This is a genomic window from Nocardiopsis potens DSM 45234 (genome assembly GCF_000341105.1).
GTDB classification, from domain to species: Bacteria; Actinomycetota; Actinomycetes; order Streptosporangiales; family Streptosporangiaceae; genus Nocardiopsis_A; species Nocardiopsis_A potens.
On sequence record NZ_ANBB01000037.1, the window covers coordinates 1 to 56,670 of the forward strand.

The following is a 56,670-nucleotide window of genomic DNA, read 5'->3' on the forward strand; positions in this document are numbered from 1 at the left end:
CCTACCGGCGCCGTCGCCGCCGGTCTGAACCCCCACCCCGTGGGGCGCCGCGCCGGACCGACCGGCCGGTCTCCGCCGCCGCCTTCGCTGCCCGCTTGAACCCCCGCCCCGCGAGACGCCGCGCTCGGCCGAGGAGCCCGACCCCGCCCCTACCGGCGCCGTCGCCGCCCGTCTTGACCTTCACCCCGTGGGGCACTGCACCCGACCGACCGGCCGGTCTCCGCCGCCGCCTTCGCTGCCCGCTTGAACCCCCGCCCCGTGGGGCGCCGCGCCCGGGCGACTCCCGTACTCCGGCCCTTCCTTCGCCTTCGCCGCCCGCTTGAGCCCCTGCCCCGCAAGGCGGCCGCACTTGAACGCTGAGATTCAATCAACGGCCTTCTTCCTGCTTCAGCCGGGAGAGCACTTCAATCGGACAGCGGTTCCAGGCAGGCGTTGTGGTACGGAGCCTCGACCGCGCGGACCCACCCGTCGGAGTTCTCCGATTCCTCGCAGCTCTCGCTCGGGTGGTCGGGGCGGGAAGCCGAGTCCGACCACCCGGAGACGGTCAGGTTGACCTTGTACTCCGCGTCGGCGGACGAGCAGGGGACCTCGGACAGCGAGCCGTCTTCGACGACCGCGCAGTCCCCCGTGTCGAGGTCGGCGTAGGGTGCCCGTTCCGCCCAGGTGGTGAGCTGCGGCAGGAGGCCGGAGAGCAGGAGGGCGAGGGTGAGAAAGGCGAGTCCGGCCATCGCCTTCTTCCACACGGCGGGCTTCTTCGCGGGCGCCTGCGCGGGCCGGCCCCCGGCGGTCTTCGGGGCGAGGGCCGTCGGCGGGGTGTCCGGGGTGAGGAGGCGGGTCTCGTGCCGGGCGATGACCTCGGTGAGGTCGTCGGGCAGCCACCCGCCCTCCGGGCGGCCCGGGGCGGCCGGGGACTCTGCGCCGCACGCGGCCAGGACCTGCTCGGGGGCGGGGCGGTCGGCGGGGTCCTTGGCCAGGCAGGCGGCCACCAGGTCGCGGAGGGGGCCGGTCAGCCCGGTCAGGTCGGGTTCCTCTTGGACCACCCGGTACAGGAGTGCGGGCGCGGGGCCGTCTCCGAACGGGCTGCGGCCGGTGGCGGCGTAGGCGAGCACGCAGCCGAGGGAGAACACGTCCGAGGCGGGGCCGACCTTCTGGGCGCGGGCCTGTTCGGGGGACATGAACGCGGCGGTGCCCAGCACGGTGGAGGTCCGGGTGTGGCTGGTGGCGTCCAGGGCGCGGGCGATGCCGAAGTCGATCAGGCGGGGTCCGTCGGCGGTGAGCAGGACGTTGGCGGGTTTGAGGTCGCGGTGCACCAGCCCGGCGGCGTGCACGGCGGCCAGCCCTTCGGCCAGGCCGGCGCCGAGCGCGGCCACCGATTCGGCGGGGAGGGGGCCGTGGTCGGTGACGGCGCGGTGCAGCGAGGGGCCGGGGATGTAGGCGGTGGCCAGCCAGGGCGGGGTCGCGGCGGTGTCGGCGTCGAGGACCTGGGCGGTGTAGAACCCGCCGACCTTGCGGGCGGCTGCGACCTCGGCGGCGAAGCGGCGGCGGAAGTCGGCGTCGCCGGCCAGGTCGGGGCGGACGACCTTGACCGCGACGGTGTGCCCGCCGGGGGAGCGGCCGAGGAACACCTGTCCCATGCCGCCGCCGCCCAGGCGGGCGCGGATCCGGTAGGGGCCGACCCGGACGGGGTCGCCGGGGTCGGGCCCTGGGGGCGGGGCCTCCGTCGCGGCCGTCCGGGGGAAGGGGGGCGCCGTGCCGCGGGGCCGCCGTATGAGGGGCACCGCCACTGCGGCGGCGAGCAGGAGGAGCACCAGGGCCGCGAGGAGGACGGAGAACAGCGGGGAGGATCCCATGGGCATGGAGTGACTGTAGCGGGGGCGATCGGTGGGCGCGAGGCCCTCCGCGGACCGGTCCGGGGCCGCCGAGGCCCCGCTTCGGGGAGGGGCGGGGCGGCCTGCGGGCGTTCTGCCCGGCCGCGTCCGAGGGGGCGGGGAGACCGGTCACCCCGCCCCCGGCGCCCCTGGCCTGGGAGGGCGCGTGCGCTGCGGCGCCGCCCGGATCCGGTCCCGCCCGAGGGCGGGCGCACCGGGGTGGGAGGCGCCCGGGAAACGCGGGGGGCCCGGTCCGGGAGCGCCGCGCGGCGATGCCGCTGCGAACGGTCCCGGGCCGGGCCCGGTGGCGGGTGCTACTCCCGTCCCGCGGTCTCGGCGGGGACGCCCTTCTTGCGGTAGTGGGCGCTGCGGCGGAGCAGGATGCCGGAGGCGAGCACGCTGGCGGTGAAGGAGGCCAGCAGCACACCGCCCTTGGCGTGCTCCAGCACCGTGCCGGCGGGGTAGGCCAGCTCGCTGATCAGCAGGGAGACGGTGAAGCCGATCCCGGCCAGCAGCGACATGCCGGTGATGTCGCTCCAGGAGAGGGAGGGGTTGAGCTCGGCGGCGGTCAACTTGGTGGTGAGCCAGGCGGAGCCGAGGATGCCGACCAGCTTGCCCAGGATGAGTCCGACGATGATGCCCAGCGAGACGGTGTCGGTGAGCATGGTGCCGAACCCGGAGAACGAGACCCCGGCGGAGAACAGCGCGAAGATCGGCAGGGCCAGGCCCATCGCCCAGGGGCGCAGCATGTGCTCGGCGTGGTGCAGCGGGGACTCGTGCTCGCCGTCCCGGGTGGAGCTGCGCATCAGCATGCCCATGGCGACGCCGGCGATGGTGGCGTGCACGCCGCTCTCGTGCATGAAGGCCCAGATCACCACGGCGAGCGGGACGTAGACGACCCAGTTGGGCAGGGCGGAGCGGTCCAGGGCGGCGGCGAGGCCGCGGCCCTGCTGCAGGTAGCCGAAGACGGCGAGGAGGACGAGGGCGCCGATCAGGTAGAGGAAGGAGAGGTCGTCGGTGTAGAAGACCGCGATGACCGTGATCGCGCCGAGGTCGTCGACGATCGCCAGGGTGAGCAGGAAGGTGCGCAGCGCGGGCGGGAGGCCGCGGCCCACGATGGCGAGCACCGCGAGCGCGAAGGCGATGTCGGTCGCCATCGGGATGCCCCAGCCGCCGATCTTGTCCGGGTGGGCCAGGTTGAAGGCGGCGAACAGCAGCGCCGGGGCGACCATGCCGCCGATGGCGGCGACGATCGGCAGTACCGCCCGCCGGGGGTTGCGCAGTTCGCCGTGGACGAACTCCTGCTTGAGCTCGGCGCCGACGATGAAGAAGAAGATCGCGAGCAGGCCGTCCGCGGCCCAGGTGCCGATGCTCAGGTCGAGGTGGAGCGGGGCGCTCGGGCCGATGACGAAATCGCGGGCGGCGTTGTAGGCGTCCGCGGCCGGCGAGTTGGCCAGGACCAGCGCGAGCACCGCAGCGGAGATGAGGAGGAACCCTCCGACGGTGTCCTTGCGCAGGGCGTCGGCGAGTCGCTGCAGGGGCGTGGCGGAGACGGAGGTCACATGCTCTCCAGGGAGACGACGGCTATGGACACGCCGACCAGTCTTCCCGGCACACCGATGCCCGGCTCGGCCGAACCGCCGCCGGGACCGGACCACTTTTTCATATGCCCAGGTCGGGGTGCAAGTCATAGAATGCCCCCTTCGAGAAGGTCTTGGTGAGGGGGCTGCGTTGGGCGGGGCGGAGCGGTTCAACGGGGCGTCGATCCGCCTGGGCGTGCTTCCGGAGCGGCACGATTCCGTGGTGTGCCTGCTGTTCGACGGGGACCGGCCGGTGCTGGTCCGGCACCGGGAGCGGGCCTGGGAGTTCCCCGGCGGCCACGCCGAGCCGGGGGAGGCCATCGAGGCGACGGTCCGCAGGGAGGCCCGGGAGGAGGCCGGCGCCGAGCTGGGCGAGGTGCACGTGGCCGGCCACTACGTGCTCGCCGGCGGGCACACCACGGTCGTCACCCACGCCAGGGTGCGGGCGCTGCACCCGCTGAGCGGGGCGTTCGAGACGCTGGAGGTGCGGGCGTTCGACGCGCTGCCCGAGGCCCTCCTCTCCTGGGACGACGGGATCTACGACCATCTGCTGCGCGCCCTGGGGCTGCCCGGCGCCGCCCCGCTCCGGGGCTGACCGGCGAGGCCGCCCCGTGCAGCGCGATGATCTCGGCGTTCCGGGCCCATCGGACCGGTCCGATGGGCCCGGAACGCCGAGATCATCGCGGAGGGGAGGCGGCCCGGGGAGTCGGTGCCCTTCCTTCCCGCGCCGGGGTCAGAGGTCGCGGCGGTAGACGGTCTCGGTGGCGTGCGGCCGGTAGCCCAGCCTCTCGTTGATCGCCAGCATCGGCGCGTTCGTGGTGTCGTTCTCGGTGTAGGAGGCGGTGAAGCCGCGCTCGCGGGCGCGGTGCAGGGCCGCGGTCTTCGCGTAGGTCGCGATGCCGCGGCCGCGGTGCGCGCGCACGGTGCCGGTGATCGAGTGCCTGAGCGTCCGCTCGCCGTCGGAGAGGATCGCGACGATGCCGATCGGCTCCCCGCCGGAGAGGACCATGAGGGAGAGGTCGCGGTCGACGCGCGGGTCCTCCCACACCGTCTCCAGCCAGACCCGGTAGGGGGAGGAGTCCGTCGGCGCGTCGCCGGGCTCGTCCGCACTGACCGCCTCGTCCACCGCGTGCACCGGGCGAGGGTCGTCGGCGTAGGCGGAGGCGGGGCGCAGCTCCACCCCGTCCGGGCGGGGCGGGACCGGCGGCAGGCCGGCCAGGTCCAGGACCTGGTGGGAGGAGGTGGAGCGGGGCAGGTAGCCCCTCCGCTCGGCGAACGGCGCGGCGGGGTCCTCCGGGCCGGCGGCGCGGACCACCACCGCTCCGGCGTCGGCCAGGTGGGCTTCGGCCGCGTCGGCGAGGGCGCTCCCCGCTCCCCGGCGCCGGTGCCCGGGGTCGACCATGACGATCAGGGTCCCCTGGCCCGCCAGGCCGGTGGTGACGACCAGGGCGGCCCGCGCGTAGCCGATGATCCGGCCGCCGGACTCGGCGGCGAACCAGCGGGCCCGCGCCTGCTCCGGGGTCCGCTCCGCGGACCAGAGCAGGTGGCGCTCGAGGGTGATCTCGTAGGGGAAGCAGCGCCGCCGAAGGGCGGCGACCGCCGGGATGTCTCGCTCGACATCCAGGGGGCGGATGGTGAAGTCCATGGGAGCGCAGACTAAGGGGAGCGGGTCGCCCTGTCACGGGGTTTCCGCCCGCTTCCGCGGCATCTGCGGTCTCCGGTACCGGCCCTGGCCCCGCGGGCGGGGCGGTGGTCCGGGGCGCATCGGGAGCTCCGGCGCGCGGGCGGCCGCGCGGTGCGCCGGCCGGGGCCCCGGGCGGTGGCGGAGCCGGTCAGCCCTCCCCGTCGGCCGCGTCCCGCTCCCGCTGCTCGGCCTCCAGCCGGTCCAGCCAGTGCGAGATGCCGGCGTGGTTGCCCTCGACGCCGCTCAGCACCTCCATCACCTCGGCGGCCTCGGCCGGGGCGTCCGGCGGCAGCGGCCGGTAGCGCTTGGTGACCTGGTCGCGGACCATGGCCACGGCGTGGTCCAGGTCGCCGGTGCTCGCGCGGGCCTCGCGGACCGCCGACACCCAGGCGTGCAGCTCCTCGCGGGCCCGGTCGATCGTCTCCCCGACCGGGTCGACCGCGCCGAAGTGGGAGAACATCAGGCGGCGCGGGGCGATCCCGGTGAACAGGTCCAGGGTGCGCAGGGCCGCGTCCAGGTCGAAGTCGGGCGGCGGGGTGGCCGGGCGAACGTCGCCGGTGTAGGGGTTGTACACGCCCAGGGCGTCGCCGGTGTAGAGGTCCCCGGTGGCGGAGTCGACCAGGCCGACGTGGTGCTTGGCGTGGCCGGGCGCGTAGTGCGCGGAGAGGGTGCGGCCGGCGCCCAGGTCGATCTCGCCGGTCTCGCCCACGGCCCGGATCCGGGCCGCGTCGGAGGGGCTCATCTCGCCGAAGAGGACGTCCAGCCTGTCGCCCCAGACCATCCGGGCCGAGCGCATCAGCCGGGTCGGGTCGGCGAGGTGCCGGGCGCCGCGCTCGTGCACCACGATCTCGGCCCCGGGGAACATCCGGGCGACGTCGCCGACGCCGCCGGCGTGGTCGAGGTGGATGTGGGTGACGACGATGGTGGCCAGGTCGGAGGGGCCGATGCCGAGGTCGGCCAGGCCGTCCCGGAGCACTTCGGCCGATCCCGCGGTGCCGACCTCCACCACGCAGGGCCGCTCGGTGCGGATCAGGTAGCTGGAGGTGATGCCCGGGTAGCCGGCCATCCGGGTGTCGATGGCGAACACCTCGTCGCCCAGTGCGGTGGTGCCCTGCCGGGGCTCGCTGCTCGTGTCCACGGGAGCGAATCTAGCCCACGGGGCCGCGGCGGGCTGTCCACAGGGTCGGGAATCGGGGTGGTGCCGGGCGGGGCGGGTGCCGATGCTGGTCGGTGAGCGCGGCCCGCGCCCGCGGGCGCCGATCAGGGAGGTTCCGCATGCACACGTCCACCGCAGCCGCCGGTACCGCAGAGCGCCCCGGCCACCGCAACGAGGTGGTCCTGGAGGGGCGGGTGACGGCCGAGCCGTCGGTCCGCGAGCTGCCCAGCGGCGACCGCCTGGTGACCTGGCGGGTGACGGTGGCCCGCCCGGGCGGGGAGGGGGCCGCCGGCGCCGGCCGCCAGGCCGACTCGATCACCTGCGTGAGCTTCCGGACGGACATCCAGAACGCCACCCGGGGGTGGCGGATCGGCGACCTGGTGCAGGTGGTGGGGGCGCTGCGCCGCCGGTACCGGAGGTCCCGGGGGTTCGCCGGCGGGGTGGTCGAGGTGGAGGCCGCGGCGGTGCGGGTGCTGGGCGTGCCGGGCGGCCACCGCCCGCCCCCGCCGCCCCCGGCGCCGGGCGGGGAGGGCGCCGCGCCGCCCGGCCGGCCGTAGCGTCCGCGCGGGCCCCGGGGCCGGGGCGACCGGCCCTCGGGGCCGTGCACCGCGCCGCAGGACGGCGCCGTCGCCCGGCCCGGGCCTTCAGCTCCTCCGTGCCGGGGGCTCCTCCGGGCGCGCCGCATCGGGCCCTTCGCGGCGACCGGCCGTCCTCGACGGGCGCGGCGGTCCCCGGAACCCGCTTTATCCCGCCCTGTGGGGAGGGGAGGGCTACCAGCCGAGCAGGGCCAGGGCGGCTCCGGCGTCGACCGGGCCGTCCGCCCGCCAGGCCGCGGAGCAGACCGCGCGCAGGCCGTGCAGCCGGTCGCCGGAGCCGGAGAGCTCCACCCGCCCGTCGCGGACCGAGGCCCGCCAGCCCTGCGGTTCGGGGTGTGCCTCGTTCAGCCCGGCCAGGTCCCAGGCGATGTAGTCGGGGCGCAGCCCTTCCGGGGCGGAGACCAGCTCGTGCGCTCCGGTGACGCCGGAGAGCACCAGCAGGCTCGCGGCGCCGCGCGCCACCGCGCCCTGGACGTCGGTGTCCAGCCGGTCGCCGACGACCAGCGGGCGCTCGGCGCCGGTGCGCTGCACGCCCTCGTCGTGCAGCGGCTTCATCGGCTTGCCGGCGACCACCGGCTCCACCCCGGTGGCGTGCGCGATCACCCGGGCGAACGAGCCGTTGCCGGGGATGATCCCGGCCTCGACGGGGGCGGTGGCGTCGTTGTTGGCGGCCACGAACAGCGCGCCGCGGGCCACCGCGAGGGCGCCCTGGGAGACGAGGTCGTGGCTGAGCCGCGGGGTGTGCCCCTGCACCACGGCGACGGGGTCCTCGGCCGCGAGGGAGACCGGGCGCAGGCCGCGCCGGATCAGGGCCAGGCGCAGCCCGGTGTCGCCGACGACGAGCACCGGCGAGCCGGCCGGGAACCGCTCGGCCAGCAGCCGGGCGGCGGCCTCGGCGGAGGTCACCACGTCCCGGGCGGCGGCCTCGACGCCCAGGCGGGTGAGGCGCTCGGCGATGGAGGAGGGGGTGCGCGAGGCGTTGTTGGTGACGAAGGCGACGCCCATCCCGGAGGCGCGGGCCTTGGCCACCGCCTCCGGGGCGGCGGGGACGGCGCGCGCCCCGACGTAGACGACCCCGTCCAGGTCGAGCAGGGCGGTGTCGTACAGGGCGTTCAGCGGCCGGTCGGCGGTCCTGAGGGTCATGCTCTCCTCGCGGAGGTCGGTGCGGGGCGGCGGGTTCGGCGGTTCAGTCGAGTGAGCGGAGCACCAGGCCGGTGCGGGGCTTGGGGCCGAAGGAGGTGGATTTGCGCGGGGTGAGCTCGCCGCGGGCGGTGACCCGGTAGACGTCCTCCAGGCGCATCGGGGGGAGCAGTACCGCGGTGCCCGGCCGGGCGGCGTCGCAGGCGGAGGCCAGCGCCGCGGCCGGATCGTCGTGCACCAGCTCGGCGGCGTCCTCGGCGGCCTTCCAGGCGGGCAGCAGCAGCCGCTCCAGGGCGGCGGTGGGCAGGGCGCGCCACTCCGCGGAGCGGTCCGGGGCGGCGGCCTCCATCGCGGCGGGGGAGAAGCGGTGCAGCAGGAACCGGTCCTCGGCGTCGGCGGCGATCAGCGCGGGGCCCTGCTCGGCGGCGGCGTGCAGGCGCCGCACGGCCTCCTCCGGCGGGCCGGGCGGCAGCGGCTCGGCCCGGGCGAACGGCTCGGCGGCGTGCGCGGCCTCGCGGGCGCGCAGGCCGCGCAGCACCCGGTGGATGGCGCCGAGCCGGGGCGGTGAGGAGTCGGAGTCCACCAGCAGCGCCAGCCCGTGGTCCCAGGGGCCGGGGGCGGGGTTGTCGGCCCGGAGCCGGCGGTAGGCGGCGTAGCGGTGGTGGCCGTCGGCGATGAGCGCGGTGCGTCCGGCCAGGTCGGCGGCGACGCCGGCGTGCACCGCCGGGTCGGTGACGGCCCACAGCCGGTGCAGCACGCCGTCCGAGGTGGCGGCCTCCACCAGCGGTTCGGCGCCGGTCTCGGCGGGCGCTTCGGCGGCCCGGGAGGCGGCCCCGCCCGTGCCGCGGTAGAGCAGCATGATGGGTTCGAGGTTGGCGCGGGTGGCGGCCATCAGCCGGGCCCGGTCCAGGACCGGTGCTTCGGCGGTGGCCTCGTGCGGCCGGACCGCGGGGGCGTCCGCCGGGGGCAGCCGCAGCGCGCCGATCAGGCCGCGCTGGCGCAGCCCGTCCGGGGTGGTCTGCTCGTAGGGGTAGAGGGCGGGGAGCCGGTCGCGGACCAGGACGCCCCCGTCGATCCAGCGGCGCAGGGTGCGCGCCGCCCCCTGGTAGCTGGGGGGAAGGGTGAGCCGGGCGGCGTTGTGCGGCTCGACCCGGGTCATCTGCGCGTAGCGCTCGGCGTCGACCTGGTCGTAGGGCGGGGCGAGGGCGAGGGCGAGGTCGAACGGGCCGGAGTCGATGAAGGCCCGCGCGTCGGGGCCGGCGTACCGGAATCCGCGCAGCGGGGCCAGTTCCAGGGCGCCCTCCCCGGTGCCGCCCGCCGTCGATCTCCGCACTCTGGCACGATACCGCCCGGGCGCCCGGGCGGAACCGTCGCCGATGTCACAGCAGCTTGCGCAGGCGCATCAGGTCGCCGAAGCTGGCGTCGATCTTGACCCGGCCGGAGAACATGGCCTTGGTGAGCTCCAGCCGGTCGTAGGCGAGCGCGATGAGGTCCTCGGAGCCGAGGGTGATCCGCACCTGGGCGCGGCCGCCGGGGGAGGAGGCGGGGCGGGAGGCCACGTCCTGCAGGCCCTCCCCGGTCAGCCGCATGTCGAAGACGGTGTCCAGGTCCTTGACGACCACGCTGACGCTCCGCTCGACGATGTGCTTGCGGCGGTCGGCCTCGTCGACCTCCATGATCCGGCCGGAGACCCGGTCGATGGCTTCGCGGCACTCTTCAACGCTGGGCATGGCCACCATGATGCCCCAGGTTCGGCCGGTTCGGCCTCGGGCGCACCGCGCCCCCGCTACGATCGGGCGGTGTGCGGCCCTCGGACGCCGGGGAGTCAGTCGATCGCTAGGAGCAGTCCCACCATGGTCGTCGATGCGGTGCGCGCCTACACGGACGCCACCAGTGGTCTGACCGAGCCGTCCCGCAAGCGCGCCGTGGCCGCGGCACGGACCCTGATCAGAGAGGGCGGCGGCGAACTCCCCGAGGAGGGCGTGGGGCAGAGCATCCAGGCGCTCGCCGCGGAGCTGATCGAGACCGGCCAGAGCAACCGGGAGGCGCTGGCCGCCCTGGTCGCCGCCGAGGTCGCCGCCGCGGTGGAGCGGCTCGACGTGGTGCCGCGCACCGAGTACGACCGGCTCGCCCGCCGGGTGGCGGAGCTGGAGCGGCGGCTCGCCGGGGTGCGCGCCCCGGCGCGGGCGGCATCGGCCGGACCGGTCCCGGTGCGGGCGGAGGAGTACGCGGTGCCCGCGGCGCCTGCGGTTCCGGTGGTCCCGGCGGTTCCCGAGCCTGCGGTGGAGCCCGCGGCCCCGGCGGTGCGCGCGGTGGAGCCGGCCGAGGCCCCCGTGGTGCGCAAGGCCGAGGGCGGGAAGGCGGAGGGGAAGAAGGACGCCCCCGCCGCCGAGGAGCCCCCCGCGAGAGCGGAGGCCGCCGAGGAGGAGCCGGCGCCCGCCGCGCAGGACGCGCAGAGCGGGAAGAAGCCGGAGGAAACGCCGGAGAAGGCGTCGGCGAAGTCGGAGAAGGCGCCCGCCGGGGAGCCGGTGGAGGCCGCTGTGGTGGAGCCCGCTGCGGAGAAGCCGGAGCAGGAGCCCGAAGAGAAGGCGCCGGAGAAGGCGGCAGAGAAAGCAGAGCCCGCCGAGCCGAAGAAGACCACGGCCAAGTCCGGGCAGAAGACCGCCGGGCGGACCCGCTCCACGGCCAAGAGCAGCGGTTCCACCACCAAGAGCGGTTCCTCCACGGCCAAGACCGGCACCAAGCGGACGACCGCCGCCCGGTCGAAGACCGCCGGTACGGCGAAGAAGGGCTAGCGCCGTGCCGGAGGAGGGAGAGGCGCCCACGGGCGCCGAGATCGCCGAGCGCACCCTGGAGAGCGCCCGGCGGCGGCTGGCCGCGCTGGACGGCATGCCCGTGGCCGAGCATCCGAAGGTCTTCGACGAGCTGCACCGCGAGCTCTCCGCCGTACTGGGCGGTTTGGAAGGGCGCTGACCGGCTCTCCGGTCGCACTGCCCACCGGCCGCGACGCGGTGGCCACCCCCTGGACCCGGGGGAGCGGTCCGCCCCGGCCTCCCCTCTCACCGGTCCGCCGGCGGGGAGCGCGGAGCCCGGCCGCGAGGGACACACGGGGCGGTTCCCGTGCCCGTCTCGCAAGAGGCGGCGGCGCACCGGGCGATACGGGCGGCCCTGCCGGTCGCCGGAGCCGGCCGGCCGTGTGCGGTGGTGACCGGAACCGCTCCGGTCCTTCCTCGGCGGATGGGCGGCGTCGCGGGTCGGTGTCCCGCCGGAACGGCCTCCTGCGAGCGCGGATCGGGCGATCGATCGCCCCTGTCCTCCGCAGGCCTCTGAGAGGCAGCCGGATCCGCGGAGGGGGTGCCCGGCACGACCTCCGCGGCACCGGGGTCGACGGCCCGGGCCCGGGGCCGCCGGCGGCCGTTCCGCCGGCCGGGCCGGGGACCGTCCGGGCCCCGGCGGGAGAGGGGCAAAGCCGCGCGATTCCCGGCGCGCGGGACCGCGGGTTCTGCGGCGACCGCCCCCGCCGTTCGATAGTGTGTTCGACCGCGAGGCCCGCCCGGGCCGTCCGCCCCCGGGGCGGGCGGCGGACGGGCGCGGCGGTGACCAGGGCGGACCGGCCGGCCGGTGCTCGGCTCCGGGCGAGGGTCGGGAAGCGGGTATCGTCCTAAGGCAGACTTCTTCGGGATAGGCGCGGACTCAACACGATGGCCAAACGCAGTCGGCTCGACGCCGAACTCGTCCGACGCGGACTCGCGCGCTCGCGCGGGCACGCGGCGGAGCTGATCGACGGCGGGCACGTCGCCGTCGCGGGGATGACCGCCGGCAAGGCGGCGACCCAGGTCGGCACCGACCAGCCGATCGTGGTGAAGGCCCCGGACGACGCCCCGTCGTACGTGTCGCGGGGCGCGCACAAGCTCGTCGGCGCGCTGGACGCGTTCGGGATCGACCCGGCCGGCCGGGTCTGCCTGGACGCCGGCGCCTCCACCGGCGGTTTCACCGACGTGCTGCTGCGCCGGGGCGCGGCGAAGGTGTACGCGGTCGACGTCGGCTACGGCCAGCTCGCCTGGTCGCTGCGGAGCGACGACCGGGTGGACGTGCGGGAGCGGTGCAACGTGCGCGAGCTCGACCCGTCCGACCTCGGCGGGCCGGCGCCGACCCTGGTCGTCGGCGACCTGTCGTTCATCTCCCTGTCCCTGGTGCTGCCGCCGCTGGCCGCCTGCGCCGCCCCGGACGCGGACTTCGCGCTCATGGTCAAGCCCCAGTTCGAGGTGGGCAAGGAGCGGGTCGGCGCCGGCGGCGTGGTGCGCGAGCCCGAGCTGCGCGCCGAGGCGGTCCGCTCGGTGGCCGGCGCCGCCGCCGGGCTGGGGCTGGGCGCCAAGGGGGTGGCGGCGAGCCCGCTGCCGGGCCCCTCCGGGAACGTCGAGTACTTCCTGTGGCTGCACGCGGGCGAACCGCCGCTGCGCGAGGAGATGCTGGCGCGCGCGATCGCCGAAGGCCCCCGCTGAGCGGCCGCCGATCTTTCAGAGAGGAAACCCAGTTGACTTCTCCCGGCCCTCGGAGCGCGCGCAGCGTGCTCCTGCTCGCCCACACCGGGCGGCGGGCGGCCATGCGCAGCGCGCAGCTGGTGCACCGCAGCCTCACCGAGGCGGGGCTGGTGGTCCGGATGCTGGAAAGCGAGGCCGACGACCTCAAGCGCGCCGGGTTCGAGCTGGACCCGGTGGAGCGGGTGCGCGGCCCGGAGGCGGCCGAGGGCGCCGAGCTGGTGATGGTGCTCGGCGGCGACGGCACGCTGCTGCGCGCCGCGGAGATCGCCCGCCCGGCCGGCGCGCCGCTGCTCGGCATCAATCTGGGCCACGTCGGATTCCTCGCCGAGGCGGAGCGGGAGGACCTGAGCGCCACGGTGCACAGCGTGGTCGAGCGCCGCTACATCGTCGAGGAGCGGATGACGCTGGACGTCGCGGTGTACAACGGCGGGCGGTGCGACGGCGCCCCGCCGGTGCGCACCTGGGCGCTGAACGAGGCGACGCTGGAGAAGGCGACCGCCCGGCGGATGCTCGACACGGTGCTGGAGATCGACGGGCGGCCGCTGTCCCGGTGGGGCTGCGACGGTGTGGTGTGCGCCACGCCGACCGGGTCCACGGCGCACGCGTTCTCGGCCGGCGGGCCGATCGTGTGGCCGGAAGTGGAGGCGCTGCTGGTCGCGCCGATCGGGGCGCACGCCCTGTTCGCGCGGCCGGTCGTGGTCTCCCCGGACTCGGTGATCGCCTTCGAGATCGTCCCGGACACCCCCGAAGGCGTGCTCTGGTGCGATGGACGCCGTATGGTCGAATTGCCCGCGGGGGCGCGCATCGAGGTGACGCGCGGAGACGTGCCGGTCAGGCTGGCGCGCCTGCAGCGGGCGCCGTTCACCGATCGGCTGGTCGCCAAGTTCGGCCTGCCGGTCGCAGGGTGGCGGGGGCGCGCCGAGCGCGACCTGTGACCGGGACGGCGGACGGATCCGCGCGAGCGGCACCACGACTGGAAGCAGGAGAGGGTTCGGTGCTCGAAGAAGTCCGCATCCGGGGTCTGGGCGTCATCGACGACGCGGTTCTGGAGCTTTCCCCCGGGTTCACCGCGGTCACCGGCGAGACCGGTGCGGGCAAGACCATGGTGGTGACCGGCCTGGGGCTGCTGTTCGGCGGCCGGGCCGACCCGCAGCGGGTCCGCCCCGGCGCGGGCCGCGCCCTGGTGGAGGGGCGGCTGGCCGTCCCCGAGGGCGGCAGGGTGGCCGAGCGGGTCGCCGAGGCCGGCGGCGAGCTCGACGACGGCGTGCTGATCATGAACCGGTCGGTCTCCGCCGAGGGGCGGTCCCGGGCGACGCTGGGCGGCCGGTCGGCGCCGGTGAGCCTGCTGGCCTACCTCGCCGACGACCTGGTGGCCGTGCACGGCCAGTCCGACCAGCAGCGGCTGCTCCGCGCCGAGCGGCAGCGCGCCTCGCTGGACCGCTATGCCGGCCCGGACCTGGCCCGGGCGCTGGGCGCCTACACCGCCGCCTACCGGCGGCACCGCGAGGTCGCCGAGGAGCTGGCCGAGATCACCGAGCGCGCCCGGGAGCGCGCCCAGGAGGCCGACCTGCTCCGCTTCGGCCTGGAGGAGATCAACGCCGCCGAGCCGGTGTCCGGGGAGGACGCCGAGCTGCTGGCCGAGGACACCCGGCTGTCGCACGCCGACGCGCTGCGCGTCGCCGCGACCACCGCGCACGAGGCGCTGACCGGCGACCCGGCCGCGGAGGTGCAGGCCGACGCGGTGGGGCTGCTGGCGGCGGCGCGGCAGGCGCTGTCGGCGGTGCGCGAGCACGACGCGTCGCTGGCCGCGGTCGCCGACCGGTTGGACGAGATCTCCTACCTGCTCGGCGACGCGGCGACCGAGATCGCCTCCTACGCCGGGTCGGTGGAGGCCGACCCGGCGCGGCTGGCGGCGGTCCAGGAGCGCCGGGCGCTGCTCGGACAGCTGTGCCGCAAGTACGGCGAGACCGTGGACGACGTGCTGGCGTGGGCGGAGAACGCGGCCAAGCGCCTGGCGGAGCTGGACGGCGACGACGACCGGGGCGAGGCGCTCCGCGCCGAGCAGGCCGACCTGGCCGAGACCATGGACGGCCTCGCCGCCGAGCTGACCGGGCTGCGCACCGCGGCCGCGGAGCGGTTCGGCGCGGCGGTCACCGCCGAGCTGACCGAGCTGGCCATGCCGCACGCCCGGGTGGAGGTGCGGGTCACCACCGGCGAGGAGTTCGGCCCGAACGGCCGGGACGACATCGAGCTGCTGATGGCGCCGCACCCGGGGTCGCCGGCGCTGGCGCTGCACAAGGGCGCCTCCGGCGGTGAGCTGTCCCGGGTGATGCTCGCGATCGAGGTGGTCTTCGCCGGCGCGGACCCGGTGCCGACCTTCGTCTTCGACGAGGTCGACGCGGGCGTGGGCGGCAAGGCCGCGGTGGAGATCGGCCGCCGGCTGGCCCGGCTGGCGCGCAACTCCCAGGTCATCGTGGTGACCCACCTTCCGCAGGTGGCGGCGTTCGCCGACAACCACCTGGTGGTGCGCAAATCGCAGGAGGGCACGGTGACCGAGAGCGGGGTGACCCGGCTGGACCGGGCGGCCCGGGCCCGGGAGCTGTCCCGGATGCTGGCCGGCCTGGAGGACTCCGAGCTGGGCCGGGCGCACGCCGAGGAGCTGCTCTCGATGGCCGAGCGGGACCGGGTCGGATGAGGCGTTCCGGACAGCGGATTCCATAACGGTGTGAACACGCCGGGCGACGCAGTGTTATGCCGATTGCCGGGGGCCCTCTGGCAAGATGCGAGCAATGAAGGTCCCGGAGGCGCTCGGCGCCCGACTCGTCCGGTTCCGCCGCCCCAGGGGCGACGGGCCGTCCGGCATGACCGCACCGGTCCGCGCGGACCGGCGCACCAAGAACCTCACCAAGCGCCTCAGACCCGGTGACATCGCGGTCATCGACCACGTCGACCTGGACCGGGTCAGCGCCGAGGCGCTGGTCGGCTGCGGTGTCGCCGCGGTGCTCAACGTCGCCACCGGGATCAGCGGGCGCTACCCCAACCTCGGCCCGCAGCTGCTGGTGGAGGCGGGCATCCCGCTGGTCGACGAGGTCGACCCGGAGGTCTTCGCGCGGGTGCGCGAGGGCGAGGTGCTGCGCCTGGACGGCGGCACCCTGTTCCGCGGCGACCGGGTGGTGGCCACCGGCGCGGTGCAGGACGAGGAGTCCGTCGCGGAGGCGATGGAGGCGGCGCGCGCCGGGCTGTCGGTGCAGCTGGAGGCGTTCGCCGCGAACACCATGGAGTACCTCAAGCGGGAGCGCGCGCTGCTGCTGGACGGGGTCGGGGTGCCGCGGATCGCCACCCCGATCGAGGGCCGGCACGTGCTGATCGTGGTGCGCGGCTACCACTACCGGGAGGACATCGCGGCGCTGCGGTCCTACATCCGGGAGTACCGGCCGGTGATGATCGGGGTGGACGGCGGCGCGGACGCCCTGGTGGAGGCCGGGTACCGGCCGGACATCATCGTCGGCGACTTCGACTCGGTCTCCGACCGGGTGCTGGCCTGCCAGGCCGAGCTGGTGGTGCACGCCTACCGGGACGGCCGCGCCCCGGGCCTCAAGCGCCTGACCGACCTGGGCTACGACGCGGTGGTCTTCCCCGCGACCGGGACCAGCGAGGACGTCGCGATGATGCTGGCCGACGACGCGGGGGCCTCGCTCATCGTCGCCGTGGGCACCCACGCCACCCTGGAGGAGTTCCTCGACAAGGGGCGGGCCGGCATGGCCAGCACCTTCCTCACCCGGCTGCGGGTCGGCGGCAAGCTGGTGGACGCCAAGGGCGTGAGCCGGCTCTACCGCAGCCGGATCTCGCCCTGGTCGCTGCTGGGGCTGGTGGCGGCCTCGCTGATCACCGTCGTGGCCGCGCTGTGGAGCTCCCCGGCCGGCCAGGTCTTCCTCACCGGCGCGGCGGCGCGCTGGGACACGTTCCTCTACTGGCTGACGGGGTTGTTCACGTGATCGACTTCCGCTACCACCTGGTGTCCATCGTCGCGGTGTTCCTGGCCCTGGCCGTCGGCCTGGTGCTGGGCACCACCATGCTGCAGGACCCCCTCCTCGACACCTTGAAGTCGGAGACCGGCGAGCTGCGGGAGCAGAGCGACCGGCTGCGCGCGGACAAGGAGGGCTCCGAGGCGTTCGGCGAGGGCGCCGACCAGATGACCGCCGCGCTCGCCGAGGACGTCCTGGACGGGCGGCTGGACGGCGAGGACGTGGTCGTCGTCTCCTCGCCCGGGACCGACGAGGCGCTGCGCGAGGGGATGGAGCAGCGGATCGAGCAGGCCGGCGGGTCGGTGGAGGGCCGGATCGCCTTCACCGACACCTACCTGGACACCTCCCGCTCGGCCTTCGTCGACGAGCTCACCGAGCAGCTCGCCGAGGGGGTCGAGCCGTCCGGCGAGGGCCCCTACGAGCGGGCCGGGTCGCTGCTGGCCGCGGCGGTCTCCGCGGAGCGCGCGGAGAAGGACGCCGAGGAGGAGGGCGGGAAGAAGGGCGGCTTCGACGCGGAGACGGTGCTGGCCGGGTTCGCCGAGGCCGACCTGCTCGCCGTCGAGGGCGACCCGGCCGGCGCCGCCGACATCGCGGTGGTGCTCGCCCCGGCGGCGCCGTTCCCCGGCGGCGGCGAGCACGCCGACGACCACCCGCCCGGCAACGGGGTCATGACCGCGCTGCTGCGGGCGTTCAACGGCGGCGGCACCGAGAACGGCGCGATCCTGGTCGGCGCGGCCCGCGCCGCGGACCCGGGCGGGGTCATCGCGCACGCCCGCGCCGAGAAGGCCCGCTACACCACCGTGGACGCGGCCGGCCGGCCCGCCGGCGACGTGGCGGCGGTGCTCGCGCTGGCCGCCGCGGCCGACGGCGACACCGGGCACTTCGGCATCGGCGAGGGCGCGGAGTCCTTCGTCCCCGACCCGCTGCCCGCCTCCCGGGCCTCAGAAGAGGCCGGGGAGGACGGGGAGGGCGCCTCCGGAGCCGAATCCGAGCGCCGGTCCCCGCCGGAGGGGCGGCCGTGACCAACCCCTGAACCTCGAAAGCGAGTCCCCCTATGCCGTTCACAGCCACCGGGTGGAAGGGCGCCGCCGTCGGTGCGGCGGTGGGCGCCGCGGCCGCCCGGGCGGCCTACGCGCTGCCCGAGCGGGGCCCCGGCCCCGGCGCGGCCGGCGGCGTGTTCCGCGTCGCCGAGCACGCCCGGGACGTGTGGTCGCGCACCAACTTCCGCGGCGAGGAGGTGACCCTGCTGGAGGGCCCCGCGGTGGCGGCCGGCACCTGCGCGGGCATCCTCGCCGCCCCCGGGCTGGCCCCGCGGGTGCGCGCCTCGGCGCTGGCCGCGACGGCCGGCGCCGCGGCGTTCGGCTGCTACGACGACCTGTCCGGCGGGGCCGGGGCGCGCGGGTTCCGCGGCCACCTCGCGGCGCTGGCCCGCGGCGAGGTGACCACCGGCGCGGTCAAGATCGCCGGGATCGGCGGCACCGGGCTGGCCGCGGCCGCGGTGCTCGGCCGGCGCCCGCTGGACGTGCTGGTCGACGGCGCGCTGATCGCCGGGACCGCCAACCTGCTCAACCTGTTCGACCTGCGCCCGGGGCGGGCCGCGAAGGTGGCGCTGGCGGCCGGCGCGGCCGGGCTGGCCGGCCCCGCGGCCGGCGCGGTGGGCGCGATGTGCGGGGCGACGGCCGCGCTGGTCGGCGAGGACCTGGGGGAGCGGGCGATGCTCGGCGACGCCGGGGCCAACGCGATGGGCGCGCTGCTGGGCGCGGCCGCCGCGGCGTCGCTGCCCCGCCCGGCCCGGCTGGCGCTGCTGGCCGGGGTGGCGGGGCTCACCGCGGCCAGCGAGTACGTGAGCTTCTCCAAGGTGATCGCGGGCAACCGGGTGCTGCGCCGGATCGACGAGGCGGGGCGGCGCTGACGGTGGGCCCGCTCCGCCTGGGTGCGGGGGTCGCGGGGGCCGCCGCGCTGATCGCCGCGGTGACCGGGCTGGCGCGGCTGGCCGGGTTCGGCCGCACCGTGGTGTTCTCCCAGACCGTCGGCGACACCTGCACCGGCACCGCCTACGTCACCGCCAACCAGCTGCCCACCGTGCTGTTCGAGATCGCCATCGGCGGCGCGCTGGCCGGCGCGGTGGTGCCGCTGCTGGCGCCGGCGGCGGCCCGCGGCGACACCGAGCGGGTCCGGGAGACCGCTTCGGCCCTGGTCACCTGGGTGGTGCTGGTCTCGGTCCCGCTGGCGCTGCTGCTGGCGGCCGCCGCCGGGCCGGCGATGGCGCTGATGCTGGGCGGCGCGGCCGGCTGCGACCGGGACGAGGTGCTGGGCCTGGCCGTGCGGTTCCTGGTGGTGTTCGCGCCGCAGATCGTGTTCTACGGGCTGGCGGCGGTGCTGTACGGGGTCCTCCAGGCGCACCGGAGGTTCCTCGCCCCGGCGCTGGCCCCGCTGGTGTCGAGCCTGGTGGTGGCGGCGGCCTACGTCGCCTTCGTGCCGCTGGGCGGGGAGGGGCGGGGCGACCCCGGCCGGCTGGGCGCGGCGGCCGAGCTCACCCTGTCGGCGGGCACCACGGTGGGGGTGGCGGCGCTGTTCGCCACCGCGCTGGTGCCGGCGCTCCGGCTCCGGCTGGGGCTGCGGCCCCGGCTGTCCTTCCCCGAGGGGGAGGGGCGCCGGGCCCGGTCGCTGGCGGCGGCCGCGCTGCTGCCGCTGGTGGCGATGCAGCTGGCGCTGCTGCTCTCGGTGGCCCTGGCCAACTGGGGCGGGGGCGCCGGGGCGGCGGTGCTGTACAGCTACGCCTGGGCGCTGTTCACCCTGCCCTACGGGGTGATCGCGGTGCCCATCGCGACCAGCGCGTTCACCGCGCTGGCGGTGCGCCACGGGGAGGGCGACGCGGCCGGGTTCGCCGGGGTGCTGGCGGCGGGCGCGCGGGTGTGCACGGTGGTCACCGCTGGGCTGGCGGCGGCGCTGGCGGCCGCGGCCGGGCCGGTCGCCGGGCTGCTCGCGGCCGCCGACCCGGAGCCGCTGGCCCGGGCGCTGCCGGTGTACGCGCTGGGCATCGTCGGGTTCGGGCTGGTGGCGCTGTTCAGCCGGGCGCTGTACGCCTCCGGGCGGGGCCGGGAGGCGGCGGCGGCCCAGGTCGCGGGCTGGGTGGTGGTGATGGCGGCGGCGTCGGCGCTGGTGGCGGCGGTGCCCCGGGGGTGGGCGGTGGCCGGGCTGGGGGCCGGGGCGGCGGCCGGCCTGACCCTGGCGGCGGTGCTGCTCGGCGCGGCGGTGCGGGCCGCGCACGGCGGGCCGGCGCTGGCCGGGCTGGGCCGCTCGCTGCTGGCCGCCGCGGTCGGCGCGGCGGCGGCCTGGCCGGCGGGTGCCCGGGCGGCCGACGCGGTGCACGGGTGGGCGGGCGCCGGGACCGGTGCCGGCCTGGCCGCGGCGGGGGCGGCGGGCGCGGTGGCACTGCTGGTGTTCGGCGCGGCGGCGCTGCTCATCGACGGCGGGACGGTCCGCTCCGCCCCGGCCCGGCTGCGCCGCTCCGGCCGGGCGGAGGCGGACCGGGAGGACGGGGAAGAGCGGTGACGGAGACCGGCGCGCACGCGGCCCCGGGGCGGAGGGCGCGGCGGGGTCGGAGGGGCGCACGAGGAGGAAGGGGCCACGGGGGTGGACGGGATGCGGATCGCGCTGGTGCTGGGCACGAGCAGCGGAGGGGTCGGCGGCCATGTGCGGTCGGTCGCCGCCGGGCTGGCGGAGCGGGGCCACCGGGTGGCGGTGCTGGGGCCGGAGGGCACCGGCGAGCGGTTCGGCTTCGCGGCGGCGGGGGCGCGGTTCGCCCCGGTCGACGTCGGCGCCGAGCCCCGGCCGGTGCGCGACCTGGCCGCGGCGGCGCGGCTCGGCGGGATGCTGCGCGGGGCCGACGCGGTGCACGCGCACGGGGTGCGGGCGGGGGCGCTGTGCGCGCTGTCCGGGGCGCGCCCCCTGGTGGTGACGGTGCACAACGCCCCGCCGCAGGCGAGCGGGGCCCGGGCGCTGGCCTACCCGGCGCTGGAGCGCGCGGTCGCGCTCCGCGCGGACGCGGTGCTCGGGGTCTCCCGGGACCTGGTCCGGCGGATGGAGGCGCTGGGCGCGCGCGGCACCGGCCTGGCGGTGGTGGCCGCCCCGCCGCTGCCCGAGCCGCGCCGTCCGCGCGCGCGGGTCCGCGCCGAGCTGGGCGCCGCGCCGGGCCGGCCGCTGCTGCTGACCGTGGCGCGGCTGGCCGGGCAGAAGGGGCTGGACGTGCTGCTGGAGGCGGCGGAGGAACTGGGGGCGCGTGCGCCCGCGCCGCTGTTCGCGGTGGCCGGAGGCGGCCCGCTGCGCGGCCCGCTGCAGGAGCGGATCGACGCCGCCGGGCTGCCGGTGCGGCTGCTCGGGCACCGGGGCGATGTGTCCGAGCTGCTCGCCGCCGCCGACGCGTTCGTGCTGCCGAGCCGGTGGGAGGGGCCGTCCCTGGTGGTGATGGAGGCGCTGCGCGCCGGGCTGCCGGTGGTGGCGTCCCGGGTGGGCGGGATCGCCGACCTGTACCGGGATTCGGCGCTGCTGGTGCCGCCGGGGGACGCCGCGGAGCTGGCCCGCGCGGTGCGCAGGGTGCTGGACGAGCCGGGCCTGGCCGAGCGGCTGTCCGCGGCCGCTCCGGCGGCGGCCGCCGCGCTGCCCGGCGAGTCGGACGCGGTGGACCAGCTGGAGCGGGTGTACCGTTCGGTCGCGGACTGTGACCGGGCGAACGCTGCAGGGTGTTCACGGAACTCGGATTAGATGGCATCATTGTGCTCGGGCCTTCTGGCCCGACGTGAGGGGAGTATCCCTAAACCCAACGGCGGTGTCGTCATCACGGTTCGCAATGGCGCGAGCCCGGTGCCGCCGGTCCCGGTACGGTCCTGTGCGGACCCGCGCCCCCGGGGCGGGAGAGACCTCCGGTCGCACGGCATGCCCGGTTATTCCCGGACACCCCGAACCGGAGGAGCGGTACTTCCATGGACATTCCCATGTGGGTCTGGCTGGCCACGATCGGATCGATGATCGCGATCCTCGCCATCGACCTGGCCATCGTCGACCACCCGTGGAGCAAGAAGAGCGGGCCCAAAGAGTTCGGCATGAAGCAGGCGGCCTGGTGGGCCGCCTTCTACGTGGGCATCGCGATCCTCTTCGGGCTCGGCCTGTGGTACTTCGGCGGTTCGACGGTGGCGGGGGAGTACTTCGCCGGCTTCCTCACCGAGAAGAGCCTGAGCGTCGACAACCTCTTCGTCTTCTACCTGATCATGGGCTCCTTCGCGGTGCCGAAGAAGTACCAGCACGAGGTGCTCCTGGTGGGCATCGTCATCGCGCTGGTGATGCGCGGCATCTTCATCGCGATCGGCGCCCAGGCGATCAACGCCTGGAGCGAGGTCTTCTACCTCTTCGGCGCGTTCCTGATCTACACCGCGGTGAAGATCGTCCGGGACCACATGAAGCAGGACGAGGAGGAGCAGGACTACGCGAACAGCTTCGCGGTCCGGATGGTGCGCAAGGTCTGGCCGGTCGCCGACGACTACCACGGCTCCAAGCTCACGGTGAAGCTGGACGGCCGCCGCCACGTCACCCCGATGCTCATGGTCATCGTCGCGATCGGCGTGACCGACCTGGTGTTCGCGGTCGACTCGATCCCGGCGATCTTCGGCCTCACCCAGGACGCCTACATCGTCTTCACCGCCAACGCCTTCGCCCTGCTCGGCCTCCGCCAGCTCTACTTCCTGCTGGCCGGGCTGATGGACAAGCTGGTCTACATCAGCTGGGGCCTGTCGATCATCATGGCCTTCATCGGCGTGAAGATGATCCTGCACGCGCTGCACGAGAACGGCGTGCACGTCCCGGAGGTCGGCATCGCCACCTCTCTGACCGTCATCATCGGCGTGATGACCGTGACGATCGTGGCCAGCCTGATCAAGGCCCGCGCGGACAAGGGCGAGGAGGAGGTCTCGGCCGGGGCCTCCGCCGGGGAGCGGGGAGAGTAACCGCTCCGTTCGAACGGCTGTTCGTCTATAGTGGTCAGTGCGCCCGCGCGGAAGTTCTTCCGGCGCGGGCGCGTTGACCTGGACGGTCCCGGCCGCGGGTGGCGTGCCCCTAGTCTTTGAGGCCGGATCCTTGTTCTTCCCGCGTGCGCTCCGGCGCAGCGGTGCCGATCTGGCGGATGGAGCGACATGGCCGAGCAGCTGGTGATCCGAGGCGCGCGCGAGCACAACCTCAAGGACGTCTCCCTCGACCTGCCCCGCGACGCGATGATCGTGTTCACCGGGCTGTCCGGGTCGGGGAAGTCCTCGCTCGCCTTCGACACGGTCTTCGCCGAGGGGCAGCGCCGCTACGTGGAGTCGCTCTCCGCCTACGCCCGCCAGTTCCTCGGGCAGATGGACAAGCCCGATGTCGACTTCATCGAGGGGCTCTCCCCGGCGGTCTCCATCGACCAGAAGTCCACCAGCCGCAACCCGCGCTCCACCGTGGGCACCATCACCGAGGTCTACGACTACCTGCGCCTGCTGTGGTCGCGGATCGGCGTCCCGCACTGCCCCGACTGCGGCCGGGAGATCGCCCGGCAGACCCCGCAGCAGATCGTCGACCGGGTGCTGGAGCTCACCGAGGGCACCCGGTTCCAGGTGCTGGCGCCGGTGGTGCGCGGGCGCAAGGGCGAGTACCTGGAGCTCTTCAAGGACCTGCAGGCCAAGGGGTTCACCCGGGCGGTGGTGGACGGCGCCGCGGTGCGGCTGGACGAGCCCCCGGCGCTGAAGAAGCAGGAGAAGCACGACGTCTCGGTGGTGGTGGACCGGCTCACCGTCAAGGAGTCGGCGGCCAAGCGGCTCACCGACTCGGTGGAGACCGCGCTGAAGCTGGCCGGCGGCACCATCATGCTGGACTTCGTCGACCTGCCCGCCGACGACCCCGAGCGGGAGAAGGTCTTCTCCGAGCACCTCTACTGCCCCTTCGACGACCTCTCCTTCGAGGAGCTGGAGCCGCGCTCCTTCTCCTTCAACTCGCCCTACGGCGCCTGCCCGGACTGCGCCGGCCTGGGCACCCGGATGGAGGTCGACCCGGAGCTGATCGTCCCCGACCCGGAGAAGACCCTGGCCGACGGGGCGGTCTCGCCGTGGTCCGGCGGGCACGCCGCGGAGTACTTCGGCCGGCTGATGCAGGCGGTCGGCGACGCGATGGGCTTCACCCTGGACACCCCCTGGGAGCGGCTGCCGAAGAAGGCGCAGCGCGCGCTGCTGGAGGGCCACGACACCCAGGTGCACGTCAGCTACCGCAACCGGTACGGGCGCACCCGCTCCTACTACACCTCCTACGAGGGCGTCATCCCGTGGGTGAAGCGGCGCCACTCCGAGAGCGAGAGCGACTTCGGCCGGGAGCGGCTCGAAGGCTACATGCGCACCGTGCCCTGCCCGGTCTGCGCGGGCAAGCGGCTCAAGCCGGTGGTGCTCGCGGTGACCGTCGGCGGCGCCTCCATCTCCGAGGTGGCGGCGCTGCCGCTGAACGAGGCCGCCGAGTTCCTGCGCGACCTGCACCTCAGCGAGCGGGACCAGGTGATCGCCGCCCAGGTGCTCAAGGAGATCAGCGCCCGGCTCGGCTTCCTGCTCGACGTCGGCCTGGACTACCTCACCCTGGAGCGCTCCGCGGGGTCGCTCTCCGGCGGCGAGGCGCAGCGCATCCGGCTGGCCACCCAGATCGGGTCGGGCCTGGTGGGCGTCCTCTACGTGCTGGACGAGCCCTCCATCGGCCTGCACCAGCGGGACAACGCCCGGCTGCTGGACACCCTGCGCCGGCTGCGCGACATCGGCAACACCCTGATCGTGGTGGAGCACGACGAGGACACCATCCGCGCCTCGGACTGGGTGGTCGACATCGGCCCCGGCGCCGGCGAGCACGGCGGCGACGTGGTGGTCTCCGGCACCGTGCAGGAGCTGCTCGACTGCACCGGCTCGGCCACCGGCGACTACCTGTCGGGCCGCCGCCGGATCGAGGTGCCCCCGGTGCGCCGGCCCCTGGCCAAGGGGCGCGAGCTGGTGGTCAAGGGCGCCCGGGAGAACAACCTCAAGGACGTCGACGTGGCCTTCCCGCTGGGCGTGCTCACCGCGGTCACCGGGGTGTCCGGGTCGGGCAAGTCCACGCTGGTCAACGAGATCCTGTACAAGGTGCTCGCCAAGGAGCTGCAGGGCGCCCGCTCGGTGCCGGGCCGGCACACCCGGGTGAACGGGCTGAACCAGGTCGACAAGGTGGTGCACGTCGACCAGAGCCCGATCGGGCGCACCCCGCGGTCCAACCCGGCCACCTACACCGGGGTCTGGGACCACGTGCGCAAGCTCTTCGCGCAGACCCAGGAGGCCAAGGTCCGCGGGTACCAGCCGGGCCGGTTCTCGTTCAACGTCAAGGGCGGCCGGTGCGAGGCCTGCTCCGGCGACGGCACCCTCAAGATCGAGATGCAGTTCCTGCCCGACGTCTACGTGCCCTGCGAGGTCTGCCACGGGGCCCGGTTCAACCGGGAGACCCTGGACGTGCACTACAAGGGCAAGAGCATCGCCGAGGTGCTGGACATGACGATCGAGGAGGCGCTGGACTTCTTCGAGCCGATCAGCGCCATCCGCCGGCACATGCAGACCCTCAACGACGTCGGCCTGGGGTACGTGCGGCTGGGCCAGCCCGCCACCACGCTCTCCGGCGGCGAGGCGCAGCGGGTCAAGCTCGCCACCGAGCTGCAGCGCCGCTCCACCGGGCGCACCGTCTACGTGCTCGACGAGCCCACCACCGGCCTGCACTTCGAGGACATCCGCAAGCTGCTGGGCGTGCTGAACCGGCTCGCCGACGCCGGGAACACGGTGATCGTCATCGAGCACAACCTGGACGTGATCAAGACCGCCGACCACATCATCGACATGGGGCCCGAGGGCGGCTCGCGGGGCGGCATGGTCGTCGCCCAGGGCACCCCGGAGGAGGTCGCGGGCGCGGCCGAGTCGCACACCGGCCGCTACCTGGCGAAGCTGCTCTGATGGCCGGGGAGTGGGCGGTGCTGGGCCGCCGGGCCGCGGCGCGGGTGATCGACCTGGTCCTGGCGACCGGGATCAACATGCTGGTCAGCACGGGGCTGGTGGCCCTGGTCGGGCCGCCGGACACCGGGGTGCCGGCGATGGCGGCGGCCTCGGTGGCGGCGTTCGCGGTCTACGCCGGGTACGAGGCGGCGATGACCGCGGTGTACGGCGCCACCCCGGGCAAGCTGTGGCTGCGGGTGCGCCTGGTGCCCGCCGGGTCCGGCGGGCCGTCCGCGCGGCCCGGGACCGGGGCGGTGCTGCTCCGCTCGGCGGTGCTGTTCGGGTCGGTGCTGCTGGCCTACGTCCCGGTGCTCAACGTGGTGGCGCTGATGGCGGCGCTGTACGCGCTGGTCTCCTCGCTGGCCGACCGGCCCCGGCACCGGGGGCTGCAGGACCGGATCGCCCGGACGGCGGTGGAGCCGGCAGGGCCGGGCGGGTGAGCCGCCCCCTTTTCGGCGCAGGTCAAATGGGTTCTTCGGGGCGATTTTCGGTTCCGGTCCGCCCGTACTACAGTGCGTAGTAGTTTTCGGGCGCCGTGGAACGCGCCCGGTCGTGGACGTTGAGAGGAGCCGTGCATGGGCGCGGGGGGAGCGTGCGGGTGCGGGATCAGCCGCCGCCGGATGATCGGCGCCGCGGGGGCCGCGGGGGCCGCCGCGGTCGGGCTGAGCGCCTGCGGGAACGCGGAGGACAGGCCCGCGCCCCAGGACGCGGTGATGGGCACGGTGATCGCCCGGACCGATGAGGTCCCGGTCGGCGGCGGCACCGTCGTCATCAAGGGCAAGCTGGTGGTGACCCAGCCGGAGAAGGGCGACTACCGGGCCTACAGCGCGGTGTGCACGCACGCCGGCTGCACCATCCAGGAGGTGGAGGAGAACATCCACTGCCTCTGCCACGGCAGCGAGTTCGACATCGCCACCGGGGAGCCGCTGGCCGGGCCGGCCACCGAGCGGCTGGAGCGGTTCGAGGTCTCGGTGCAGGGCGGCGAGATCACCCTGGAGCGCTCGCTGGAGGACTGACCCCCCGACGGCGGCCGGGCCCCGGTCCGCCCTTCCCATCGCCCTCGGGCGGGCGGGGAGGGCGGACCGGGGCCCGGCGGCGTGCGGGGCGGGTTTCCGGCCGGGGCGGGTCAGTCCCCGCCGTCGGAGCCCCCGTCGCCGTCGCCGTCCTCGTCGCCGTGGTCCCGGCCCTCGGCGGTCTTCGGGTCGCCGAGGGAGCCGTCCGGGGCCTGCGCGTAGCGGCCGCGGACGCTCGCCGGGAGGGCCCGCGCCAGCTCGGGCGGGAGCGCCGCGCCGTTCTCCTCCGGGTCGCCGACGATCTCGGTGCGGCCCCGGGGCAGCGCCTGCGGGTAGTGCGTGCTGATGTAGGAGATCAGGTGCTCGCGCAGGTCGCAGCAGATGTCCCAGCGGGCGTCGGAGTCGGCGGTGGTCGCCACCGCGCGCAGCTCCACCAGGCCGCCCTCCAGGATGTCGGTGGCCTGCAGGGACCAGCGCCGGCCGTCCCAGAGCGGGTGCGCGGTGATGAAGTCGCCCACCGCGGTGCGCAGCTCCTCGATCGGCACCTCCCAGTCGACCCGGATCATCACCGAGCCGGTGATCGAGGTGCCCTGCTTGGTCCAGTTCTCGAACGAGGTGGTGGTGAACTGGGACACCGGGATCACCAGCCGCCGCTCGTCCCAGAGCCGCAGGGTCACCGTGGTCAGGCTCAGCTCCTCGACCCGGCCCCACTCGCCGTCGAACACGACGATGTCGTTGATCCGCAGCGCGTCGCCGAAGGTGAGCTGCAGGCCGGCGAAGAGGTTGCCCAGGGTGGACTGGGCGGCGATGCCGGCCACGATGCCGATCAGGCCCGCGGAGGTGAGCAGCCCGGCGCCGAGCGGGCGGACCGCGTCGAAGGTGAACAGCACCGCGGCGGTGGCGATCACCACGATGACCCCGGTGATGATCCGGCGCATCAGCCGCACCTGGGTCTGCAGCCGCCGGGACCGGCGGTCGGCGTCGCCGTTGCTCACCGCCAGCCGGGCCAGCACCCCGTCGGTGATGGCGTAGGCGACCGAGGTGGCCAGCCAGGTCAGCCCGATGATCATCAGGATCTCGAGGGCGTGCAGCAGCGGGGCGTACAGGGAGGTGTCCTCCATCTCGCCCCGGGAGGGAAGCGAGATGTTGACGCCCACCGCGGCCGCGGCGACATAGGCGGAGACGCGGCACCGGGCCACCAGGTACCGCGCCATCCCCCACACCTTGGACAGCTGGTGCGTCAGCAGCCAGTGCGCGATGCTGACCAGCCCCATGGCGATGAGGACGGAGACCAGTATCCCGGTCCACTGCAAGAGGTCCACGGAAGAGTTCCCTTTCAGGCGTCATCGGTTACCCGCACAACCTAGGACATCCGGATACCGAATCGTGACATTCCGGTGGGAACGCGGGTGCGGCGGAGCACACGATCGGCCGTCCGCTGGCCGTCCGTCGGCGGGGGCGACCACAATGGAAGCATGACGGCGCAACCCCACCTCCGCCCCCGCCCGGGATCGATCCCGACCTCGCCCGGGGTGTACCGCTTCCGCGACGAGCACGGCCGCGTCATCTACGTGGGCAAGGCGAAGAACCTGCGGGCCCGGCTCTCCTCCTACTTCCAGGACTTCGCCGGGCTGCACCCGCGCACCCAGACGATGGTCTCCACCGCCGCGGACGTGGACTGGACCGTGGTGGGCACCGAGGTGGAGGCGCTCCAGCTGGAGTACTCCTGGATCAAGGAGTACGACCCGCGCTTCAACGTCAAGTACCGGGACGACAAGAGCTACCCCTACCTCGCCGTCACCATGAACGAGGAGTTCCCCCGGGTGCAGGTGATGCGCGGCGCCAAGCGCAAGGGGGTGCGCTACTTCGGCCCCTACGGGCACGCCTGGGCCATCCGGGAGACGGTCGACCTGCTGCTCCGGGTCTTCCCGGTGCGCACCTGCTCGGCCGGGGTGTTCCGCAGCGCGCGCAACAGCGGGCGGCCCTGCCTGCTCGGCTACATCGGCAAGTGCTCGGCCCCGTGCACCGGGAAGGTGGACGCCGAGGAGCACCGGGCGCTGGCCGAGGACTTCTGCTCGTTCATGGCCGGCGACACCGGCCGGTTCATCCGGGCCCTGGAGCGCTCCATGCGCACCGCCGCCGAGGAGCAGGAGTACGAGCGGGCCGCGCGGATCCGGGACGACATCGAGGCGCTGCGCACCGCCCTGGAGAAGCAGTCGGTGGTGCTGGGCGACTCCACCGACTGCGACGTGATCGCCGTCGCCGAGGACCAGCTGGAGGCCGCGGTCCAGGTGTTCTACGTGCGCGGCGGGCGGATCCGCGGGCAGCGCGGCTGGGTGGTGGACAAGGTCGAGGACGTCGGCACCGGGGGGCTGGTGGAGCGGTTCCTGGCCCGGCTGTACGGGGAGGGGGCAGACGCGGCGGCGGTCCCGCGCGAGGTGCTGGTCTCGACGGAGCCCGACGACCCGGAGGCGGTGGCCGAGTGGCTCGCGGAGCGCCGCGGCTCCCGGGTCGACCTGCGCGTCCCGCAGCGCGGCGACAAGAGGTCCCTGCTGGAGACGGTGGCCAAGAACGCCGAGCAGGCGCTGGCCCGGCACCGCACCCAGCGGGCCGGTGACCTGACCACCCGCAGCCGGGCGCTGCAGGAGGTCCAGGAGGCCCTGGACCTGCCCGAGGCGCCGCTGCGGATCGAGTGCTTCGACATCTCCAACCTGATGGGCGAGCACGTGGTGGCCTCGATGGTGGTCTTCGAGGACGGCCTGGCCCGCAAGTCGGAGTACCGCCGGTTCAGCGTCCGCGGGCTGAGCAAGGGCGACCGGGAGCAGAACGACGTCGCCTCCATGCACGAGGTGGTGCACCGCCGGTTCTCCCGCTACCTGGAGGAGAGCAGCAAGGCCGGCGAGCTGGCCGTGATGGGGGAGAACGCGGGGGAACGGGAGGGGGAACATGGGGCGTCCCGTCCCGGGAGGTTCGCCTACCCGCCTAACCTGGTGGTGGTGGACGGCGGCCGCCCCCAGGTGGAGGCGGCCCGGCGCGCGCTGGACGAGCTCGGCATCGACGACATCGCGGTGTGCGGGCTGGCCAAGCGGCTGGAGGAGGTCTGGCTCCCCGACGAGGAGGACCCGGTCATCCTGCCGCGCACCGGCGAGGGGCTGTACCTGCTGCAGCGGGTGCGCGACGAGGCGCACCGCTTCGCCATCGCCTACCACCGGCAGAAGCGGGCCAAGGCGCTCACCGGCAGCGTCCTGGACGAGGTGCCGGGGCTCGGCCCGGCGCGGCGGACGGCGCTGCTGAAGCACTTCGGCTCGGTGCGCCGGCTGTCCGAGGCGACGGCCGAGCAGATCGCGGAGGTCCCGGGGATCGGCGCGGGCATCGCGGAGGCGGTGCACGCGCGGCTGAGCGGAACCGAAGGGCGCAACGATGGGGGATGACGGGATGGCCGAGAGCGGACCGGCGGAGGGCCTGGGCGGGGAGCTCCCGCCGGAGATCGTGATCGTCACCGGGATGTCCGGTGCGGGCCGCAGCACGGCGGCCCGGGCGCTGGAGGACCTCGACTGGTTCGTGGTGGACAACCTCCCGCCGGGGCTGCTGCCGACCATGATCGACCTGGCCGGGCGGACCAGGGGGGCGGTGGCGCGGGTCGCCGCGGTGGTGGACGTGCGCAGCATGGCCTTCACCGAGGACCTGCTCTCCACCGTGGAGGAGCTGCGCGGGCGGGGGATCACCGCGCGGGTGGTGTTCCTGGAGGCCGGCGACGAGACGCTGGTGCGCCGGTTCGAGAGCGTGCGCCGCCCGCACCCGCTGCAGGGCGAGGGGCTGCTCACCGACGGCATCGCCCGGGAGCGGGAGACGCTGCGCGCCGTCCGCGGCGAGGCCGACCTGGTGATCGACACCTCCCAGCTCAACGTGCACCAGCTCAAGGCGAAGGTGATCGGCTTCTTCGGCGACTCCGAGGAGGTCCGCACCCGGGCCAACGTGGTCTCCTTCGGGTTCAAGCACGGCCTGCCGGTCGACGCCGACCTGGTGCTGGACTGCCGGTTCCTGCCCAACCCGCACTGGGTGCCCGAGCTGCGCCCGATGACCGGCCGGGACGAGCCGGTCCGCGACTACGTGCTGGCGCAGAACGGCGCCAAGGAGATGCTGGACGCCTACACCGAGGTGCTGCGCCTGCTGATCGCCGGCTACCAGCGGGAGGGCAAGCACTACATGACGCTGGCGGTGGGCTGCACCGGAGGCCGGCACCGCAGCGTCGCGATGGCGGAGCGGTTCGGCGAGAAGCTCCGCGAGGAGGGCGTCGAGGTGCACGTGGCCCACCGGGACGTGGGCCGGGAGTGACCCGGGCCGCCGGGCGCCGGCGGCGGATCGCGCACGGGCCGCGGGGTACCTACCATTGGCCCGACCGTCCGCCGCTGCCGTCGCAGGGGCGGTCCGTACGGCGTAGTCGGTAGGCGGGATCGGATGGCTGTGGATTCAGGTGGCGTGTCGGCCGGGGCGCGGATCGCACCGGAGGACGAGGAACTGCCGCCCCGGGTGGTCGCGCTCGGCGGGGGGCACGGCCTGTCCGCGTCGCTGCGCGCGCTGCGCCGCGTCACCACCGACGTCACGGCGGTGGTCACCGTCGCCGACGACGGGGGCTCCAGCGGCCGGCTGCGCGACGAGTTCGGCATCCTCCCGCCGGGGGACCTGCGGATGGCGCTGGCGGCGCTCTGCGGCGACGACGAGTGGGGCCACACCTGGAGCGAGGTGATCCAGCACCGCTTCCGCAGCGACGGCGAGCTGCACGGGCACGCGGTGGGCAACCTGCTCATCGCGGCGCTGTGGCAGCTGCTCGGCGACTCGGTGGCCGGGCTGGACTGGGTGGGCCAGCTGCTCGGCGCGCACGGCCGGGTGCTGCCGATGTCCTCGGTGCCGCTGGACATCGCGGCCGAGGTGCAGGGCGCCGACCCGGCCCGGCCGGACGAGGTCACCACGGTGCGCGGGCAGGTCGCCTGCGCCAGCACCGGGGGGCGGGTCCGGTCGATCTCGCTGCTGCCCGCCGACCCGCCGGCCTGCCCGCAGGCGGTCAAGGCGGTGCACGAGGCCGACTGGGTGGTGTTCGGCCCGGGCTCCTGGTTCACCAGCGTGCTGCCGCACCTGCTGGTGCCGGAGCTGGCCACGGCCCTGGTGGAGACGGACGCGCGCCGGGTGGTGGCGCTCAACCTGTCCCCGCAGCGCGGCGAGACCGACGGGTTCAGCCCCGAGACCTACCTGAGCGTCCTGGAGGAGCACGCCCCCGGGCTGGGGGTGGACGTGGTGCTGGCCGACCGGGGCGTGGTGGACGACCCCGGCCCGCTGCGCGCGGCCGCCGAGCGGCTCGGCGGCGAGCTGGTGCTGGGCGACGTCGCGGAGGCCGAGGGGTCGGCCAAGCACGACCCGGACCGGCTCGCCGGCGTGTTCGACCGGATCTTCCGCGGCTGAGCCGCGGGCCTGTGCCAGGCTGGTGCGGTGAGCGGCGACATCGTGCTGATGCGGGTGCGCGACGCGCTGGCCGACCCGCCGGAGCGGGGCGCGGTGTTCCTGGTGGACCGGCTGTGGCCGCGCGGGGTGCGCAAGGACGCGCTGCGCCTGGACGGCTGGCTGAAGGACGCGGCGCCCAGCACGGAGCTGCGCCGGTGGTTCGGCCACGACCCGGAGCGCTGGGAGGCGTTCGCCGAGCGGTACCGCCGGGAGCTGGCCGCCCGGCCGGAGGCGCTCCGCCCGGTGCTGGACGCGCTGGCCGAGGGGCCGGTGGTGCTGCTGTACGCGGCCCGGGACACCGAGCACAACCAGGCGGTGGTCCTGCGCGGGGTGCTGGAACGCGCACAGGGCCGGTGACACGCGGCGGTTGGCGTGGCCGGGCGCCCCAGGGCGAGTAGTCTGCCTGTTCAGGGGAGTCGACCATCCAGGGGGAGGACCGCGACCATGGCGATGACCGGCGTGGTGAAGGACGAGTTGAGCCGGCTGACCGTTCTCAAGCCATGCTGCCGGAAGGCCGAGGTCTCCACGATCCTGCGGTTCACCGGCGGTCTGCACCTGGTGGGCGGGCGCATCGTCATCGAGGCGGAGCTGGATACCGGGGCGGCGGCGCGCCGCCTCCGCAAGGACGTCTCCGAGGTGTTCGGGCACGAGTCCGAGGTGGTCGTGCTGGCGCCGAGCGGGCTGCGCAAGGGCAACCGCTACGTGGTCCGGGTGATCAAGGACGGGGAGAGCCTGGCCCGGCAGACCGGGCTGATCGACGGCAACGGCCGCCCGGTGCGCGGCCTGCCCCGGCACGTGGTGGCGGGCGGCGCCTGCGACTCGGAGTCGGCCTGGCGGGGCGCGTTCATCGCGCACGGCTCGCTGACCGAGCCGGGCCGGTCGATGTCGCTGGAGGTGACCTGCCCCGGGCCGGAGGCGGCGCTGGCGCTGGTCGGCGCGGCGCGGCGGCTCAAGGTGCACGCCAAGGCCCGGGAGGTGCGCGGGGTGGACCGGGTGGTGGTCCGCGACGGCGACTCCATCGGCGCGCTGCTCACCCTGCTCGGCGCGCACCAGAGCGTGCTGGCCTGGGAGGAGCGGCGGATGCGGCGCGAGGTCCGCGCCACCGCCAACCGGCTGGCCAACTTCGACGACGCCAACCTGCGGCGCAGCGCCCGCGCGGCGGTGGCGGCCGGCGCCCGGGTGGAGCGGGCGCTGGAGATCCTCGGCGAGGAGGCCCCGGACCACCTGGTGGCGGCGGGCCGGCTGCGGCTGGCGCACAAGCAGGCGTCGCTGGAGGAGCTGGGGCAGCTCTCCTCGCCGCCGCTGACCAAGGACGCGATCGCCGGGCGGATCCGCCGGCTGCTCGCGATGGCCGACAAGCGCGCCTGTGACCTTGGTATCCCCGGCACCGAAGCCAACCTCACGCCGGACATGCTCGTTCCCTGAGTTGTGAATCCGTGTGAAGATTTCCGTATCGTTCCCGGTCAGGGCACATTCGGCTGGGAAGAAGTGTTAAGCCTCGGCGACCTCGGAAAACTTCGGCAAATGGTCTAGTCCTCTCCGTGCGGGCGGTGCGAAACTGGGCCGCGGCGCCCGGTCGAGCCGCCCTCCGGCGCGGGTCCGAGCCCGCGGCCGCGGACCGGGGCGGTAAGGTCGGCCGTGCCACCCCCCGGCGCAAACATCCACTGCGACCGGCAGCTTTCCGGCGGCACCGCCGGGCGCTTCGGCTCTACCCGCGAGAACGTGAGGAGACTGGTCACCGTGACCATCCGTGTAGGCGTGAACGGTTTCGGGCGCATCGGCCGCAACTTCTGGCGCGCGGCCCAGGCCGCCGGCAGCGAGGTCGAGATCGTCGCCGTCAACGACCTCACCGACAACGCCACCCTCGCCCACCTGCTCAAGTACGACTCGGTGCTGGGCACCCTCGACGGCGACGTCGAGGTCGGCGAGGACTCCATCCGGGTCGGCAGCACCACCGTCAAGACCCTGGAGCAGCGCGACCCGGCCCAGCTCCCCTGGGGCGACCTCGGCGTCGACGTGGTCATCGAGTCCACCGGCCGCTTCACCAAGGCCGAGGACGCCGGCAAGCACCTCCAGGCCGGCGCCAAGAAGGTCGTCATCTCCGCCCCGGCCAAGGGTGAGGACCTGACCGTGGTGATGGGCGTCAACGACGACAAGTACGACGCCGCCGAGCACCACATCGTCTCCAACGCCTCCTGCACCACCAACTGCGTGGCGCCGATGGCCAAGGTGCTGCTGGACTCGTTCGGCATCCGCAAGGGCCTGATGACCACGGTGCACGCCTACACCAACGACCAGGTCATCCTGGACTTCCCGCACAAGGACCTGCGCCGCGCCCGCGCCGCCGCCGCCAACATCATCCCGACCAGCACCGGCGCCGCCAAGGCCACCGCCCTGGTCCTGCCCGAGCTCAAGGGCAAGCTCGACGGCATGGCGATGCGCGTCCCGGTGCCGGACGGCTCCGTCACCGACCTGGTCGTCGAGCTGGAGCGGGAGACCACCGCCGAGGAGGTCAACGCCGCGTTCAAGGCCGCCGCCGACGGCCCGCTGAAGAACGTGCTGCGCTACACCGCCGACCCGATCGTCTCCTCCGACATCGTCGGCACCGCCCCGTCCTGCACCTTCGACTCCGGCCTCACCATGGCCTTCGGCAACACCGTCAAGATCGTCGGCTGGTACGACAACGAGTGGGGCTACTCCAACCGCCTCGTCGACGTCGTCAAGCTGGTCGGCGCCGGCCTGTAACCGGGCGCACCGCGCAGGGGAGGCGCCGGCCCGAACGCGGGCCGGCGCCTCCGGGACAACTGGGAGTAGGAGTACTGCATGCGGACGATCGACGACCTCGACGTCGCCGGCAAGCGGGTCTTCGTCCGGGCCGACCTCAACGTTCCGCTGGACGGCGGGCGGATCACCGACGACGGGCGGATCCGCGCCGCCTTGCCCACCATCGCCGCGCTGCGCGAGCGCGGCGCCCGGGTGGTCGTCGCCGCCCACCTGGGCCGCCCCAAGGGGAAGCCCGACCCCGCCTTCACGCTGCGGCCGGTCGCCGAGCGCCTGGCCGAGCTGCTCGGCGCCGAGGTGGCCTTCGCCGCCGACACCGCCGGCCCCTCCGCCCGGGAGGCCGTGCAGGGCCTGGCCGACGGCCAGGTCGCGCTGCTGGAGAACCTGCGCTTCGAGGCCGGCGAGACCAGCAAGGACGACGCCGAGCGCGGCGAGTTCGCCGACCGCCTGGCCGCCCTGGCCGACCTCTACGTCGGGGACGGCTTCGGCGCGGTGCACCGCAGGCACGCCAGCGTCTACGACCTGCCGAAGCGGCTGCCGCACGCGGTCGGCGGCCTGGTGCTGGCCGAGGTCGAGGTGCTGAAGCGGCTCACCGAGGACCCGGAGCGGCCCTACACCGTGGTGCTGGGCGGCGCCAAGGTCTCGGACAAGCTGGCGGTCATCGCCAACCTGCTGGACACCGCCGACCGGCTGGTCATCGGCGGCGGCATGGTCTTCACCTTCCTCAAGGCCAAGGGGTACGAGGTCGGCTCCAGCCTGCTGGAGACCGACCAGTTGGAGACGGTCCGCGGCTACCTGCGCGACGCCGAGAAGCGCGGCGTGGAGATCGTGCTCCCGGTGGACGTGGTGGCGGCCGAGGCGTTCGCCGCCGACGCCCCGCACGGCGCGGTGCCGGTGGAGGCGATCCCCGCCGACCGGATGGGCCTGGACATCGGCCCGGAGTCCGCGAAGCTCTTCGCCGAGAAGGTGAAGGACAGCCGGACGGTGTTCTGGAACGGCCCGATGGGCGTCTTCGAGATGGAGCCCTACTCGCACGGCACCCGGGCGCTGGCCCGCGCCCTCACCGAGTCTCCGGCCTTCACCGTGGTGGGCGGCGGCGACTCCGCGGCCGCGGTGCGCGCCCTCGGCTTCGACGAGGCCGCGTTCGGCCACATCTCCACCGGCGGCGGCGCCAGCCTGGAGTACCTGGAGGGCAAGGAGCTCCCGGGCATCGAGGCACTGCGGGACTGACCCCCGCGCCCGCCGCCGGGCCGGCCCCCCGGGGAGCCGGCCCGGCGGCGCACCCCCTTCACAGCACGCAGCAGAACCGAGCGACGAGGACGACATGGCACAGGCCGAGCGCAAGCCGCTGATCGCGGGCAACTGGAAGATGAACAAGAACCACTTCGAGGCGATCAAGCTCGTGCAGGAGGTGGCCTTCGCGCTGAAGGACGCCGACTACGACCGCGCCGAAGCGGTGGTCCTCCCGCCCTTCACCGACCTGCGCAGCGTGCAGACCCTGGTCGACGGGGACAAGCTGCGCCTGGGCTACGGCGCCCAGGACGTCTCCGCGCACGAGCAGGGCGCCTACACCGGCGAGGTGTCCGCCGCGATGCTGGCCAAGCTGGGCTGCGGCTACGTGCTGACCGGCCACTCCGAGCGGCGCGAGTACCACGCCGAGGACGACGCCCTGGTCAACGCGAAGACCAGGATCGCCTTCGCGCACGGGATCACCCCGATCCTGTGCGTGGGCGAGGGCCTGGACGTGCGCAAGGCCGGCGGCCAGGTCGCCCACACCGCCGCCCAGGTCGAGGCCGGCGTGAAGGGCCTCACCGCCGAGCAGGTGGAGAAGCTGGTCATCGCCTACGAGCCGGTCTGGGCGATCGGCACCGGCGAGGTGGCCACCCCGGCCGACGCCCAGGAGGTCTGCGGGCGGGCGGTCCGGGAGAAGCTCGCCGAGCTGTACTCCGCGGAGACCGCGGCCAAGACGCGCGTCCTCTACGGCGGCTCGGTCAAGCCGGACAACATCGCCGGCATCATGGCCGAGCAGGACGTGGACGGCGCCCTGGTCGGCGGGGCCAGCCTCAAGGGCGAGGACTTCGCCAAGCTGGTGCGCCTGGGCGAGTAGCCGGTGCGCCCGGGGCGGTGAGACCCGCCTCGTCCGCCTTTCCGGGCCCCCGCGGGACCCGAGTGGTGGACGGGGCGGGTTAGACTTCCCCGGAGGTTTTCTTCGCAGCATCCGCGCTCCGCGACGGTGCGCGGTAAAATCGAGCAGTGTCCCCCGGTCCCCTCCTCCGCCGGGCCCTAGGCCCAGCCGAGCGGCGAGTACGCGGTCTTGGGGTCCAAGGTCGTCAATTCCCCCTCGTCGGGGTCGAGTTACGGGTGAGCGTGTGATCCTCGGTCTGTCCATTCTCGTAATGGTCTGCAGCGTCCTCCTCCTGATGCTGGTGCTGCTGCACAAGGGCAAGGGCGGTGGTCTGTCCGACCTGTTCGGCGGCGGCGTCACCTCCTCCCTGGGCGGGTCGTCGGTGGTGGAGCGCAACCTGGACCGGCTGACGGTCGTCACCGCGCTGGTGTGGATCATCGCCATCGTCGTGCTCGGCCTGCTCATCAACCGGGGAGCGTAGTTCCGACTTCCCCCTCGCCGGGGCATGACCGCCGAAGGAGTTTTTCGTGGGTAGTGGTAGCGCCATCCGTGGCAGCCGCGTGGGCGCCGGCCCGATGGGCGAGGCCGAGCGCGGCGAGGCCGCGCCGCGCGTCCGGGTCCCGTTCTACTGCGCCAACAAGCACGAGGTCGTGCCGAGCTTCTCCAACGAGGCCGCGGTTCCCGAGGAGTGGGACTGCCCGCGCTGCGGTTTCCCCGCCGGCAAGGACAAGGACAACCCGCCGTCCCCGCCGCGCACCGAGCCGTACAAGACGCACCTCGCCTACGTGAAGGAGCGGCGCAGCGCCGAGGACGGCGAGGCCATCCTCGAAGAGGCGCTGGAGAAGCTGCGCGCGCAGCGCGCCGAGGTCAGGGCGCACATGGAGGCGGCCGCCAAGGCCAAGGCCTCCTGAGGCCCCTCTGCTCCGAAGGGCGGGGCCGCCGACCGGCGGCCCCGCCCTTCGCGTTGATCTTGGAGTTATCGACCTGTCCCCGCAGTGAACGGGCGCACGTAGCCGTGCCTTGACAGGTCGATAACTCCAAGATCAACGCTCTTCGGGGGGCGGGATCCGGCCGCCGAGCCGCCGGGTGAGCTCGGCCGCGGCGTCGCCCACCCGGTGCGCCAGCGCCGCCGGGCTCACCGGGCGCTGCACCGGGACGGTCAGGCTGATCGCGGCGACCGGGGTGCCGTTGTGGTCGAACGAGGCCGCCGCCACCGAGGAGAACCCCTCGGTCACCTGCTCCTCCTCCAGCGAGTAGCCGCGCCTGCGCTCCTCGGCGAGCAGGGTGCGCAGCTCGCCCGGGGCGGCCGGGCCGCGCCCGGTGCGGTCGGTGAAGGCGGCGGCGTCCGGGTAGAGCGCCCGCACCTGGGCCCGGGGGAGCCGGGCCAGCAGCGACCGCCCCGAGGCGGTCAGGTGCGCGGGCAGCCGCACCCCCACCCCGGTGATCAGCGTCGGCGAGTGCGGCGGCTGCTCCTTGAGCAGGTAGAGGGTGTCCCTGCCGTGCAGGATGCCCAGGTGGGCGGTGGCGCCGGTCTCCTCGGTGAGCCGGGCCAGCAGCGGGCGGGCCAGCCGCTCCAGCGGGTCGTGCCGCAGGTAGGCCGAGCCGATCTCGAACGCCGCGACGCCCAGCCCCCACCGCCGCTCCTCCGGCAGGTGCACCACGAACCCCTCCTCGGCCATGGCCTCCAGCAGCTGGTACAGGCTGGACCGGGGCAGCCCCAGCTCGGCCGCGAGCCCGGACGCCGACACCGGCCCGGACCGCCCGGCCAGATGCCGCAGGACGCGCAGCGCTCGACTCGCCGCAGGAACGTGGGACATGCCCGCATTCTGGCATGTCGCAGCGGTCCCCCCGGCCCGCGCCGGGCGCCCCGGCCCCGGTGGCCCCGGCGCCGCGGGGGTGTCAGAGCGCTCTGAACGCCCCCGCGGCGCCGAGAGTCAGCCGTGCAGGGCGCCGGGGGTGCGGAGCAGGCGGGCACTGAGGCGGCCGCAGGGGCAGCGGGTGTAGAGGAGCAGGCCGGCGGAGACGGCGTGCCGGGAGACCACCTGGTAGGTCTGGTCCTCGGGCCAGCCGCAGTCGGGGCAGCGGGCCGGGTGGCGGGATCCGTTCCGTGTCGCTTCGGTGTCCATGGGAACGAGTCTGCAGCGCAGGAACCTTTCACGTCCATCTCAACTTTTCGCTCGATATTGTGTAGCCTCGACTGCATGATCGATATCCGCAGGCTCCAGGTGCTCCGCGCGGTGGACCGGCACGGCACCGTCACCGCCGCGGCCCGGGCCCTGCACCTGACCCCGTCCGCCGTCTCCCAGCAGGTCCGCCTGCTCGCCCGGGAGCTGGACACGGAGCTGCTCCACCCGGAGGGGCGCGGGATCCGGCTCACCTCCGAGGCGCACGTCCTGCTCCGGCACGCCGACGAGCTCAGCGCCGGCTGGGAGCGGGCCCTGGCCGACCTGGCCGCGCACGGCAGGGGCGAGACCGGGCGGCTGACCATGATCGGCTACCCCACCGCGGTCGCCACCCTCATCGTCCCGGCCGCCGCCCGGCTCCGCGCCGAGCGGCCCGGGCTGGAACTGGTCGTCGGCCAGTACGACGACGCCGCCGTGCACGAGGAGCTGCTCGGCGGGCGCGCCGACATCGCGGTCACCGTGCCGGTCCCGGGCGGGCCCGCCGCGGACGACCCGCGGTTCGAGCAGCTGCCGCTGTTCCAGGAGCCCCAGGACCTGTTCGTCCCGGCCGGCCACCCGCTCGCCGGGCGGGCCGCGGTGGAGCTGTCCGAGGCCGCCCGGGAGACCTGGATCGAGTCCACCGACGAGTGCCACCACCGCCAGGTCGTGCAGACCGCCTGCTCGGCCGCCGGCTTCACCCCGCGCACCGAGCACCGGGCCTCCGAGTGGATCGCGGTGTTCGCGCTGGTCGCGCACGGCATGGGGGTGACCCTGGGGCCGCGGCTGCTGCAGCTGCCCGGCGACGGGCGGGTGGTGCGCGTCCCGCTGAAGGGCGAGGTCGCCCCGGTGCGCAGCGTCTTCGCCACGGTGCGGCGGGGCAGCGGCCACCGGCCCGCGGTCGCGCACGGGCTGGACGGGCTCCGCCGGGTCGCGGCGGAGGTCAGCGCCTCCCTGGAGCCCGCCGTCTGAGATCTCGGACGGAACGGGCGCGGCGGGGCTCCCGCCCGGCCGCCCGGGGGCGTGGAATGGAGGCATGTCGACCTCTACTGACACGACCGCCGCCGAGGTGCGGATCGGCCCCTCCGGGCTGAGCCCCGCCGACGTGATCGCCGTGGCCCGCGGCGGGGCCCCGGTGCAGCTCACCGACGACGCCCGCAAGGCCCTGGCCGCCGGCCGGGAGCGGGTCCGCGTCCTGGCCGAGGGGGACACCCCCGCCTACGGGGTGAGCACCGGCTTCGGCGCCCTCGCCACCCGCCACATCGCGCCCGAGCTGCGCGCCCGGCTGCAGCGCTCGCTGGTCCGCTCGCACGCCGCCGGGTCCGGCCCCGAGGTGGAGCGGGAGGTGGTGCGCGCCCTCATGCTGCTCCGGCTGCGCACCCTGGCCTCCGGCGGCACCGGGGTCGAGCCGGCCACCGCCGAGGCGCTCGCCGGTATGCTCAACGCCGGCATCACCCCGGTGGTGCACGAGTTCGGCAGCCTCGGCTGCTCCGGCGACCTCGCCCCGCTCTCGCACGTCGCGCTCGCGCTGATGGGCGAGGGGACGGTGCGCGACGCCGCCGGCGAGGCGCGCACCGCCGAGGAGGCGCTGCGCGCCGCCGGCCTGGCCCCGGTCGAACTGGGCGCCAAGGAGGGCCTGGCCCTCATCAACGGCACCGACGGCATGCTCGGCATGCTCCTGCTCGCCTGCCACGACCTGGCGCGGCTGATCACCACCGCCGACATCGCGGCCGCGATGAGCGTGGAGGCGCTGCTCGGCACCGACCGGGTGTTCGCCGCCGACCTGCAGGACCTGCGCCCGCACCCGGGTCAGGCCCGCTCCGCGGCCAACATGCGGGCGCTGCTCGCCGGCTCCCCGATCGTCGCCTCGCACCGCGGCCCGGACTGCACCAGGGTGCAGGACGCCTACTCGCTGCGGTGCGCCCCGCAGGTGGCCGGCGCCGCCCGGGACACCCTCGCGCACGCCCTCACCGTCGCCGAGCGGGAGCTGGCCGCCGTCATCGACAACCCGGTGGTCACCGAGGACGGCCGGGTCGAGTCCAACGGCAACTTCCACGGCGCCCCGGTCGGCTACGTGCTGGACTTCCTCGCCATCGCCGCGGCCGACGTGGCCTCCATCGCCGAGCGGCGCACCGACCGGATGCTCGACGTGGCCCGCTCGCACGGGCTGCCCGCGTTCCTCGCCGACGACCCCGGCGTGGACTCCGGGCACATGATCGCCCAGTACACCCAGGCCGGCCTGGTCTCGGAGATGAAGCGGCTGGCCGTGCCCGCCAGCGTCGACTCCATCCCCAGCTCCGCCATGCAGGAGGACCACGTCTCGATGGGCTGGTCGGCCGCGCGCAAGCTGCGCCGGTCGGTGGCGGCCCTCACCGACGTGCTCGCGGTCGAGCTGCTCACCGCCGCCCGCGCCCTGGACCTGCGCGCCCCGCTGGCCCCCGCGCCCGCCACCCGCGCCGTGCGCGACCTGCTGCGCACCAGGGTCGCCGGCCCCGGCCCCGACCGCTACCTCGCCCCGGAGATCGCCGAGGTCTCCGCGCTCGTCGCGGACGGCTCCGTGCTGGCCGCCGCGGGCACCGCCGCCGAACTGAACTGACCCGCGCCCGCGAGGGCACGACCGAAACGAGAGCAGAGATGACCGACCGACCGAGCGGCGCCCGGACCGTCCGCGCCCCCCGCGGCACCGAGCTGACCGCCAAGGGGTGGCAGCAGGAGGCCGCCCTGCGGATGCTGCACAACAACCTCGACCCCGAGGTGGCCGAGCACCCCGACGAGCTCGTCGTCTACGGCGGCACCGGCAAGGCGGCGCGGGACTGGCGCAGCTTCGACCGGATCGCCGCCACCCTGCGCGACCTGGAGGGCGACGAGACCCTCCTGGTCCAGTCCGGCCGCCCGGTCGGCGTGATGCGCACCCACGAGTGGGCGCCGCGGGTGCTCATCGCCAACAGCAACCTGGTCGGCGACTGGGCCAACTGGGAGGAGTTCCGCCGCCTGGAGGCGCTGGGCCTGACCATGTACGGCCAGATGACCGCCGGGTCCTGGATCTACATCGGCACCCAGGGCATCCTGCAGGGCACCTACGAGACCTTCGGCGCGGTCGCCGCCAAGCGCGGCGGCACCCTGGAGGGCACCATCACCCTCACCGCCGGCCTGGGCGGGATGGGCGGCGCCCAGCCGCTGGCCGTCACGATGAACGGCGGCGTGGCCATCGTGGTGGAGTGCGACGCCAGCCGGATCGACCGCCGCATCGAGCACCGCTACCTGGACGCCCGGGCGGAGAGCATCGACGAGGCGCTGCGGCTGGCCGTGGAGGCCCGCGACGCGCGCCGCCCGCTCTCCATCGGCCTGCTCGGCAACGCCGCCGAGGTGCTGCCCGAGCTGCTCCGCCGCGGCGCCCCGATCGACATCGTCACCGACCAGACCTCCGCCCACGACCCGCTGGCCTACCTGCCGGCCGGGGTGGCCTTCGAGGACTGGAAGGACTACGCCGCCGCCAAGCCGGAGGAGTTCACCCGGCGCGCCCGGGAGTCGATGGCCGCCCACGTCGAGGCGATGGTCGGGTTCATGGACGCCGGCGCGGAGGTGTTCGACTACGGCAACTCCATCCGCGGCGAGGCCAAGACCGCCGGGTTCGAGCGCGCCTTCGACTTCCCCGGCTTCGTCCCGGCCTACATCCGCCCGCTGTTCTGCGAGGGCAAGGGCCCGTTCCGGTGGGCGGCGCTCTCCGGCGACCCGGCCGACATCGCCCGCACCGACCGGGCGGTCATGGACCTCTTCCCGGAGGACGAGCACCTGAACCGGTGGATCCGGATGGCCGGGGAGAAGGTCGCCTACCAGGGCCTGCCGGCCCGGATCTGCTGGCTGGGCCAGGGCGAGCGGGCCGCCGCCGGCGAGCGGTTCAACGAGCTGGTCGCCTCCGGCGAGGTCAGCGCCCCGCTGGCGATCGGCCGCGACCACCTGGACACCGGCTCGGTCGCCTCCCCCTACCGGGAGACCGAGGCGATGCGCGACGGCTCGGACGCCATCGCCGACTGGCCGCTGCTCAACGCCCTGGTCAACACCGCCTCCGGCGCGTCCTGGGTCTCCATCCACCACGGCGGCGGCGTCGGCATGGGCCGCTCGCTCCACGCCGGGCAGGTCAGCGTGGCCGACGGCACCGAGCTGGCCGCGCAGAAGCTGCGCCGGGTGCTCACCAACGACCCCGGGATGGGCGTCATCCGGCACGTCGACGCCGGCTACCCCGAAGCCGAGGCGGTCGCCGAGCGCGAGGGCCTGCGCATCCCGATGCGCGAGGGGGACGCCGCGCGATGAGCGACGGCTTCGACCGGCTCTGGGCCGACCTGGAACCGATCGGCCGCCACCCGGGCACCGGCGGCTACCGGCGCTACACCTTCGGCGCCGCCGACGCGGAGCTGCGGTCCTGGTTCGCCGGGGCCGCGGCCGCCCGCGGCCTGGACGTGGAGACCGACGGCAACGGCAACATGTGGGCCTGGTGGGGCGAGCCCGGTCCGGGCGCCGTGGTCACCGGATCCCACCTGGACTCGGTGCCCGACGGCGGCGCGTTCGACGGCCCGCTGGGCGTGGTGAGCGCCCTGGAGGCCGTGGCCGAGCTGCGCCGCCGCGGGTTCGCCCCGTCCCGGCCGGTGGCGGTCGCGGTCTTCGCCGAGGAGGAGGGCGCCCGATTCGGCGTCCCCTGCCTCGGCAGCAGGCTGCTGACCGGCGCCATCGCCCCGGAGCGGGCCGCCGCGCTCACCGACGCCGACGGCGTCGCCTGGGCGGACGCCATGGCCGCCGCCGGGTTCGACCCGGCCGGGCTGGGGCCCGACCCGGAGCGGCTGGGCCGGATCGGAGCCTTCGTCGAGCTCCACGTGGAGCAGGGGCGGGCGCTGGCCGACACCGGCGACGCCGTCGGCGCGGCCCGGTCCATCTGGCCGCACGGCCGGTGGCGGCTGGAGTTCACCGGGCGCGCCGACCACGCCGGGACCACCCGGCTCGCCGACCGGCGCGACCCGATGCTCCCGTTCGCCCGCACCGTGCTGGCCGCGCGGGAGCGCGCGGCGGAGAGCGGCGCGGTGGCGACGGTGGGCAGGGTCCGGGTGGAGCCGAACGGCACCAACGCGATCCCGTCCCGGGTGACGGCGTGGCTGGACGCCCGGGCGCCCGGCGCGGCGGAGCTGGACGCGGTCGTCGCGGGAGTCACCGCCGACGCCCGCGCCGCCGCGGCAGAGCACGGGGTGCGCCTGGCCGGGGAACAGGAGTCCGACTCCCCGCTGGTGGAGTTCTCCGCCGGGCTGCGCGACCGGGTCGCCGCGGCGGCCGGCGGCCCCCGCGGCCCGGTCCCGGTACTGCCCACCGGAGCCGGCCACGACGCCGGCGTGCTGGCCGCAGAGGTGCCGACCGCGATGCTCTTCGTCCGGAACCCCACCGGAATCTCGCATTCCCCCGAAGAACACGCCGACCGCCCCGACTGCCACGCGGGAGTCACCGCCCTCGCCGACGTCCTGCAGAACCTCGCCGGCAAGGACGAGTGAGCACAGAACGAGGACGCGGAGCCGTCCGGTCCGCCTGGTCACCCCGGCCCGCCTGGTCCGCCGGGCGGGCCCGGGCGGGCCGGACGGCCGGGCGCGGCGTCTCGCGGAGTCGGGCGTCTCACCCGGGTGCGGCGCCTCGCGGGGTCGAGGTTCAGACGGGTGGCGAAGGCAGGGAGGGGCACCGGCTGGTCGGTCGGGCGCGGCGCCCCACGGGGCCAGGGTTCAAGCAGGCGGCGACGGCAGAGGAGGGGCCGGGGTGCGGGCGTCGGCCGAGCGCGGCACCCCACGGGGTCGAGGTTCAGACGGGCGGCGAAGGCAGGGAGGGGCACCGGCTGGTCGGTCAGGTGCGGCGCCCCACGGAGCCGAGGTTCAAGCAGGCGGCGACGGCCAAGGAAGGGGCGGTGGTCGGGCGTCTTACCCGGGTGCGGCGCCTCGCGGGGTCGAGGTTCAGGCCAGCGGCGACGGCGGGAGCGGGATCGGGGCGGCAGGTCACCGCTCCGGTCTGCGTTTCCAGCGGTAGAGAGCGAAGTCAGAAGAAGGGGTCGGGTCGGCCCCGGCGGTAAGAGGGAGGCGTGTCCTATATGTCGGGTTGCTGGCAGGGGGCGGGCGGCGCGGCGCGGCCTGCGCACCTCGGCGGCGGCCCGGATGACGTCCACCAGCGAGTAGTAACCCCTGGGGCCTGCCCTGCCCCCGAATCGCTCACACAGAGTGACGAAGTGGGGCCTTCGGGAGGGAGTGAGCGCGACATTTCGCCCTCTCGCCGCCCGTCTGAACCTCGACCCCGTGGGGCGCCGCGCCCGGCCGGCACCCGCGCCCCGTCCGTCGTCGCCGCCGCTGTCGCCTCCGCCGTCGTCGCCGTGCGGAGCCGACTGCATACTCGACAGTCCGTCAACAGACGAGCAGTGGAGGAGCCCGTAGTGCCGGACCGTGAACCGACCCTGTACTGGTGCGAGTGGGCGATGGCCGCCTCCGAGCCCGACTTCTCCCAGCCCGACTTCTCCCAATCCGGCCCCACCCAGTCCGATCCCGTCGATCAGCCGTCGGCGGCGGCCGCGGCGCCCGGGGTGCTGCTGGAGGTCGCAGGGGGCAGGATCGCCTCGGTGCGCACCGGCACTGAGCCGCCGCCGGGCGCCGAGCGACTGTCCGGCCTGGTGCTGTACGGCTTCGCCAACGCCCACTCGCACGCCTTCCACCGGGCGCTGCGCGGCCGGACCGGGGAGTACGGCGGGTCGTTCTGGAGCTGGCGGCGGCTGATGTACGCCGCGGCGGAGCGACTCACCCCCGACTCCTACCGGGAGCTGGCCGCAGCGGTGTACGCGGAGATGGCGCTGGCCGGGGTGACCTGCGTGGGGGAGTTCCACTACCTGCACCACGCCCCCGGCGGCAGGCGCTACGCCGACCCGAACGCGATGGGTGCCGCGCTCGTCGCCGCGGCGGCCGACGCCGGGATCCGGATCACCCTGCTGGACACCCTCTACCTCGCCGGCGGGCTGGGCGCCGACGGCCGGCACACCCCGCCCGAGGGCGTCCAGCTGCGCTTCGCCGACGCCGACCTGGACGCCTGGGCGGACCGGGCGGCCTCCTTCCGCCCGGAGGGCGGCCATGCGCGGGCGGGCGCCGCCGCGCACTCGGTGCGCGCCGTCCCCGCCGATGCGCTGGCCGGCTTCGCCGATCTGTACCGGGAGAGCACCATCGAGTGGCCCTCCCCGCACATCCACCTCTCCGAGCAGCCCGCGGAGAACGAGGCGTGCCGGGCGGCCTACGGGCGCACCCCCGCCGCGCACCTGGCCGAGGCGGGCCTCTTCACCGATGTGCACCCGGTGCTGGTGCACGCCACCCACCTGGACCCGGCCGACGTGCGGCTGCTCCGCGAGCGGCGGGCCGACATCTGCCTGTGCCCGACCACCGAGCGCGACCTCGCCGACGGCCTCCCCCCGCTGGCCGAGCTCGGCATGGACCGGGTGACCCTGTCGCTGGGCAGCGACGGCCACTCCACCATCGACATGCTGGCCGAGGCGCGCGCGGCGGAGATGCACGAGCGGCTGCGCACCGGCCGCCGCGGAACGGTCCCCGCGCTGATGCTCCTGGACGCCCTGCACGAGAACGGCCACGCCGGGGCCCTCGGCTGGCACGACGCCGGCTGGATCGGCGAGGGGAAGCGCGCCGACCTGGTCGTGCTCGACATGGACGGGGTCCGGACGGCCGGGTTCGACCCGGCACAGGCCGCCGAGGCGGCGGTCTTCGCGGCGACCGGCGCCGAGGTGCGGCACGTCATGGCCGACGGCCGGTGGATCGTCCGGGACCGGGTGCACACCGCGATGCCGGACGCCCCGGCCCGCCTGGACGCCGCGATCGGGAGGCTCCTCGGGTGAGCCCGCACCCTCCGGCGGCGCCGGACCCGCCCGGGCGTCCGGCCCGCGCGGCGGAGAGGACGGACCGCCCCGTCCGCCTCGCCCGCCTCACCCGCCCCGGGAGCCACGGCCGGTACCGCCGCCCCGGCCCGACCGCGGGATCCCGGCTCCGGGAGCGCGGCCCGCACCGCTTCGGTGCGGCGATGAGCCCATGACCGGCGCCTCCGGGGCGGAAAGGCCCCGGGGCGCCCGGAGTGAAACGACCAGAGAAGAGGGACAGATGAACCAGAGCGAACCCCGGACCGTCCTCATCGACCGGATCGGAGTGCTCGCCACCAACGATCCCGCGCTCGGGGAGGGGATCACCGGGGAGATCGCCGACGCCGCGCTGGTGATCGAGGACGGGCGGGTGGCCTGGGTCGGCCCGGCCGACCGGGCGCCCGCCGCCGATGCGCGGGTGGACGCCGCCGGGCGCTGCGCCGTCCCGGGCTTCGTGGACAGCCACTCGCACATCGTCTTCGCCGGCGACCGCAGCCGCGAGTTCGGCGCCCGGATGAGCGGGCGGCCCTACGAGGCCGGGGGGATCCGCACCACCGTCGCCGCCACCCGGGCCGCCTCCGAGGCCGACCTGGCGGACAACGCGGTCCGGCTGCTCCAGGAGGCCCGGGCGCAGGGCACCACCACCCTGGAGGTCAAGTCCGGGTACGGGCTGAGCACCGCCGACGAGGAGCGCTCGCTGCGGGTGGCCGCCCGGATCACCGACGAGGTCACCTTCCTCGGCGCGCACGTCGTGCCGCCGGAGTACGCCGACGACCCGCAGGGCTACGTCGACCTGGTCACCGGGGAGATGCTGGAGGCCTGCGCGCCGCACGCCCGGTGGATCGACGTGTTCTGCGAGCGCGGCGCCTTCGACGAGGAGGCCTCCCGGCGGGTGCTGCGCGCCGGCGCCGCCAAGGGCCTGCTGCCCCGGGTGCACGGCAACCAGCTGGGCACCGGCCCCGGGGTGCGGCTGGCCGTCGAGGTCGGCGCCGCCTCGGTGGACCACTGCACCCACCTGACCGCCGAGGACGTCGACGCGCTGGCGCAGGCCCCGGAGACGGTCGCCACCCTGCTGCCCGGCGTGGACTTCTCCACCCGCCAGCCCTACCCCGACGCGCGGGCGCTGCTGGACGCCGGGGCGACCGTCGCCCTGGCCGGCGACTGCAACCCGGGCTCCTGCTTCACCTCCAGCATCGCGTTCTGCATCGCGCTGGCGGTGCGGGAGATGCGGATGACCCCGGAGGAGGCGCTGTGGGCGGCCACCGCGGGCGGCGCCCGCGCGCTGCGCCGCACCGACGTCGGCCGCCTGGCCCCCGGGGCCCGCGCCGACCTGGTGCTGCTGGACGCCCCCAACCCGATCTACCTGGCCTACCGGCCCGGGGTGCCGATGGTGCAGGCGGTGTGGAAGGACGGCCACCGGGTGCACGGCGGGGATCTCACCCGGGGTTGATCCGGGCGTAGCGCTCCGGAAACCTTCCCCGCCCAGACTCGGTGGCGAACGGCGGGCGGACCCGCGCGGAGCGATCGGGAGGGGAGGGGCCATGGCGCTGTGGCGCATCCGGACACCGGTGGAGGACCGGCCGGGGCGGCTGGCCGGGCTGGTCGGGGCGATGGCCGCCGAGGGCGCGGACATCGTCGCGCTGACCATCCACACCGACGCCTCCGGCGCGGTCGACGAGTTCGTCGCGGACGTGCCGGGCGACCCGGAGCGGCTGCGCCGGGCGGTCGCCGAGCGGGCCGGGGGCGGCGAGGTGCTGGCGGTCCCGGCCCGGCCGCGCGAGGTCGGCGACGAGACCACCCGGGCGCTGCTGCTCACCGCGCGGCTGCGCAGCGCGCCCAACCGGCTCCCGGAGGCGCTGGCCGAGCTGCTCCGCGCCGAGGAGGCGCACTGGACCGACCCGTCGGTCCCCGGGCCCGGCGCGGGGGAGGCCGACACCCTGCTGGTGCCGGTGGGCCCGCTGCGCGCGGTCCGGGTGCACCGGCCGGGCCGCCCCTTCACCTGGACCGAGTCGGCCCGGGCCGACGCTCTGGTCAGGTCGGTGCTGCCGGCCACCGGCCCGCCCGTCTCCCACCACCGCCCTCAACGGAGGCCCTTCGGGCCGCGGGTTCTTTCGCCTCCCACCGAGGGCGTGCTGGTGACCGCGGGCGGGGACCGGCTGCGCCTGTCCCAGGTGGGCGCGGGCGACGCGGACGCGGTGCGCCGGCTGCACGCGCGCTGCTCGGCGGAGACCAGGCGCCGCCGCTACCTGTCCTCGGTGGCCGAACCGGGGGCCCGGATGCTCCGGGTCTTCTGCGACCCCGAGCGCGGCCTGACCGTGGCCGCCCGCCCGGAGGGGGAGGACGAGCCGGTCGCGCTGGCCCACCTGATGTACACCTTGAACCCCGGCGTCGGGGAGATGGCCTTCCTGGTGGAGGACTCCTGGCAGGGCAGGGGAGTGGGGGCCGCGCTGGCGGACGCGGTCGCCGCGACCGCCGCCGACTGGGGGCTGGCGGAGGTCCGCGCGGAGACCGCCGCAGAGAACCGCGCCATGCTGCGGATCGTGCACCGGATGGGGGCGGCCGTGGGCCGGCCCGAGGCCGGCGCGGTCCAGGCCCGGGTGCCGCTGGCCGGCCGTGCGCCGGCCGCGCCCCCGGGGCGGCTGACGGCGCTGATGACCCGCCCCGGGGCCGCCGGGCGGTGAGGGAAGCGCGGCCGAGGGCCAGGGGTGCGCCCCCGGCCGCGCGAAAAGGGGCCGGGGCGTTCGACGCCCCGGCCCCTCCTCTTCAATCTCCGGACCGGTGTCCGGCGGGTTCGCTCCCGGTCACTCCTCGGACGAGGCGGCCTCCGGAGCAGGGGTCTCCTCGGTGGCGGCGGCCTTCTTCGGCGCGCGGCGCTTCTTCACCGGGCGGGAGTAGTCGACGAGGGGCTCGTAGCGGGCCTCGTGCTCCTTCTTGCACTCGTCGCACGCGTCGACCTCGCGGACCGTGCCCTCCCAGGCGAACTGGACGACGTCCGTCGCCTCGACCTTCTCGTCGCGGACGGCGTGCGGGTCGCAATACTTGCGCGTGAAGACCTCGGTGACCACGGCGGTGGCATCCCTTCGGTTCGGTGCGGGTGCGGACTGAACGAAATCATACACACGTTCGAAGGGCTCTCAGGTGGCGCGCGTGCCCGGAATCGGGGCGCACTGAGGGGTTCTCCGGAAGCCTAGCGAATCGGCGCCCGCGGGGTGGCGCCGGAGCGGGGCGCGCCGCACCGCATGACGGAAGTCACGTGTGGCGTTGCGGTACGCCCCCTGATTTTGCTTTCCAAGGAAGAATTCATCTGGTTTGATGATGCTCCGGCGCTGCGGCGTCGCCCACCGTCACCTACCCGCTGGAGTGAACGAGCATGACCGAGAGCACCCGCAGGGCCCTGGGCCCGGCCGCGGACGCCACCGCGCTGATCGCCCGCGTCGTCATCGGCGTCGTCTTCATCGCGCACGGCTGGCAGAAGGCCTCCCAGATGGGGCTGGCCGGCACCACCGAGATGATGGCCGGCATGGGGATCCCCATGCCGAGCGCGGCCGCGGCCTTCGCCATCGCCGCCGAGATCGGCGGCGGCGCCCTGCTCCTGCTCGGCCTGCTGCTGCCGCTGGCCGGAGTGGTGCTGGCGGCGCAGATGGCCGGCGCGATCTTCTTCGCGCACGCCCAGGGCCCGCTGATCGGCGAGGGCGGGATGGAGCTGCCGCTGGTGCTCGGCGCCGCCGCGCTCGCCCTGGGCTTCGGCGGCGGCCGGATCGCCCTGGACCGGCTGCTGCCCTGGGGGCGCCCCGCGGCCGGCGAGCGCACCCCCGCCGCCGAGTCCGCCGCGGCCTGACCCGGACCGACCCCGGCCCCTCCGCGCACCCCGCGGGCCCGCCCTCCGGCGGGCCCGCTTTTCCGTGCGCGGAGTCCCGGAAGCGACACCCCTGAACGCACATTCCTTTTCCCCGGCCGGTGAATTCACCCGTCTTTCGGAACAACGCCGCGGGGCGACGCGGCGCTGTATATCGTGTGCCTCCACTACGCGCCGTATTTCCGCGGCGCTTCGCCGTGCCCGCGTTCTCCGTGCGCGAGCACGCGGGGGCGGTGTTCCGCGAGGGGGAGGAACGAATGGTCGATTATCTGGAGGGGACGACCGGGCGAAGAGGGGCGCGGCCGGGCGCGCCCGCCGCCCCCGGAGCGGCGGAGGCCCGCTTCGCCGTACTGCGCCGCAGGCACGCCGTGTACGGCACGGTCCTGGTGGCGCTCTTCCTCGGCTGGTACGCCGCCTTCCTCCTGATGTCGGTGTTCGCCCGCGACCTGATGGCGGTGCGGGTGGCCGGCGCGGTCAACGTCGGGCTGCTGCTGGGCATCGGCCAGTTCGCCTCCACCTTCCTGCTCGCCTGGTGGTTCGTCCGCTGCGCCGAGCGCCGGCTGGACCCGGTCGCCGACGAGCTGCGCCTCCGCGCCGACGCGCCGCGCCTCCGCGCCGGGGAGGTGGGCGGCCGATGACGGCCGGGCTGGACGCCGTGCACCTGTGGACGCTCGGCCTGTGCGGCCTGTTCATCGCGGTGACGCTGGGGATCACCGTGTGGGCGCGGCGCAGCACCCGGGGCGCCGTCGACTTCTACGCCGGCGGCCGCTCCTTCGGCGGTACCCAGAACGGCCTCGCGCTGACCGGGGACTACCTGTCCGCCGCCTCCTTCCTGGGCATCGCCGGACTGATCGCGCTCCGCGGCTACGACGGCTTCCTCTACTCCATCGGCTTCCTGGTCGCCTGGCTGCTGGTGCTGCCGATGGCCCAGCTGATCCGGAACAGCGGCCGGTACACCATGGCCGACCTGCCGGGGTACCGGATGCGCCGGATGCGGGTCCGGCTGGCCTGCACCACCTCCACCGTCGCGGTCAGCACCGTCTACCTCATCGCGCAGATGGTCGGCGCGGGCGCCCTGGTCACCATGCTGCTCGGCATCGACCACGGCGGCACCTTCCTCGGCATGACCGGGACCCAGACCCGCACCGCCGCCATCACGCTGGTCGGCGTGCTGATGGTCGTCTACGTCATGTACGGCGGGATGAAGGCCGCCACCTGGCTGCAGATCATCAAGGCCGGGCTGCTGCTCACCGCCACCGCGCTGATGACCGCCCTGGTGCTGGCGGTCTTCGGCTTCGACCCGAGCGCGCTGCTGGAGAGCGCCGCCGCGGCCAGCGGGAGCGGCCAGGCCTTCCTCGAACCGGGCCGGCACTTCGCGGTGGAGGTCGCCGGCGACCCGGTGCAGACCCTGGTCAACCGGCTCGACCTGTTCAGCCTGGGGATGGCCCTGGTACTGGGCACCGCCGCCCTGCCGCACATCCTGGTCCGCTTCTACACCGTGCGCGACGGCCGGGCCGCCCGCACCTCGGTGAAGCGCACCATCCTGCTGGTCGGCGCGTTCTACCTGATGACGCTGGCGCTGGGGTTCGGCGCCGCGGCGCTGGTCGGACCGGACGCGATCGCCGCCCAGGACCCCTCCGGCAACGCCGCGGTGCCGCAGCTGGCCGCCGAGCTCGGCTCGCTCGTCGCCGGCCCGGCCGGGTCGGCGGTGATGCTGGCGTTCGTCTCCGCGGTGGCCCTGGCCACCATCCTGGCGGTGATCGCCAGCCTCACCCTGGCGTCCTCCTCCTCGATGGCGCACGACTTCTTCGGCCACATCCTGATGTGGGGCCGGTCCAAGGAGTCCCAGGAGGTGGGGGTGGCCCGGATCTCCGCGGTGCTGGTCGGCGCGCTCGCCATCCTCCTCGCGGTCCGGGCCCAGCACCTCAACGTCGCCTTCCTGGTGGGACTGGCCTTCGCCATCGCCGCCTCGGCCAACCTGCCGGTCATCGTGCTCACCCTGTTCTGGCGCCGGTTCAACACCCGGGGCGTGGAGTGGGGCGTCTACGGCGGCCTGGGCACCTCGCTGCTGCTGGTGCTGCTCTCCCCGGTGGTCTCCGGCAAGACCCACCCGGAGACCGGGGAGAGCCTGTCCCTGCTGCCCGCCGGGATCGACATCCAGGTGTTCCCGCTGGAGAACCCCGGGCTGGTGGCGATCCCGCTGGGCTTCGCCTTCGCGATCGCCGGCTCGCTGCTCTCCCGGGAGAGCGACGGGGACCGGTACGACCGGATGCGCCTCCGCTCGCTCACCGGCATCGGCGCCAGCTGACCGCGCCCGGCCCGCTTCGTCCCGCCTTCCGCGGGGCCGGGGGCGAGGCGGTGTCGCAGCCCGGTGGCATGATCGGCCCATGACACGCTGGATCGCGCTGCTGCGCGGCGTCAACGTCGGAGGGCGCCGCAAGGTGCCCATGGCCGAGCTGCGCGAGGTGGTCGCCGGGCTCGGCCACACCGGGGTCGCCACCCTGCTGCAGAGCGGGAACGTGGCCTTCACCGAACGGCACCGGACCCGGCGTCCCGGTTCCGGCGGGGAGGAGGAGCTCCGCACCGAGCTGGAGGCGGCGCTGGCCGAGCGGTTCGGCTTCGCCGTCGACACGGTGTTGCGCGACGCCGCCGGGATGCGCGCCGCGGTGCAGGCCAACCCGCTGCCGGTCGGCGACCCCTCCCGGTTCCTGGTGCTCTTCCTGCGCGGGGAGCCGGACGCCGCGGCGCTGGCCGCGGTGGACGCCGCCGCCTACGCCCCGGAGGCCATGGCGGCGGGCGCCCGGGAGGTCTACTTCGACCTGCCGGACGGCCTGGGCCGGGCGAAGCTGCCCGACGCGGCCGCGCGCGCCCTGGGCGGGGCGGTGGCCACCGGCCGGAACTGGCGCACCGTGCTCCGCCTACTGGAAATGGCGGAGGAATAGCGCATTTCAGGCGGCTGTTGCCATTCGGCGGGCGCGGCCGCGCCCGCCGAACGAGATAGGGGACAACGCCCGTGCGCGTCGACATCTGGTCCGACATCGTCTGCCCGTGGTGCTACATCGGCAAGGCCCGGTTCGAGCGGGGGCTCGCCGCCTTCGCCCACGCCGACCGGGTCGAGGTCGAGTTCCACAGCTTCCAGCTGGACCCCTCCGCGCCCGCCGAGCCCGAGCCGGCGCTGCGAATGCTGACCGAGAAGATGGGGATCACCGAAGAGCAGGCCCGCTCCGCCGAGGCCGGGGTCGCCGACAACGCCCGCGGCGAAGGCCTGGACTACACGACCGACCGGCCGCACGCCAACACCGCCGACGCCCACCGGCTGCTGCACCACGCCAAGGCGGAAGGCGCGCAGAAGCCGATGGTCGAAGCGCTCTTCGCCGCCTACTTCGGCGCCGGCGAGGACGTGTTCGGCACCGAGGAGCTGGTCGCCCTGGCCGAGCAGGCCGGCCTGGACGCCGGGAAGGCCCGCGAGGTCCTGGAGGGCGGCGCCTACGCCGACGAGGTCCGCCGGGACGCCGAGGAGGCCCGCACCATGGGCGCCACCGGCGTCCCGTTCTTCGTGGTCGACTCCAGGTACGGCGTCTCCGGCGCCCAGCCCGCCGAGGTGTTCACCCGGGTGCTGGAGCAGGCCTGGGCCGACGCCCACCCGCAGGCCCCGGTCATGGTCGGCGGCGGTGAGGGCGACGCGGACGGCTGCGCCGACGGCGCGTGCGCGGTCCCCGGCGAGTGAGGCCGCACCCGGCGCGCGCCGGGAGCGGCCGGTAGCATCGCGGTGCCCCGCCCCTTCCCCCGATGATCTCGGCGCCGCGGCCCCATCAGAGCGCTTCGGCGGGGCCGCGGCGCCGAGATCATCGCCCTGCGGCGGGACGCCCCCCGCCGTCGATCTCCCTTCGGAGGACCGATGCTCGTTCTCGCCCACATCAGCGACACCCACCTCGACGGAGGCGGGCGCAGCGCCGAGCGAGTCCGCCGGGTGATGGGCCACATCCGCGCCCTGGACCGCCCGGTCGACGCCATCGTGCACACCGGCGACGTGGTCGACGGCGGGCTGCCGGAGGAGTACCGGCAGGCCGCAGAGGAGCTCCGGGCCGACGTGCCGATGCTGCTCTGCCCGGGCAACCACGACGCGCGCGCCCCGTTCCGGGAGTTCCTGCTCGGCGAGGAGCCGGCGGACGGGCCGATCGACGGGGTGCACCGGGTCGGCAGGGCGCTGGTCGCGGTCTGCGACACCTCGGTCCCCGGCGAGCACTGGGGGCGGCTGACCGACACCACCCTGGACCGGTTGGAGAAGGCGCTCGCCGCGGCCCCCGCCGACGCCCCGGTGGTCATCGCGCTCCACCACCACCCGGCGGACCTCGGCATCGCCTACGTCGACGATATCCGCCAGCGCGACGAGCACCGGCTGGCCGGGCTCATCGAGCGGTACCCGCAGGTCGCCGCGGTGCTCTGCGGGCACGCGCACACCCCGGCGGCGACCTCGTTCGCCGGCCGCCCGCTGCTGGTCGCGCCGTCCGTCGCGCCCCCGCTGCGGATGGAGTGGGAGCCCGCGCCGCCGACCGGGGACGACGCCCCACCGCCCATGCTCGCCCTGCATCTGATCGGCGACGACGGCCGGATCACCACCCACTTCCGGGCGGTCTGAGGATGCGCCGCTACACCGGGGAGGACGGTCCGGAGAGCGAGCTGCCGTCCGGCGACGTCACCGAGGGCGTGGTGCGGGCGGGCGGCACCGTGCGCCGCCCGCCCCAGCCGCAGAGCCCGGCCGTCGCCGCCTACCTGGACCACCTGGAGCGCGCCGGGTTCGACGGCGCCCCGCGCTTCCTCGGCCGCGACGAGCAGGGGCGGGACGTCCTCACCTTCCTGGACGGGGACGTCGCCGGGAGCCCGCCGGAGCCGTGGGCCGCCGACGACGGGCTGCTCGCCTCGCTCGGGCCGCTGCTGCGCCGGCTGCACGATGCTTCAGAGGGGTTCCTGGCCGACACCGGCTTCGCGGCGCCGGACGGCGGGGTGTGGCGCCGGGACCAGGTCCCGGTCGCCGTCCCGGTGCCGGACCCCGAGCCCGAGCTCGTCTGCCACCTGGACGTGACCCCGCAGAACGTGGTGGTGCGCGGGGGGAGGGCGGCCGGCCTGATCGACTTCGACCTGGCCGGCCCGGGGACCCGGCTGCTGGACGTGTACAACGCCGCGATGCACTGGGTGCCGCTGTGCGCGCCCGAGGACGTGTACCCGGGCTGGCCTGCTGCTGCCGCTGCTGACCGCCCGGCCCGGCTCCGGGTGCTGGCCGACGCCTACGGCCTGGGGGAGGCGGAGCGGAGGGCCCTGCCCGACCTGGGCGTGGACCGCTGCGACAACGGCCGGGCCCGGATGAAGGCCTCCGCCGAACTCCTCGGCGGAGGCTGGGCCCGGATGTGGGAGGAGGGCGTCGGCGACGTCATCCTGCGCCGCCGCGCCTGGCTCGCGGAGAACCGAGAGGTTCTGCTGGACGCCCTGCTCGGCTGAGCCGGGCGGGGGTTCAGAGGAGGCCGGTCTTCACCTGCTGGAGGAAGGCGGCCCAGGTGCGGGGCGGGTATTCGAGGTGGCCGAGCTCCCTGTTCTGTGTGTCCCTGACCAGGACGGTCGGGCCTTCGGCCACCTCGACGCAGTCAGCGGAAGAGCCGCTGTAGCTGCTCTTGT

52 protein-coding genes (1 of these 52 only partly in view) are annotated in these 56,670 nt (G+C 75.1%); 40 read left to right on the forward strand and 12 right to left on the reverse strand.

The genetic code is table 11. The features are described 5' to 3' along the window. Positions 1-404: 404 nt before the first annotated feature. Together D459_RS33630 and nhaA are read right to left on the reverse strand one after the other, a co-directional pair. Positions 405-1,856 carry a serine/threonine-protein kinase gene (locus D459_RS33630; RefSeq protein WP_241485033.1) on the reverse strand — a complete coding sequence of 484 codons (1,452 nt, stop codon included), beginning with the start codon at positions 1,854-1,856 and terminating at the stop codon, positions 405-407. Between the two features lie 326 nt (positions 1,857-2,182). Next, entirely contained in the window at positions 2,183-3,430 is a 1,248-nt protein-coding gene (nhaA, locus tag D459_RS0113990; RefSeq protein WP_017593639.1) for a Na+/H+ antiporter NhaA, read from the reverse strand. A gap of 202 nt (positions 3,431-3,632) precedes the next feature. Between nhaA and D459_RS0113995 the strand changes: the two genes are divergently transcribed. After that, the gene (locus D459_RS0113995; protein WP_026120374.1) at positions 3,633-4,043 is read left to right on the forward strand and encodes an NUDIX domain-containing protein; all 411 of its coding nucleotides are present in this window, start codon (positions 3,633-3,635) and stop codon (positions 4,041-4,043) included. A gap of 138 nt (positions 4,044-4,181) precedes the next feature. On the opposite strand, the gene D459_RS0114000 is transcribed toward D459_RS0113995, so the two are convergent. Both D459_RS0114000 and D459_RS0114005 read right to left on the reverse strand, forming a co-directional pair. Further along, positions 4,182-5,093: a GNAT family N-acetyltransferase gene (locus D459_RS0114000; RefSeq protein WP_017593641.1), complete on the reverse strand. Its 912-nt coding sequence runs from the start codon at positions 5,091-5,093 to the stop codon at positions 4,182-4,184. Between the two features lie 187 nt (positions 5,094-5,280). Further along, entirely contained in the window at positions 5,281-6,270 is a 990-nt protein-coding gene (locus D459_RS0114005) for an MBL fold metallo-hydrolase (protein WP_017593642.1), read from the reverse strand. 137 nt (positions 6,271-6,407) lie between these two features. On the opposite strand from D459_RS0114005, the gene D459_RS0114010 reads away from it, so the two are divergent. After that, positions 6,408-6,845, forward strand: coding sequence for a single-stranded DNA-binding protein (locus tag D459_RS0114010; RefSeq protein WP_017593643.1), 438 nt, complete (start codon positions 6,408-6,410; stop codon positions 6,843-6,845). A 213-nt stretch (positions 6,846-7,058) separates the two neighbouring features. Here D459_RS0114010 and D459_RS0114015 read toward each other — a convergent pair whose 3' ends face one another. Genes D459_RS0114015 through D459_RS0114025 form a run of 3 tightly spaced genes read right to left on the reverse strand, consistent with a single transcriptional unit; the run spans position 7,059 to position 9,754 of the window. Continuing rightward, complete coding sequence (locus D459_RS0114015) at positions 7,059-8,027, reverse strand: HAD-IIA family hydrolase (protein WP_017593644.1); 969 nt, start codon at positions 8,025-8,027, stop codon at positions 7,059-7,061. 43 nt (positions 8,028-8,070) lie between these two features. Then, positions 8,071-9,357, reverse strand: a complete 1,287-nt coding sequence (locus D459_RS0114020) for a DUF1015 domain-containing protein (RefSeq protein WP_017593645.1) — start codon at positions 9,355-9,357, stop codon at positions 8,071-8,073. 46 nt (positions 9,358-9,403) lie between these two features. Next, complete coding sequence (locus D459_RS0114025) at positions 9,404-9,754, reverse strand: SCP2 sterol-binding domain-containing protein (protein ID WP_026120376.1); 351 nt, start codon at positions 9,752-9,754, stop codon at positions 9,404-9,406. 123 nt (positions 9,755-9,877) lie between these two features. On the opposite strand from D459_RS0114025, the gene D459_RS0114030 reads away from it, so the two are divergent. From D459_RS0114030 to D459_RS0114095, 14 genes are all read left to right on the forward strand, one after another. Next, positions 9,878-10,819, forward strand: a complete 942-nt coding sequence (locus D459_RS0114030; RefSeq protein ID WP_026120377.1) for a hypothetical protein — start codon at positions 9,878-9,880, stop codon at positions 10,817-10,819. A gap of 4 nt (positions 10,820-10,823) precedes the next feature. Continuing rightward, a complete protein-coding gene (locus D459_RS36145) occupies positions 10,824-10,997 on the forward strand; it encodes a hypothetical protein (RefSeq protein ID WP_017593647.1) in 174 nt (57 codons plus the stop codon). A gap of 728 nt (positions 10,998-11,725) precedes the next feature. Further along, positions 11,726-12,526 carry a TlyA family RNA methyltransferase gene (locus tag D459_RS0114040; RefSeq protein WP_017593648.1) on the forward strand — a complete coding sequence of 267 codons (801 nt, stop codon included), beginning with the start codon at positions 11,726-11,728 and terminating at the stop codon, positions 12,524-12,526. Between the two features lie 32 nt (positions 12,527-12,558). Next, the gene (locus D459_RS0114045) at positions 12,559-13,500 is read left to right on the forward strand and encodes an NAD kinase (RefSeq protein ID WP_026120378.1); all 942 of its coding nucleotides are present in this window, start codon (positions 12,559-12,561) and stop codon (positions 13,498-13,500) included. 59 nt (positions 13,501-13,559) lie between these two features. Beyond that, complete coding sequence (gene recN, locus D459_RS0114050) at positions 13,560-15,260, forward strand: DNA repair protein RecN (protein ID WP_017593650.1); 1,701 nt, start codon at positions 13,560-13,562, stop codon at positions 15,258-15,260. A 94-nt stretch (positions 15,261-15,354) separates the two neighbouring features. Further along, positions 15,355-16,560 (forward strand): putative cytokinetic ring protein SteA, encoded by a 1,206-nt coding sequence (gene steA / locus D459_RS0114055; RefSeq protein WP_017593651.1) that lies wholly within the window; start codon positions 15,355-15,357, stop codon positions 16,558-16,560. Beyond that, entirely contained in the window at positions 16,557-17,612 is a 1,056-nt protein-coding gene (locus tag D459_RS0114060) for a copper transporter (RefSeq protein WP_017593652.1), read from the forward strand. Before steA ends, D459_RS0114060 begins: the two co-directional genes overlap by 4 nt. Before the next feature lie 32 nt (positions 17,613-17,644). Then, on the forward strand, positions 17,645-18,502 hold the full coding sequence (locus tag D459_RS0114065; RefSeq protein WP_017593653.1) for a hypothetical protein: 858 nt from the start codon (positions 17,645-17,647) through the stop codon (positions 18,500-18,502). A gap of 2 nt (positions 18,503-18,504) precedes the next feature. Next, entirely contained in the window at positions 18,505-20,145 is a 1,641-nt protein-coding gene (locus D459_RS0114070) for a lipid II flippase MurJ (protein ID WP_017593654.1), read from the forward strand. Positions 20,146-20,235: 90 nt separating this feature from the next. Further along, positions 20,236-21,354: a glycosyltransferase family 4 protein gene (locus tag D459_RS0114075; RefSeq protein ID WP_051065428.1), complete on the forward strand. Its 1,119-nt coding sequence runs from the start codon at positions 20,236-20,238 to the stop codon at positions 21,352-21,354. Between the two features lie 218 nt (positions 21,355-21,572). Beyond that, positions 21,573-22,589 carry a TerC family protein gene (locus D459_RS0114080; protein ID WP_026120380.1) on the forward strand — a complete coding sequence of 339 codons (1,017 nt, stop codon included), beginning with the start codon at positions 21,573-21,575 and terminating at the stop codon, positions 22,587-22,589. A 186-nt stretch (positions 22,590-22,775) separates the two neighbouring features. Continuing rightward, on the forward strand, positions 22,776-25,610 hold the full coding sequence (gene uvrA / locus D459_RS0114085; protein ID WP_017593657.1) for an excinuclease ABC subunit UvrA: 2,835 nt from the start codon (positions 22,776-22,778) through the stop codon (positions 25,608-25,610). Then, a complete protein-coding gene (locus tag D459_RS0114090) occupies positions 25,610-26,089 on the forward strand; it encodes an RDD family protein (RefSeq protein ID WP_017593658.1) in 480 nt (159 codons plus the stop codon). The genes uvrA and D459_RS0114090 overlap by 1 nt, the downstream gene beginning before the upstream one ends. A gap of 135 nt (positions 26,090-26,224) precedes the next feature. Then, a complete protein-coding gene (locus D459_RS0114095) occupies positions 26,225-26,665 on the forward strand; it encodes a Rieske (2Fe-2S) protein (RefSeq protein WP_017593659.1) in 441 nt (146 codons plus the stop codon). 110 nt (positions 26,666-26,775) lie between these two features. On the opposite strand, the gene D459_RS0114100 is transcribed toward D459_RS0114095, so the two are convergent. Then, positions 26,776-27,984 (reverse strand): mechanosensitive ion channel family protein, encoded by a 1,209-nt coding sequence (locus D459_RS0114100; RefSeq protein WP_017593660.1) that lies wholly within the window; start codon positions 27,982-27,984, stop codon positions 26,776-26,778. Between the two features lie 153 nt (positions 27,985-28,137). On the opposite strand from D459_RS0114100, the gene uvrC reads away from it, so the two are divergent. From uvrC to D459_RS0114150, 10 genes are all read left to right on the forward strand, one after another. Then, positions 28,138-30,093 carry an excinuclease ABC subunit UvrC gene (gene uvrC / locus D459_RS0114105; protein WP_026120383.1) on the forward strand — a complete coding sequence of 652 codons (1,956 nt, stop codon included), beginning with the start codon at positions 28,138-28,140 and terminating at the stop codon, positions 30,091-30,093. Positions 30,094-30,097: 4 nt separating this feature from the next. Continuing rightward, on the forward strand, positions 30,098-30,997 hold the full coding sequence (gene rapZ / locus D459_RS0114110; protein ID WP_017593662.1) for an RNase adapter RapZ: 900 nt from the start codon (positions 30,098-30,100) through the stop codon (positions 30,995-30,997). Positions 30,998-31,192: 195 nt separating this feature from the next. Beyond that, entirely contained in the window at positions 31,193-32,119 is a 927-nt protein-coding gene (locus D459_RS0114115) for a gluconeogenesis factor YvcK family protein (RefSeq protein WP_026120384.1), read from the forward strand. Between the two features lie 27 nt (positions 32,120-32,146). Continuing rightward, positions 32,147-32,515, forward strand: coding sequence for a DUF488 domain-containing protein (locus tag D459_RS0114120; protein WP_017593664.1), 369 nt, complete (start codon positions 32,147-32,149; stop codon positions 32,513-32,515). 87 nt (positions 32,516-32,602) lie between these two features. Next, positions 32,603-33,583 carry a DNA-binding protein WhiA gene (gene whiA, locus D459_RS0114125; protein WP_017593665.1) on the forward strand — a complete coding sequence of 327 codons (981 nt, stop codon included), beginning with the start codon at positions 32,603-32,605 and terminating at the stop codon, positions 33,581-33,583. A gap of 315 nt (positions 33,584-33,898) precedes the next feature. Next, positions 33,899-34,903, forward strand: a complete 1,005-nt coding sequence (gene gap / locus D459_RS0114130; protein ID WP_026120385.1) for a type I glyceraldehyde-3-phosphate dehydrogenase — start codon at positions 33,899-33,901, stop codon at positions 34,901-34,903. A gap of 78 nt (positions 34,904-34,981) precedes the next feature. Next, positions 34,982-36,169 (forward strand): phosphoglycerate kinase, encoded by a 1,188-nt coding sequence (locus tag D459_RS0114135; RefSeq protein WP_017593667.1) that lies wholly within the window; start codon positions 34,982-34,984, stop codon positions 36,167-36,169. A gap of 94 nt (positions 36,170-36,263) precedes the next feature. Next, entirely contained in the window at positions 36,264-37,046 is a 783-nt protein-coding gene (gene tpiA, locus D459_RS0114140) for a triose-phosphate isomerase (protein ID WP_017593668.1), read from the forward strand. A 262-nt stretch (positions 37,047-37,308) separates the two neighbouring features. After that, positions 37,309-37,545 carry a preprotein translocase subunit SecG gene (gene secG, locus D459_RS0114145; RefSeq protein ID WP_026120386.1) on the forward strand — a complete coding sequence of 79 codons (237 nt, stop codon included), beginning with the start codon at positions 37,309-37,311 and terminating at the stop codon, positions 37,543-37,545. A gap of 46 nt (positions 37,546-37,591) precedes the next feature. Then, on the forward strand, positions 37,592-37,975 hold the full coding sequence (locus D459_RS0114150; protein ID WP_081620566.1) for an RNA polymerase-binding protein RbpA: 384 nt from the start codon (positions 37,592-37,594) through the stop codon (positions 37,973-37,975). A gap of 132 nt (positions 37,976-38,107) precedes the next feature. Here the strand turns inward: D459_RS0114150 and D459_RS0114155 are convergent, their stop codons facing one another. After that, positions 38,108-38,881, reverse strand: a complete 774-nt coding sequence (locus D459_RS0114155) for an IclR family transcriptional regulator (RefSeq protein WP_026120388.1) — start codon at positions 38,879-38,881, stop codon at positions 38,108-38,110. Between the two features lie 117 nt (positions 38,882-38,998). Beyond that, positions 38,999-39,190, reverse strand: a complete 192-nt coding sequence (locus D459_RS0114160; RefSeq protein ID WP_017593672.1) for a hypothetical protein — start codon at positions 39,188-39,190, stop codon at positions 38,999-39,001. A 75-nt stretch (positions 39,191-39,265) separates the two neighbouring features. Between D459_RS0114160 and D459_RS0114165 the strand changes: the two genes are divergently transcribed. The 7 genes from D459_RS0114165 (at position 39,266) to D459_RS0114195 (ending at position 49,825) form a co-directional block, all read left to right on the forward strand. Then, the gene (locus D459_RS0114165; RefSeq protein WP_017593673.1) at positions 39,266-40,195 is read left to right on the forward strand and encodes a LysR family transcriptional regulator; all 930 of its coding nucleotides are present in this window, start codon (positions 39,266-39,268) and stop codon (positions 40,193-40,195) included. 64 nt (positions 40,196-40,259) lie between these two features. Further along, positions 40,260-41,819: a histidine ammonia-lyase gene (gene hutH / locus D459_RS0114170; RefSeq protein WP_020380175.1), complete on the forward strand. Its 1,560-nt coding sequence runs from the start codon at positions 40,260-40,262 to the stop codon at positions 41,817-41,819. A gap of 38 nt (positions 41,820-41,857) precedes the next feature. Further along, positions 41,858-43,534, forward strand: coding sequence for a urocanate hydratase (gene hutU / locus D459_RS0114175; protein ID WP_017593675.1), 1,677 nt, complete (start codon positions 41,858-41,860; stop codon positions 43,532-43,534). Beyond that, the gene (locus tag D459_RS0114180; protein WP_017593676.1) at positions 43,531-44,754 is read left to right on the forward strand and encodes an allantoate amidohydrolase; all 1,224 of its coding nucleotides are present in this window, start codon (positions 43,531-43,533) and stop codon (positions 44,752-44,754) included. Before hutU ends, D459_RS0114180 begins: the two co-directional genes overlap by 4 nt. A gap of 959 nt (positions 44,755-45,713) precedes the next feature. Beyond that, a complete protein-coding gene (locus D459_RS0114185; protein ID WP_081620576.1) occupies positions 45,714-47,126 on the forward strand; it encodes a formimidoylglutamate deiminase in 1,413 nt (470 codons plus the stop codon). A gap of 259 nt (positions 47,127-47,385) precedes the next feature. After that, positions 47,386-48,594 carry an imidazolonepropionase gene (gene hutI, locus D459_RS0114190; RefSeq protein ID WP_017593678.1) on the forward strand — a complete coding sequence of 403 codons (1,209 nt, stop codon included), beginning with the start codon at positions 47,386-47,388 and terminating at the stop codon, positions 48,592-48,594. Positions 48,595-48,685: 91 nt separating this feature from the next. Further along, positions 48,686-49,825 (forward strand): GNAT family N-acetyltransferase, encoded by a 1,140-nt coding sequence (locus tag D459_RS0114195; RefSeq protein WP_017593679.1) that lies wholly within the window; start codon positions 48,686-48,688, stop codon positions 49,823-49,825. 120 nt (positions 49,826-49,945) lie between these two features. Here D459_RS0114195 and D459_RS0114200 read toward each other — a convergent pair whose 3' ends face one another. Then, the gene (locus D459_RS0114200) at positions 49,946-50,209 is read right to left on the reverse strand and encodes a hypothetical protein (protein ID WP_017593680.1); all 264 of its coding nucleotides are present in this window, start codon (positions 50,207-50,209) and stop codon (positions 49,946-49,948) included. Between the two features lie 305 nt (positions 50,210-50,514). On the opposite strand from D459_RS0114200, the gene D459_RS0114205 reads away from it, so the two are divergent. The 7 genes from D459_RS0114205 to D459_RS0114235 all read left to right on the forward strand — a co-directional run bounded on the left by D459_RS0114205 (position 50,515) and on the right by D459_RS0114235 (position 56,496). Then, the gene (locus D459_RS0114205) at positions 50,515-50,982 is read left to right on the forward strand and encodes a DoxX family protein (RefSeq protein WP_017593681.1); all 468 of its coding nucleotides are present in this window, start codon (positions 50,515-50,517) and stop codon (positions 50,980-50,982) included. Positions 50,983-51,257: 275 nt separating this feature from the next. Beyond that, entirely contained in the window at positions 51,258-51,638 is a 381-nt protein-coding gene (locus D459_RS31600; protein WP_017593682.1) for a DUF485 domain-containing protein, read from the forward strand. Next, positions 51,635-53,308 carry a solute symporter family protein gene (locus tag D459_RS0114215; RefSeq protein WP_017593683.1) on the forward strand — a complete coding sequence of 558 codons (1,674 nt, stop codon included), beginning with the start codon at positions 51,635-51,637 and terminating at the stop codon, positions 53,306-53,308. The genes D459_RS31600 and D459_RS0114215 overlap by 4 nt, the downstream gene beginning before the upstream one ends. Before the next feature lie 79 nt (positions 53,309-53,387). After that, positions 53,388-53,942 carry a DUF1697 domain-containing protein gene (locus D459_RS0114220; RefSeq protein WP_017593684.1) on the forward strand — a complete coding sequence of 185 codons (555 nt, stop codon included), beginning with the start codon at positions 53,388-53,390 and terminating at the stop codon, positions 53,940-53,942. A gap of 71 nt (positions 53,943-54,013) precedes the next feature. Further along, entirely contained in the window at positions 54,014-54,727 is a 714-nt protein-coding gene (locus D459_RS0114225; protein WP_017593685.1) for a DsbA family oxidoreductase, read from the forward strand. 171 nt (positions 54,728-54,898) lie between these two features. Continuing rightward, positions 54,899-55,639: a phosphodiesterase gene (locus D459_RS0114230; protein WP_017593686.1), complete on the forward strand. Its 741-nt coding sequence runs from the start codon at positions 54,899-54,901 to the stop codon at positions 55,637-55,639. A 2-nt stretch (positions 55,640-55,641) separates the two neighbouring features. Then, positions 55,642-56,496, forward strand: coding sequence for a phosphotransferase (locus D459_RS0114235; RefSeq protein WP_017593687.1), 855 nt, complete (start codon positions 55,642-55,644; stop codon positions 56,494-56,496). 13 nt (positions 56,497-56,509) lie between these two features. Here D459_RS0114235 and D459_RS0114240 read toward each other — a convergent pair whose 3' ends face one another. Next, positions 56,510-56,670, reverse strand: partial view of a DUF397 domain-containing protein gene (locus D459_RS0114240; protein ID WP_017593688.1) — the 3' portion only. It continues 79 nt past the right edge of the window; the window shows 161 of its 240 coding nt (coding positions 80-240); the start codon falls outside the window, past its right edge — the gene reads right to left on this strand; the stop codon is at positions 56,510-56,512.

Excerpts from the sequence above, each read along its gene's own strand:
- D459_RS33630 (WP_241485033.1), bottom strand. The coding sequence starts at position 1,856 with ATGCCCATGGGATCCTCCCCGCTGTTCTCCGTCCTCCTCGCGGCCCTG.
- uvrA (WP_017593657.1), top strand. The coding sequence starts at position 22,776 with ATGGCCGAGCAGCTGGTGATCCGAGGCGCGCGCGAGCACAACCTCAAG.
- D459_RS0114025 (WP_026120376.1), bottom strand. The coding sequence starts at position 9,754 with ATGCCCAGCGTTGAAGAGTGCCGCGAAGCCATCGACCGGGTCTCCGGC.
- D459_RS0114030 (WP_026120377.1), top strand. The coding sequence starts at position 9,878 with ATGGTCGTCGATGCGGTGCGCGCCTACACGGACGCCACCAGTGGTCTG.
- hutI (WP_017593678.1), top strand. The coding sequence starts at position 47,386 with ATGAACCAGAGCGAACCCCGGACCGTCCTCATCGACCGGATCGGAGTG.
- D459_RS0114015 (WP_017593644.1), bottom strand. The coding sequence starts at position 8,027 with ATGACCCTCAGGACCGCCGACCGGCCGCTGAACGCCCTGTACGACACC.
- D459_RS0114090 (WP_017593658.1), top strand. The coding sequence starts at position 25,610 with ATGGCCGGGGAGTGGGCGGTGCTGGGCCGCCGGGCCGCGGCGCGGGTG.
- D459_RS0114165 (WP_017593673.1), top strand. The coding sequence starts at position 39,266 with ATGATCGATATCCGCAGGCTCCAGGTGCTCCGCGCGGTGGACCGGCAC.
- D459_RS0114195 (WP_017593679.1), top strand. The coding sequence starts at position 48,686 with ATGGCGCTGTGGCGCATCCGGACACCGGTGGAGGACCGGCCGGGGCGG.
- uvrC (WP_026120383.1), top strand. The coding sequence starts at position 28,138 with ATGACGGCGCAACCCCACCTCCGCCCCCGCCCGGGATCGATCCCGACC.
- rapZ (WP_017593662.1), top strand. The coding sequence starts at position 30,098 with ATGGCCGAGAGCGGACCGGCGGAGGGCCTGGGCGGGGAGCTCCCGCCG.
- tpiA (WP_017593668.1), top strand. The coding sequence starts at position 36,264 with ATGGCACAGGCCGAGCGCAAGCCGCTGATCGCGGGCAACTGGAAGATG.
- D459_RS0114235 (WP_017593687.1), top strand. The coding sequence starts at position 55,642 with ATGCGCCGCTACACCGGGGAGGACGGTCCGGAGAGCGAGCTGCCGTCC.
- whiA (WP_017593665.1), top strand. The coding sequence starts at position 32,603 with ATGGCGATGACCGGCGTGGTGAAGGACGAGTTGAGCCGGCTGACCGTT.
- hutU (WP_017593675.1), top strand. The coding sequence starts at position 41,858 with ATGACCGACCGACCGAGCGGCGCCCGGACCGTCCGCGCCCCCCGCGGC.
- D459_RS0114185 (WP_081620576.1), top strand. The coding sequence starts at position 45,714 with ATGGCCGCCTCCGAGCCCGACTTCTCCCAGCCCGACTTCTCCCAATCC.
- D459_RS0114230 (WP_017593686.1), top strand. The coding sequence starts at position 54,899 with ATGCTCGTTCTCGCCCACATCAGCGACACCCACCTCGACGGAGGCGGG.
- D459_RS0114080 (WP_026120380.1), top strand. The coding sequence starts at position 21,573 with ATGGACATTCCCATGTGGGTCTGGCTGGCCACGATCGGATCGATGATC.
- D459_RS0114215 (WP_017593683.1), top strand. The coding sequence starts at position 51,635 with ATGACGGCCGGGCTGGACGCCGTGCACCTGTGGACGCTCGGCCTGTGC.
- D459_RS0114180 (WP_017593676.1), top strand. The coding sequence starts at position 43,531 with ATGAGCGACGGCTTCGACCGGCTCTGGGCCGACCTGGAACCGATCGGC.
- D459_RS0114160 (WP_017593672.1), bottom strand. The coding sequence starts at position 39,190 with ATGGACACCGAAGCGACACGGAACGGATCCCGCCACCCGGCCCGCTGC.
- steA (WP_017593651.1), top strand. The coding sequence starts at position 15,355 with ATGAAGGTCCCGGAGGCGCTCGGCGCCCGACTCGTCCGGTTCCGCCGC.
- D459_RS0114040 (WP_017593648.1), top strand. The coding sequence starts at position 11,726 with ATGGCCAAACGCAGTCGGCTCGACGCCGAACTCGTCCGACGCGGACTC.
- D459_RS0114135 (WP_017593667.1), top strand. The coding sequence starts at position 34,982 with ATGCGGACGATCGACGACCTCGACGTCGCCGGCAAGCGGGTCTTCGTC.
- D459_RS31600 (WP_017593682.1), top strand. The coding sequence starts at position 51,258 with ATGGTCGATTATCTGGAGGGGACGACCGGGCGAAGAGGGGCGCGGCCG.
- hutH (WP_020380175.1), top strand. The coding sequence starts at position 40,260 with ATGTCGACCTCTACTGACACGACCGCCGCCGAGGTGCGGATCGGCCCC.
- D459_RS0114220 (WP_017593684.1), top strand. The coding sequence starts at position 53,388 with ATGACACGCTGGATCGCGCTGCTGCGCGGCGTCAACGTCGGAGGGCGC.
- D459_RS0114075 (WP_051065428.1), top strand. The coding sequence starts at position 20,236 with ATGCGGATCGCGCTGGTGCTGGGCACGAGCAGCGGAGGGGTCGGCGGC.
- D459_RS0114000 (WP_017593641.1), bottom strand. The coding sequence starts at position 5,093 with ATGGACTTCACCATCCGCCCCCTGGATGTCGAGCGAGACATCCCGGCG.
- D459_RS0114095 (WP_017593659.1), top strand. The coding sequence starts at position 26,225 with ATGGGCGCGGGGGGAGCGTGCGGGTGCGGGATCAGCCGCCGCCGGATG.
- D459_RS0114155 (WP_026120388.1), bottom strand. The coding sequence starts at position 38,881 with ATGTCCCACGTTCCTGCGGCGAGTCGAGCGCTGCGCGTCCTGCGGCAT.
- D459_RS0114010 (WP_017593643.1), top strand. The coding sequence starts at position 6,408 with ATGCACACGTCCACCGCAGCCGCCGGTACCGCAGAGCGCCCCGGCCAC.
- D459_RS0114065 (WP_017593653.1), top strand. The coding sequence starts at position 17,645 with ATGCCGTTCACAGCCACCGGGTGGAAGGGCGCCGCCGTCGGTGCGGCG.
- D459_RS0114205 (WP_017593681.1), top strand. The coding sequence starts at position 50,515 with ATGACCGAGAGCACCCGCAGGGCCCTGGGCCCGGCCGCGGACGCCACC.